This window comes from Pseudomonas sp. FG86 (assembly GCF_057808775.1).
The window spans coordinates 168146-223140 of the sequence record NZ_JBMDIS010000004.1 but is presented as its reverse complement, the minus strand read 5'-3'; the positions used below and the strand labels follow the sequence as shown (position 1 = coordinate 223140).

Here is a 54995-nt window from a genome sequence, read left to right as displayed (position 1 = left end):
GCATTCCCTATTACCCATGGCGTCAAGCGCAGGATAAATTGACCCTGATCATGCGCTATGTCCGTGGATTGAATGATGTGGTGGTGTTCAGCGAGTCGAAGCTGGTCGGCGACTCGTGGCCAGAAGGCGCCCCCGTGCAGCGGTTGATCTACCGCCAGGACCTTGAACGATTCGACGGGTACAAACCGTACCTCTATTACGTCGTGGAGCCGCGGATTGTTGAGGGTTCTACGCCGGAGTTGAATGAATCGTTGCGCCAACTGGTACAGATTGGCCTACCGGTCAGCGCCGACAGATGACTATGTCCAAGGCCCCGTCAGATAGGCTACGAGGCCATAGCGCGCTGTTTTGGCGATAGAGACCATAAGCAAGAAGCGCCACAGGGGTTCGCGCATCACCCCGGCCACCAACGTCAGGGGGTCGCCTATGATCGGCACCCAACTGAGCAACAACGTCCAGTGCCCCCAACGCGCGTAATGGCCGCGGGCCTTGTCCAGTTGCCGGGCACTCACCGGGAACCAGCGTCGCGCCTTGAAGTGATCCACCCAGCGGCCCAACAGCCAATTGACCAGCGACCCCAGCACGTTGCCCAAGGTGGCGATGCCCAGCAACCACCACAAGCTGTACTGGCCGCTGAGCAGCAAGCCCACCAGTACGGCTTCCGATTGCAGCGGCAGCAGTGTCGCGGCACCAAAGGCCGCGACGAACAGCCCGAGGTAACCGACCAACACCGATCAGTGCGCCGGATACTCGGCGACCACAACATCCTGGCCGTCACGCGTCAGGCCAATGACCTGATAGGCCTCGGCTTGACCGTCCACTTCCATCCCCGGCGACCCCATGGGCATGCCCGGTGCGGCGATCCCCAGCAGGTCGTCGCGCTTGCGCAACGCCAACACCTGTTCGGCGGGGACATGACCCTCGACGAATTTGCCGTCGATGACCGCGGTATGGCAGGAACCCAGGCGCGGGGCGACGCCCAGGCGTTGCTTGACCGCGCTCATGTTGGTTTCGACGTGGTCATTGACCTTGAAACCGTTGCTTTCCAGGTGGCTGATCCATTTTTTGCAGCAGCCGCAATTAGCGTCGCGGTGTACGTCGATGGGTATCAAGTCGGCGGCTTGGGCCAGGGCGGTGGTGAGCAGGGCTGACAGCAGGGCCAGGCGCAAAGGGGTTTTCATGGAAGGTCTCGTCAGCAGGAGGTGGCCATTGGGATGGTGGCGATCATGACCACGTCATCGCGGGCAAGCCAGCGCCGCCGGTGCGCGACGCCAGTGGTAATGTTTCAAAATTATACGAAGTCGGGATTTTCCAGCCGGTGCTTGAGCTGGTCCAGCGCGATCGTGGACAGCTCGATCATGCGTTCATGCAAGCTCGCCAGTTGCAACTCCGTCTCATAGGTCAACACGCGCTTGAACAGCGTGCCGCCGTTATAGGGTTGCAAGACGTAGTGTAGGGAGCCGTCGACAGCCAGGGAGGTGAACACGGTCTTGAACTCCCCTGGCTTGTGCGCGATCTGCACGCGATAACTCATGGGAACCCGTACACCCAGCAGGTCGATGACCTCGGTGAAACGCGCGCCGGCGGGGAGTGAGCCGCTGGTGCCGGTCTCGGCACCAAGGGAGGTGGGGTGCCATTCGTGCCAGCGATCCGGTTGGGTCACATAGTCATAGACGGCGTCGATAGGGGCCTGGATAAAACGTTCCTGACTGATCCGCTCCAGGCGAATCGACTGCTCAGCGCGCATGGCACACCTCCTGTGTGGCGAAACTATGCACCGTGAGCTGTCAGAATAGTCCACTCCCGCGCATTGCACGGGAGTGTTTCATCCATTTATCAGCGCACCTTGAATCGGCTCATCAACGCAATCACCCGACCGTTCGCATCCAGCAGGCTTTGTGTATTGGTTTCAGTGGCATGGCCGCTTTGTACCAGCTCTTCGACCATATGTCGGATCTGCACCATGCTGCGGTTGATCTCTTCGGTCACCGCGCTCTGTTGCTCGGCAGCCGTGGCGATCTGGGTACTGAGGTTGTTGATATGGCTGACCGAGCCAGCCATCTCATCCAGGCCGCTGTTCACCCGTGCGGTAGCGTCCGCCGCCGACTGGCAGCTGGCCTGGGTGTTTTCCATGGCCGCCACGGACGAACTCACGCCCGTGGTCAGGCGCGCGAGCATTTCATTGATCTGCGAGGTGCTGGCCTGGGTCCGCGCCGCCAGCGCACGCACTTCGTCCGCCACCACCGCAAACCCACGGCCTTGCTCGCCGGCACGTGCGGCTTCGATCGCCGCGTTGAGTGCCAACAGGTTGGTCTGGCCGGCAATCGCGCCAATGACCCCGAGGGTTTCAGTGATGCGCGCGGCGTCCTGGCGCATGTTTTCCACGGTGTGGGTGGCACTGGCGACTTCACCGATCAACGCACTGACGCTGGTAGAGGCTTCACCCACGACCACACGGGAGCGGTCGGCGTGCTCATTGGCGCGCTGGGTGAATGCAGCGGTTTCGGCGGCGTTGTGCGCCACCGTGTCGGCGGTGGAGCTCATTTCGGTGATCGCGGTGACGGTCTGGTCGGTCTCCGAGGCATGCCGCACCAGGATACTGTTGGTCTGCGCCGAGGTGTGCTGCAATTGCGCCAGGCCAGACGACATGGCCCCGGTAGCCTGGGTCACTTCGCCGATCATGTTTTGCAGGTAGACGATAAAGCGGTTGACCGAGTGGCCGATGGCGCCGAGTTCGTCTTCGGCGCGGATGGTGATACGTCGCGTGAGGTCGGCGTCGCCGGCGGAGAGTGCGTCGATGTTGGTTTTCAGCGTTTTCATGCGCTGGACCAACTGGCGAATCGCATAGGCCGCCAGCAGCACCAGCAGCAGTACCATGGGAATTTGCAGCAGCGCCAGGGTGCCGAGCACATCATCGCGCTGGGCGGTGATCAGCGAGGTGGGCAGGGCGGTCGCGAGGAACCATGGCGTGCCTTCGATCGGGCGCATGTAGAAGGTGCTGGCCACGCCCTGGTTGTCGAACTCGCTGCGTTGCAACTTCTGGTCACGCTGGCCAAGGGCTTTGCTGATCATGGCGGCGAACGCCGAGGTGCCGCTCAGTTCGCTGATGTTCTTCAGCACCACCGGGCTGTTGATACGTGTGCTGTTGCTGATGATCTTGCCGTCGCCTTCGACGATCAGCATTTGCCCGCCGATGTCTTTTTCCTTGCTCGCCACCAGGTCGTTGAAGAAACCCAGGGTCACGTCGATAGTGGCAACGCCATACGCCGCGCCATCACGCTGGATGGCCATGGCGCAGTTGGTGCGCGGCTCCTGGCTGGCGTCGTCCTTGTAGGCCGCGGCCCAAGCACATTGCCCGCGTGGCGCGGCGAGGCCGCCCTTGTACCAGCTCTGGTCGTAGTAGTTGGGCGCCGGGTCGCTGTTCCAGAAGGTGTTCACGGCCAGCTTGCCCGACGCATCACGGTGCCAGAAGGTGCTGTGCTTGTTGCGCCCGGGCGTGCGCTGGTTGGGCAGCGGCCAGATACCACCGCCGAACACTTTCAGCTCGCCATACTGGTCCACCAGGCCTGGCAGGACCTTGTCGATGGCATCGCTGTCGAGCAGGGGGATGGTTTGGGTGATGGTGCGTTGCTGGGCCTGGACTTTGTTCAACTCGCCCTGGATCTGTACCGCAACCTCGGCGATGCGATTGAGTACGACCTGCTCTTCAGTCTGGCGCAGGGTGGGCGCGACCAATTGGCCGATGCCCACGACGGTCAACACCAATAGCATCAGGACGAACAGCACCAGGAACACGGTGTAGCGAGCTTGGATGGAGCGCAGTGGGGGCATGGGGGTCGTCCTTACGAAGCGTTTATTGTCGACGCGGCTTTGTTAGAGCTTCGTAGGGCTATCGGCTTGGCGCGCAATAGCTTTAGGTACGATGGTGCAAGGAAGTGGGAGCCCCTTGATAAAGGGGCTCCCTGGCAGGGCTCGTCAGATATCCAGCATTGCCATGACTTCCTTGGGGTAGCGCAGGCCAGCTGTGGCGTCGGCAGGGAAGATGGCGTCCAACGCCGCCAGTTCGGCCGGGGTGAGGGCGATCGATACAGCCGCTACGTTCTGTTCCAGGTACCTGCGCTGCTTGGTCCCGGGGATTGGGACGATGAAGTCACCTTGCGCAAGCACCCAGGCCAAGGCCAATTGCCCGGCGGTGACGCCTTTGTCAGCCGCCAGGCGTTGCACCTGTTTCACCAGTTGCAGGTTTTTCGCAAAGTTATCGCCCTGGAAACGTGGGCTGAGACGGCGATAGTCATCGGCGCCGAAATCGTCCGGGCTTTGCAGGGCGCCGGTGAGAAAGCCCCGGCCCAACGGACTGTAGGGCACGAAGGCAATGCCCAGGCGTTGGCAGGCGGCCAGGCAGCCGTTGTCTTCCTGGTCGCGGCTCCACAAGGAATATTCGCTTTGCAGCGCGCTGATCGGGTGCACCTTGTGGGCGCGTTCCAAGGTGGCGGCGGACGCTTCGCTCAGGCCCAGGTAACGCACCTTGCCTTGCTTGACCAGCTCGGCCATGGCGCCGACGGTTTCTTCGATGGCGACCTCAGGGTCAATGCGGTGCTGGTAATACAGGTCCAGTGTTTCTATGCCCAGCCGCCGCAACGTGCCGTCGATGGCCTCGCGGATGTACTCGGGGCGCCCATTGACGCCGCGCCGCGCCGGGTTCGCCGGGTCGCGCACGATGCCGAATTTGCTCGCCAGGAACACTTGCTCGCGTTTGCCGGCAATCGCCTGGCCGATCAGTTGTTCATTGGTGTGCGGGCCGTACATGTCGGCGGTGTCGAGGAAGTTGACCCCCAGTTCCAGCGCGCGATGCAGGGTGGCCGTGGCCTCGGTGGTATCGGTGTCGGGGGTGTAGAAGTCGGTCATGCCCATGCAGCCGAGGCCGATGGCGGAAACACGTGGGCCGTTTTTACCGAGTTGACGAGTGTGCATGGGTGCAGCTCCTGTTGAGGTAGGCGCCTATTGTTACCCTCGACAAAACCGGGATAAACCGGCTAAAAGCACTATCACTATTCGTAAAATCTAAATAATCCATAGAGGTGGCGAGATTTGGACCGTTTCAACGCAATGCGCGTGTTTACCCGGATTGTCGAGTTGGGCGGGTTCGCCAAGGCGGCCGACAGCCTGCAACTGCCACGCGCGTCGGTGACGATCCTGATCAAGCAACTGGAAGCGCACCTGGGCGTGCAGTTGTTGCAGCGCACGACGCGTCAGGTCAGTCCGACCCTGGATGGCACGGCGTATTACCAGCGTTGCGTGCAATTGCTGACAGACCTGGAGGAAACCGAAGCGGTGTTTTCTACCCGCAGCCAGAACCCGCGCGGCACCCTGAGCATTGATATGCCGTCGGGTATCGGGCGCCTTATCGTGATCCCCGCGTTGCCGACGTTCACCTCGCGTTACCCGCAGATTGAACTGGAGATCAGCCTTAATGACCGCCCGGTGGACCTGATACGCGAAGGTGTGGATTGCGTGCTGCGCGGTGGCCCGGCCCTGGACGAATCACTGGTGGCCAGGCCGCTGGCAATGATGGACCAACTGACCTTGGCCAGCCCCGGGTACCTGGAGCGTATGGGGGTGCCCCAAACCCTGGACGACCTGGCCCGGCATCAGATGGTTGAGTATGTGTCCAGCGCCAGCGGCAAACGCTTCGGGCTGGAATTCGCATTAGCGAACGAGTTGCGGAGCGTCAACCTGGCCAAGACTGTCGCGGTGAACAGTTCAGACGGCTATTTCTCTGCTTGCGAAGCCGGATACGGGTTGATCCAGGCCCCCCATTATCATGCGATGCAGCAACTGGCCCGGGGGACGCTGGTGGAAGTGCTGCCACACTTGCCAGTCCCGAAAATGGCCCTGACGGCGCTGTACCCGCCGCACCGCCAGTTATCACGGCGGGTGCGGGTGTTTGTCGATTGGCTGGTGGAACTGTGCGCGCGGCCCGGCAGTGGGTTACAGCGTTAGGGGCGGGCGCCTGAAAAACCGTCCCCTTTATTACGATGCGTGGGCTTAGCGCTTCACGCCTGGCGCCTGGCCCTTGCGATAGGCCCCCGGCTGCTGGCCAATGACCTTGTGGAACGCCCGCGTAAACGCGGCCACCGACTGATACCCCACCTCCAGCGCAACATCGGCCACGGTCTGGTCGTTTTTGAACAGCTGGCAGGCATGGCGCATGCGCATCATCAGTAGCACTTGCCCTGGCGATTGCCCGCACAGCTCATTGAAGCGCTTGAAAAACGCCGAGCGCGACAGGCCGGTGCAGGCGGCCATGCTTTCCAGGGTCCAGGGCTCCGCCGGCCGGGCGATCAATTGTTCCAGCAGGTGCGCAAATGCCGGCTGCCGGCCCAGCGCGGCGAGCCCGCCCAAGTCGGTGTTGCCGATCACTTGTTGGCGCAGTACATACAGGAACAGCAGGTGGCACAGACGTTCGAGCAGGGTGGACGAGGGCGCCGGAGTGCGTTCGCACTCTTGCAGGATCAGCTCGAACAGGTTGCGCGCGGCGGTCAATGACGGGTCGCCGGCACGCAGGATGATCCACGCGGGCAGGCTGTCGACAATCATTGCGGACAAGCCGGATTGGAAGTGAAAGAACCCGCAGACCAGCCCCACGCCGTCGGTGGCCGCGCTGTCCAGTGGCACCATCGGGCGACGCGGGCATTCCTGCGCACCCGCCGCCGTGGCTTCGCCGGACAGTCGGTACTCAAGGTCACGCAACAGAAACACCGCGTCGCCATTGTTCAGGTGCTGGGGGCTGGGCTCGCCGTCGATATGCAGCCAGCATTGGCCCTGCACGAGCAGGTGGAAACTGGCCCGTGCCAGGCCGTGGGTGCTGGCGTGCCAGTCACCGCAGTAACGCCCGACATGAAACAAGCTGGTCTCGAGTTCAAGGCTGTCTAATAACCAATCGACAAGTGCACCGGACGAATTCATCTAATGGAAAGACTCAAGAGCAAGTAATCGCTACTTTAGCCTATTGAGGCGTTTTTTTATAACCAACAGACTTGGTACACGAACCAATAAGGAGACCGCACCATGTCCCGCGTACCGCTGCTCACCCTCGAAACCGCTCCGCCAGCGGCCAAACCCTTCCTGGAAAATGCGCTGAAAGGCTCGGGTTTCATCCCCAACCTGTTGGCCGTGCTGGCCAATGCGCCGGCCGCGTTGGAGACCTACATCACCGTTTCCGGCCTGAACGCCAAGGCCGAGCTGAGTCTGGCCGATCGCGAAGTGGTGCAACTGATTGCCGCGACCACCCACGGTTGCGATTTCTGCGTGGCCGGCCACACCGCCGTGGCGCGCAACAAAGCCAAGCTGCCCGAAGCCGTGATCGAAGCCCTGCGCCAGCGTGGCGAACTGCCCGATGCTCGTTATGAGACGCTCGCCGCGTTCACTCGCGAAGTGATCGCTACCCGAGGCGATGTGAGCGATGCCGGCTACGAGGCGTTCCGGGCCGCCGGCTACTCCGAAGGCCAGGCGCTGGAGGTTATATTGGGGGTCAGCCTGGCCACTCTGTGCAACTTCGCTAATGTGTTTGCCCGTACCCCGCTGAACCCGGAGCTGGCGCAGTACCGTTGGGAACAACCAGCCAGTTGAAGGCGCGCACGCGTCGGTGATGGTCATCTGCTTTAACAAGGAGAAACATGAATGCTTGACCCAATCTTGAGCCGTTGGCTCGATGTTCAAGCGCAGGCCCTGGATGTGGGCAGTTGCGACCCACAGGAAGTGCTGCCGCGGTTGGCAGACGCCAACGTGTTGCGAATCGGCGTACCCAAGCACCTCGGTGGCCTCGGCGGCGATGTGGGAGGGGCGGTGGACGCCATCGCGAATGTTGCCAGCCATTCCCTGGCGGCAGCCTTTGTGTGCTGGGGGCAGCGTTCGTTTATCGAGTATCTGTTGCACAGCCCCAACGAGCGGCTGCGTGAGCAGTTGTTGCCGGACCTGCTCAGCGGCAAGCTGGCCGGGGCAACGGGGCTGTCGAATGCAATGAAGTTCCTCTCGGGTATCGAGACCTTGCAGATCAGCGGCGAGCCGAGCGACGACGGTTGGACCCTGAACGGTCGCCTGCACTGGGTGACCAACTTGCGCAAGAACGGCTTCGTCGCCGCCGCCGCGATTGAACATGCCGACGGTGGTGCGCCGTTTATCCTGGCGATCCCGGACTCAGTGGCGGGCTTGCAGCGCTCACACGACCTTGATTTGCTCGGCTTGCAATCCAGCAACACGGCCGCCCTGGGGCTGGAAGGTGTGGAACTGAGTCGCGACTGGTTGCTGCATGAGGATGCACGCCAGTTCCTGCCGGCGGTGCGCCCGGCGTTTCTTGGCCTGCAATGCGGCATGTCGATTGGCCTGGCGCGTCGCTCGTTGGCGGAAGTGGCCTATCATCTGGGCGCGTCCCGCACCGTGTTGCGTGAAGAGTTGGAGGCGTTGCGCGTGACCCTCGATCACCTGGTCACCGAACTCAAGAAAGGGTTGCTGGCCGGACGTTTCGCCGCCGAACCGGTGCCATTGTTCAAGCTGCGCATCGCCCTCGCGGAAACCGCCGCGAGCGCCGTGCAACTTGAGCTGCAGGCCAGTGGCGGCAAGGCCTACCTCACCGCGCACGGCAGTGGTTTTGCCCGGCGCTGGCGTGAGTCGGCCTTTGTGCCGATTGTGACGCCCAGCCTGGTGCAACTGCGCACCGAACTGCAACGCCAGGCCGCGCTATGAGCCAGGCGGTTCTGACGGCCCGGGGCATTGCCCTGGGGTACGCCAGCGGCCCGGTGCTGCAAGGCTTCGACCTGCAGTTGCAGCCCGGCGAAGTGGTATCGATCCTCGGCCCCAGCGGTGTGGGCAAATCCAGCCTGTTGCGGGTGCTCGCCGGCTTGCAGGCGCCTCAGGGCGGCGGCGTACAGGTACTGGGCGAGCCATTGAGCGGCCCGCACCCGCGTGTGGCGGTGGCGTTCCAGGACCCAAGCCTGTTGCCGTGGCTGAGCCTGGAAAAGAATGTGGCGTTTGGCCTGGACTTCGCCCGTCAGCCGCACCTGAGCCCCGAGGAGCGGCGCCAGCGCGTTGACCATGCCATCGCGGCCGTGGGCCTGGAGCATGCGCGCCAGCAGTTCCCGGCGCAGTTGTCCGGTGGCATGGCCCAGCGCACGGCGTTGGCCCGCTGCCTGGCGCGCCAGCCGCAAGTACTGCTGCTCGATGAACCCTTTGGTGCCTTGGACGAAGTGACCCGTGCCGACATGCAGCACCTGTTGCTCAAGGTCAATCGCGAACAGGGTTCGGCGGCGGTGTTGATCACCCACGACATCGACGAAGCCTTGCTGCTGTCCGACCGCATCCTGCTACTGGGTAACCGCCCGGCGCGCACGCTGGGCGAATGGCGGATCGACCTGCCGCAACCCCGCGAGGAACAGGTAGAAGCGATTGGCGCGCTGCGCATCGAGATTCTTAAAACCCTACGGCAGGCGAGCCGCCCTCAACCCAACCCCCTTGACCTGCTGGAGCCTAGCCATGTGTCTGGATGACCTGACCCACTCGCGCCGTGATTTTCTCAAACTCTCTGCGGTGCTCAGCGCCGCCGGTGCCTTGCCGCTGTTGAGCAGCCTGCAGGCACGCGCGGCCAATGAACCGGATGCACCGGTACGCATCGGTTATTTGCCGATCACCGACGCCACGCCATTGCTGGTGGCGCATAACAATGGCCTGTTCGAGGCCGAGGGCATCAAGGCCGAGCGCCCGGTGCTGCTACGCAGTTGGGCCCAGGTGATCGAGGCGTTTATCTCGGGCCAGGTCAACGTGATTCACCTGCTGTCGCCGATGACCGTGTGGGCACGCTATGGCAGCCAGGTCCCGGCCAAGGTCGTGGCGTGGAACCACGTCGGCGGTTCCGGGCTGACCGTGGCGCCGGGCATCACTGACGTCAAGCAACTGGGCGGTAAGTCGGTGGCGATTCCGTTCTGGTATTCGATCCATAACGTGGTGGTGCAGCAACTGTTCCGCGATAACGGCCTTACCCCCGTTGCCCGTGCGGCTGGTGGCGCGATTGCGGCCAATGAGGTGAACCTGATCGTGCTGCCGCCCTCGGACATGCCGCCGGCATTGGCCAGCAAGCGCATCGACGGCTACATCGTCGCCGAGCCGTTCAATGCCCTGGCGGAAAACCTCAAGGTCGGTCGCGTGCAGCGTTTTACCGGCGATGTGTGGCGCAACCATGCGTGCTGCGTGGTGTTCATGCATGAGCATGACCTGGTCAACCGCCCGGAGTGGTCGCAGAAGGTGGTGAATGCCATCGTCAAGGCCCAGGTCTGGACCCGCGACCACCGCGAAGAAGCGGTGAAGCTGTTGTCCAAGGATGGCCCGAACCGCTACACGCCGCATGCCGAACCGGTCTTGAGCAAGGTCCTGGCACCGGCGGCCAGCGACCGCGCTGCGTACCTGGCAGAGGGTGCGATCCAGCATGCCAACTGGGACGAACATCGCATCGACTTCCAGCCCTATCCCTTCCCCAGCTACACCGAGGAACTGGTACGGCGCCTGAAAGACACCTTGATCGAAGGCGACAAGAAATTCCTCGCCGATCTCGACCCGGCCTTCGTCGCCAAGGACCTCGTGGATGACCGCTTTGTGCGCAACGCCATCGAGGCTGTGGGTGGCATGAAGACCTTTGGCTTGCCGGAGGGCTTTGAGCGGCACGAGGAGATCGGCGCTTGAACCGAGGTAAAACCGTGGCGTGGCCGGGCTGGTTGCTCGGGTTGGGAGGCTTGGCCGGGTTGCTGTTGCTCTGGTGGCTGGGCGTGAAGGTGTTTGGCGCTGCCGACGGCTTGTCGGCGCGCTTTTCGCTGGCGGCCACGTTCAGCAGCCTGTGGGAGTTGCTGGGGCGCGGCGAGCTGTACTTGCACATTGCGGTGAGCCTCAAGCGCATTGTGGTCGGGCTGTTTCTTGCCTTGCTGGTGGGCGTACCGCTGGGGTTGCTGGTGGGCAGTTCGCGCAACCTGGAGGCTGCGACCACGCCGGCCTTTCAGTTCCTGCGGATGATCTCGCCCCTGTCGTGGATGCCGATCGTGGTGATGCTGATGGGCGTCGGGGACCAGCCGATCTACTTCCTGCTGGCGTTTGCCGCGGTGTGGCCGATCATGCTCAACACCGCTGCCGGGGTGCGCCAACTGGACCCACGCTGGTTGCAGTTGAGCCAGAGCCTGAGTGCCACGCGCTGGGAGACGCTGCGTCGGGTGATCATTCCAGGCGTGGTGGGGCATGTGTTGACCGGCGTGCGCCTGGCCATCGGCATTTTGTGGATCGTGCTGGTGCCGTGCGAGATGCTTGGGGTCAGTGCCGGGCTGGGGTATTACATCCTCGACACGCGGGACCGCCTGGCTTATTCGGAACTGATGGCGATGGTGCTGCTGATCGGGCTGCTGGGCTTTGCGCTGGATGCGTTTGCGCGATGGTTGCATCAGCGATGGGTGCATGGCGGGTGACAGGCCCTGAACAAAAGCCCGGCCTCCGGCCGGGCGTTTTGTCATCGCGTATGAGCAGGCTGGGTTCAGGGGGTAGGTTGGACTCAGACCTTGTGGAAAATGTGCAGGTCACCCGGTACGTCGTGAGGACCTATGGCCTTTGCCGGATCCGGGAGGTTTTTGGTCTTCCTCATTCCGACGCTCAATCCCGGGTCTGTCCTTGTGAAAACGCCCACCCCAATGCCGCCTGTCAGCTCCGCCACGCCCGGGACTCCTTGGGATGTCTTCATATGGGCATTGCCCATCAACGCAATCCACTTTTCACCCGGAGGGTTCTGGCGAATGGTCTGTGCGGCGTAGTAATTGAATTCCCTGAGCCTTGGCTCATTTTGCTGCGCCTGATTGATTGCTTGGAACTGCGCGGGCTCATCTTTGTGCCGGGTGAGATAAGGATGGTCGAGGGGCACGATCTCTATCCCTTCATCATTGAATTTTTTGACCAACTCATCGAATGAGGGCGATAGCCGTGGTGTCTTGCCGTTGCCGAGAAAACCGATGCCGTCGTCAATGACTTTCATCTGTGCGTCATAGAACGTGGCTTCGATATACAGTTTCTTGACCCCTTTTTGCTTGAAGGTGTCTACGTTATCGAACAGCGTCTGGAAACTGGCCATTTCTTTATGGATGTCACCAAAGACCACGCCATCGGATGCATCCAGGGCCTGTTCGATCAGCGTTTTGGGTGTGACTTGACCAGGGATCACGGGGAGGGTGGGGCGAGCCGGAAGGCCGCCGTTTGCCATCCGCCGATAAAAGTCATTCATTTCTTGCCCGAACTTTTGCCGGGTTGCCGCCTTCCTGCTCGGGGTGAAGTGTGCATCGCTTCTCGCGCCTTTGATGCTGGTGACGTACTCCCCCTGAGGTAAATGGTCGGTCTTTTGGATGCCGTTCGGGACCGCTTGCACCTGGCCATTCGCCGGTGCCTGCGGACGGGCCGGGCGGTTGCTCGAGCTAAGCGGGTTATGCCGGTTATTGTGTGCGGATGCGGGGAGATTGCGGGATGCGTTTATATTGGGGGCGGGCGGCATCATCCCGTCCAGCGGGTTGAATGCCTCGATCGGCGCCCCGTAAGGTTTGCCCTTGACGGGATCATAGGCATACCGTTGGCCGTCAAACAGGATGGTGCTTCCCTCGACGGTTTGGTCTGCAGCCTTGAAGGTGCCTTGCGTAATGGGCCCATATTCTGCACTGGTGACTTTCAACAGGTCGTGATTACGGCCTAAGCGCTTGACCTGTTCAATCCCATTGCCGATCAGCCTCGCACCGCCTTGAACCAGATCGCCTACACCACTCAAGGGGTTGAGTTCTCCGATGACGGTGGTCCCGAGTATTTTTGCCACCCGCAGGGCCTTGCTCACCACACTGACGGCCGAGCTTCCGGCTCTTGCCACTTTCGCTGCCGCCCCGAGGCCGGCAGTGACGAAACCAAAGATATCCATGCCCAGGTCTATCGCGCCATCCAGGTAGTCACCGTTTTGAAAGTTGACAATGGCCGACCTGAGCGGAATCAGGTCCAGGAAAAAGCTGACCAGTTTCCACTCCGTGTCCATCTGTTGATCGTAGCTGGTAGCCCCCCTGGCCTGCCGGACCACGTCTTTGCCGGCAATATCAAGGTGTTCGACAAAGGCATCGGCAATGGACTGTGTCCGGGCACTTGTGTAGCTCGAAGGCGTGGGCGGAGGAGAACTGACGGTCTTGTCCTGGGCGAAGTCGGCCTCAGGCGAGGTGGTTGGCGTGAACCGCTCAATCGGGTAGACCCGGTTGGCGTTACGCTCGCGCTGATTGGTCAGAACGGTGGCAGGCACCTGGGTCACGCTCCCTTGCTTCAGGTCGATCTCATACACCGTCTCGCCGCTTAGCCCTTTGGCTTTAAGCAGCAAATTGTCGTTTTTGCTGTGAAGGGTTCTTCCGGTAAATCCTAGACCGAGCATGTAGGTATCGTTCTTGTAGAACTCAAGTTCCCCATATTCCAGGTTTTGCCTGTCGGCCAGGGGCAATTGGGCAATCATGTGTTTGACTGCCGTGGTAATGCCCTCTTTTCTTGAGCCGATCGCCTTGGTGAATTGATCATTGAAGACGCTGTTGACGTCGAACTTGAGGGACTTGTCTTGCATGGCGCTGAGGATGCGCGGGTCTGTGGTTTCCCATTGGTACTGGTGCAACCCACTCATGGCGATATCCAGCAAAGAGTGCAAGCCTGCGGGCGCACGATTGGGGTCGTAGAGCGGCTGCACGGAGGGTTGCTTGGTACTCTTGATGCTCAGGCGTTTTTCTTCAAAGGGCACATCCGGGCCGAAGCGCTCTTTAAGTTTGGCCAGGGCGATGTCTTTGCGGCTGGGAATTTCAGCCTGGATCTGGCTGGACGCCTCCACTCGTTCATTCGCCTGGTGATTGAATGCATGCCTGGCCTTCTCGATGTCGGCCGGGCTGTAGCGATCAGCTTCTTGCTGGGAGAGTGCGCCGCTCACCACGCCCCACACCCGCAGGGCGGCGCGTTGTGCCTGCTGGGTAATGGCCAAATCTTGCTGGCCGGCGATGTCGGCCTCATTCATGATTTGGGCAAAGGTCATGTTGTGCACTTTGCCCGGTATATGGGCTTCTAACGTTGCTGCGGCGATCGACAGGTTGACCCAGGCGGGGCTGCCATAGGTCACGCTGTTGGGGATGTCCTTGATCAGCAATTCGGGCGCCTTGCGGGCCAGCATCAGGTAGGCGCCTACGTTGGCCATTTCGGGTGTGGCGCGGCCTTGCTCACTCAAGTGCTTGCTCAGGGCCGGGAATATCGCTGATACGGGTTTGCCCCAATGATCCGCTTGTGCCAGATCAAACCCGGCAACGGTGTTTCGATGGGGTGTGCTGATGGACTGTGGGTCGAATATGAGATTGAGCGCGGCCAGTGTGTAGTCATTGACGCTGGCGTCAGTCGCAATACCGTTCAATCGCGTCTGCATGGCTTGCCCCAGCGCTTGTGCGCGGTCGGTGCCGAGCAGGGTTCCCAGCGCCTGTAGCGGATCACGTGAGGCTTCGCCGGTGAGTGGTTGATTGCTGTTGAGATACTCCAGCATACCCAGGCTTGTCCCCATCTGCGGTGGGTTGGGATGGCGCATGGCATATTGCGTGACGGCACCGAGCAATGTGCGTTGCTCCGCGACACTCAGCGGCAGGGGCCAGGACAGGGCACCGCCCAGATCACCCAGGCGCACGGGGTGTTCCGCAGCCTTGCTGAGCACGGCGTCAGCCAGGGCGGTCAAGGTGAAATGACTGATCGGTATAGCCAGGCCTTTGGACTTGATGAAGGCCTCGATTGTCGTGGCATGGCCGGGGGTGACGGGATAGGACGCGGCGGCTTGCACATCCATGGGGGTCGACTTCAGCGCGGCCAGGATCTCCTGCGGCGTGGCGTTTACACCCAGGCGCTGGGCCGTATCGTTGAGTTTTTGCCCCAGGGTGCGCAGATTCTGCTTGTCTGCCAGCGTTTGCTCCAAGCTGCCACTGGCGGTGCCGGTAGTTGAGCGTGTTGGGCGGTTTGTTTGGGCTGAATCGGGCTGTTCGGTGTCGGTGGTGGGGTTCTGGTTGCCCGGGAGGGGGGGCGTGGGTGTGTCGATTAGGATGGGAGGCTGTTGAGGCGGAAGGTGCGGTAAGGGCGTGGAGGAAAGACTTGTCATCGGTGGGTACCTTTTCAGACGTGCTGAGAGTAAGCGTCTGCCAGTAGGAGGTTCCCTGTTCCCCAGACGCCCCTTTTGGGTGCAAAAAACACCCGCAGGGGTTCCGTCTGGAGATGCCGCGTTGTGTAAGGCTTCGTGTTGGTTAACTTTTGAAAAAATCCCAGCGGGTGTGTGTCAGTTGATGCGTCTGTGGCTGACCCACTGCTATCGGGGGCAAGCCCCCTCCCACATTTGGATCTGCATATATCAGGTCGACCTGAGTCTGCCTTTGCTCTGGCTTTGGCTGCCCTGGCGCCGACCGGAGTTGTGCCTGGTGTTCCGGTTAAGTGTGGGAGGGGGCAAGCCCCCTCCCACATTTGGATCTGCATACATCAGGTCGACCTGAGTCTGCCTTTGCTCTGGCTTTGGCTGCCTTGGAGCCGACCAGAGTTGTGCCTGGTGTTCCGGTTAAGTGTGGGAGGGGGCAAGCCCCTCCCACATTTGGATCTGCATACATCAGGTCGACCTGAGTCTGCCTTTGCTCTGGCTTTGGCTGCCCTGGCGCCGACCGGAGTTATGCCTGGTGTACTCGGTTGAAAATGTGGGAGGGGGCTTGCCCCCGATGAGGGAGTGTCAGTTGATGCATCCATGGCTGACCAGCCGCCGTTACCGCAGAAACGGATAGGCGGGAACCTGCCCCTCAGCGATGGTAGTAACCCGGCCCGCCACCTTCATAGCGGTGGTCATGCCAGCCGCCGCCGTGGGGGAATATGATGCAGCCGCTCATGCTCAGCATGATCAGCAGGGGAATCAGCCAGGTGATTCGACGGAACATTTCAAAATCCTCCAGGGTTCTCACGGGGTGACATCAGGCCGGCTCAATAAAAGCATCGAACAAGCCAAAGCTTTTCATCGCCTGTAACATGAGACCCTGCCGACCCCATTCCATCCCCGTCATCGGGTATGTGCCTGGCATGTTCGGCGATACAAAGTGGATACATTCTCAAGGTTCAGGAACCCGTCATGACCCAAAAGCAACGCTTGAAATATTCAATCCTGATCTCCCTGGTGGTACTGGGGACGATGTTTGGCCTGTCCTACCTGCAGAACACTGGGGTTATCAGCGAAAAAACCTTCCAGTACATCGCCATTGCGGTGGCGGTCACCGTGGTGGTGATCAATGGCGTGATGCGTCGTAAGGTCAAGCCTAACTTCTGATTGACGTCGTCGAGTCAGGCGCGGCCTTCGAGCACTTTGGCAGCCTCTTCATGGAGGCTGTAGCTTTTATCGGCATTGAGGGTGATCACGCCCTCGCTGCACAGGCGCTTGAGTACCTCACGCACGCTGAGGAACGACAAAGGGATGCCCAGTTCCAACAAGTGGCTGTGCACGCCGCGTACCCCAAGGGTGCGCTGGTGGTCGGCGGCCGTGAGCAGGGCGTCGATGACCTTCAGCCGGATCAGGCTGGTGCGCAAGCCGAAACACTTGAGCAAATGCCGAATTCGTTGGTTGCCTTGCTGCTCTGGCGCTTTGCCGAAGGCTTGTACGCCGCTGCCAAACGTGGCATCGGCGGTCGTTGAGTGTCCGTCCGTGGGCAGTTGCGAGTTGTACATGCAAAAAACTCCTTATCAGAGCCTGATCAGGAAAATGATGGCGCTCTTATTCAATAAGACGAACGAGTGAGCGAAATCATGAAGTGCCGCATGTAGAAAATTTGTCGGTATCGGTTTTGTCACAACGCAGTCGCGTTCAATGAACGGACTTCGTCGCTAAATTATTCGCGGTCTGTTGCGTCCTTACGGTGGGGGAATGACCCCAGGCAAGGGTGTTCAATTTGACTGTGGAGTCTGTGTGATTATTTCCAACCGGTTGTCCAGGATGTGCGTGGCGGGACTGATGCTGGGCTTGAGCCTGGCTGCATCGGCGCGCGAGCAGGTGGCGCAGGCGTCCGCCGATATCCGGCGCACCAGCTTCGGCGTGCCGCACATCCGCGCCAGCGATGAGCGCGGCCTGGGGTTTGGCATCGGTTACGCCTACGCCCAGGACAACCTGTGCCTGCTGGCCAATGAAGTGGTCACCGTCAATGGCCAGCGCGCGCGGTTCTTCGGCCCGGAACAGGCGACCCTGGAGGAGCGCAACAACCTCGCCAGCGATGTGTTCTTCACCTGGCTGAATACCCCCGAGGCTGTAGCCGCCTTCTGGAACGCGCAGAGCCCGGCGATCCGCCAACGTATCGAAGGTTATGTGGCCGGCTACAACCGCTATCTCAAAGAGCAGGGCGCCCCGGCGCCATGCCAGGCCGGGTGGGTGCGGCCGCTGGTGGTGGAAGATCTGGTGAAGCTGACCCGTAGGCTGCTGGTCGAAGGCGGCGTTGGCCAATTCGCCGAAGCCCTGGTTGGTGCGGCGCCACCTCAGGCCACCGCCAGCGTGCAGCGTCGCGCAAAGGCGTTTGAACTGGCGGCGGCCCAGCAGCAGCGCTTCAGTCTCGATCGCGGCAGCAACGCCGTCGCGGTGGGCCGTGATCGTTCATTCAATGGTCGTGGCATGCTGCTGGCCAACCCGCATTTCCCCTGGGTGGGCGGCATGCGTTTTTACCAGATGCACCTGACCATCCCCGGCCAACTGGATGTGATGGGCGCGGCGCTGCCGGGTCTGCCGGTGATCAACATCGGTTTCAACCAGCATGTGGCCTGGACCCATACGGTCGACACGTCCAAACACTTCACCCTGTACCGACTGACCCTCGACCCCAAGGATTCCACGCGCTACCTGCTGGACGGTCAATCCATCCCCCTGGCGAAAACCTCGGTGACGGTGCAAGTCAAACAGGCCGACGGCAGCCTCAAGGCCTTGTCCCGTACGGTCTACAGTTCGAGCTTCGGCCCCGTGGTGCAATGGCCCGGCAAGCTGGATTGGGACAGCCAGCACGCCTTCAGCCTGCGCGACGCCAACCTGGGCAATGACCGCGTGCTGCAACAGTGGTACGCGATGAACCGCGCCCCCAGCCTCAAGGCACTGCAAACCTCGGTGCACACCCTGCAAGGCATCCCGTGGGTCAACACCGTGGCCGCCGATGATCAGGGCCAGAGCCTGTACATGAACCTGTCGGTGGTGCCCAACGTCAGCGCCGCCAAACTTGCCCAATGCAGCGATCCGCGGGCCGGCCTGCAATTTATCATCCTCGACGGCGCCCGCAGCGCCTGCGCCTGGGACATCGACCCGCATGCCGCGCAACCGGGCATTTTCGCCGCCGCCCAACTGCCGCAACTGGAGCGCACCGACTACGTGCAACACGCCAACGACTCGGCCTGGATGGCCAACCCCAAGGCGCCCTTGACCGGCTTCTCTCCAGTGATCAGCCAGGACCACATCGGCCTCGGCCCGCGCGCGCGCTTCGCCGTGCAGCGCCTGCAATCCCTGGAGCAACGGCCGATCACGGTTGCGGACCTGCACAACATGGTCATGGACAACGAAGTGTATGTGGCGGGTCAAATCATGCCCGACCTGCTGGAATACTGCGCCACGCAACTGGGCAGCGATGCTGTCGCGTTGCAACCGCTGTGTACCAGCCTCAAACACTGGGACCGGCACGCCAACCTCGACAGCGGCCTGGGCCTGGTGCACTTCATCAACCTGGCGGAGCACCTGCAACAAACCCCCGATGCCTGGCGTGTGGCCTTCGACCCGGCCGAACCATTGACCACCCCCCGTGGCCTCGCCATCGATCGCCCCGACGTTGCCAAGGCCTTGCGCGAAGCCATGCTGGCCTCTGCTGCTGAAGTCGCCAGGCTCGGTCTCAGCGCCAACAGCCGCTGGGGCGATATCCAAGTCTCCGGGCAAACCCCCATCCACGGCGGCCCGCAAGCGCTCGGCATCTATAACGCCATGCAAACCGTGCCAAGGGCCGATGGCAAACGTGAAGTGGTCAGCGGCAGCAGTTACCTGCAAATCGTCAGCTTCGACGACCAGGGGCCGAACGCATTGGGCGTGCTCGCGTTCTCCCAGTCCAGCAACCCCGCGTCCAACTATGCCAAGGACCAGACCCAAGCATTCTCCGAGAAAAAACTCCGCCCGCTGCCATTCACCGAAGCGCAAATAAAGGCCGACCCGCAGTACCGGGAACAGGTCATCAAGGAGTAGGGCGCACACGCAACCCCTTGATGACTGGGCAGAATATTTTTTGAAATCAAGGGGTTGCAGGCATAAGCAAATGAGTACATAATGGCGCCCATCGAACGCAATGAAGCGTTAAAAACTTCAATGTATTCAATGAATTAGAGTAGAGGCAGGGTTTTATAGCCCACTCATGTTTTTATGCGGTGAATGTCAGCAACAACGGCATTGATCGTTTGAGGCCGAGTAGCAAAATGGTTATGCAGCGGATTGCAAATCCGCCTACGCCGGTTCGATTCCGACCTCGGCCTCCACTCTTAGAAACCCCGTAGATTAGCGTCTACGGGGTTTTTTATTGGCCGCGATTTGGCAATCGCGTCCGCAATTTTTTGGATCGCTTCGGCGGCCACACTTTTTTGTCGGCAAAAACGATACGCCATATGGGCGGATTCTCTTCGATTGGACGTGAGATTGTGCTCAAGGCTGAGGAGCGTAGGCGTCCGCCAACGGTCGATTCTGTTGAAAACCTCGGCGGCAGTTTTTGAGGCATCAAAGCATGCATCGAAGATTGAAATCTTGAATATTGGCAGCGCCTTTAGGCTGAGATTTCACGTGGAAACGTACGGAAGAGGCGCTTTGATCGCCCCATTCCACCGTGTTCTGAAAAACCGACTGTTTCAACAGATTCGGCCAAGCGCGATCCGTGGACACCATGATGGCGAAATAGTAGCCTATGTCGCTGGTGAGCAAGAGAAAATCATCAGCCGATCACTTGGGATGATGTCGAGAGATGGGACCGAACACTGAAGACCTGATCTTCATTCTTGGGTCACCACGCTGCGGTTCGATCGGCGTCATCTGGCGTTCACTTATCTGCACCTCGAACTGTTCGTCCGTTAAAAATTCGCAACCAACGAAAAACTAAATCGCCAAGGAAGTCACATGCCAGTCACATGCCCAAGTTGTGGTTCTGATAAAACACAGAAAAGAAATATCGGGACGAAAGTCGCAGGAGGCGTTGGAGCCGTAGCCGGTGGGATAGGAGCAGTAGCAGGCGGGGGTGAAGGCGCCGCTGCTGGTGCTGCGATAGGCAGCGCCCTGTTTCCTGGGGTTGGGACGCTCGTTGGCGGTGTAATCGGTTTTTTAGGTGGCTTGGCAGTCGGTGCTACGGCGGGAGCAGTGGCAGGGAAAGCCGTAGATGAATACATCTTGGACAATTACAAATGCAACGCATGCGAACATACATTCAGTAGTTGATTGCAGCTCGACGGCAAAGCGGCCGACCACGGCTCTAACGTGGCAAAAAAGGTACAACGTGTTCACGTTTAAGCTGCTTCCTTAGCGCCGTTTTGCCTTGTTCATCGATCAGCGACGTTTTCACTGACGATTTCGTGGCGCCGCCCTTTTCAAGGGTCAGCAGTGATAACGTCTGTGCTGCATTCCTGGAGCCTGCTGGATGAATCGTCAAAGCCCGCCTCACCTCGTCGCAACGCCTTTAGCCGCACCAGGCACTAAAACCCCCGCCGCCCATCCACCTATCTGGCATTACGGCCCGAATATACCGGTCGTTGGCAGCACTGGTCTGGGCCTTTTTGGTTTCTTCGTGGGGTTGCTTTTGCTGTTGCCGGGCTACGGGCTGGTGATGTTGGTTATTCTCGGCCTCGAAGCCATGCAAGGTGTGCCGCCCAGCCATGGGACGAGCTTTACGGAGTCGTGGCTTATCCTGCCCCTGCTTGGCACAGCGGTGCTCATGGGGGTGATGCTTGCCTGGGCTTCCTCCGCGCCTCGAGTGCAGGCCTTTACGTTCGACGAAAACCAGCAGCTCCTTACACTCACTGTCACCCATCGCGTCCGTAAACCCATCGAAGTGCGCGTGCCATTCAGCGACATCATTTATATCTGCCCTTACGTGGTCGCCATGTTTGATCGCCATGGCCATTTCAGCGTCGTATGCCAGGGACCGAAGGGCAATGTGTCCGAATATCGATTGGCTGAAGGTAGTTCTCTGGAAGAAATGGAGTTTCATGCAGCCTGGTTGCGGGGGATGATAGGGGAGCGGATGCACGAACTATTGAATCTGGACAAGTGAAGGGTGCATGCCCCTCCAGGCACTGCCCAGTTGCACTCGCATCCCAGTCAGGCGTCGGGCCTGAGGATGCATTGGTCTTTTACTTCATCCGCGTACACACTGAGCTTTTCCTGCTGAGCCGCCAGCAGCGCGCATATTCTCATCAGCGCTTGCGTCTCAGCCGGGGTTTTGCCGCTTGCGGCTATCGCTGTCAGTTCAACCACTGACCATCCAATCACCGCTGCCGCATCTTCCAGGTCGTAAAACAGTTCTTGCTGAGCAGTCCTGGGCCCGTCGAGCCCCTGTATCAGTTCTTCCATTTAATTCTCCGGTCGGTGCTGTTCAAGTTCCTCGAATTCCAGGCATGTTCTTACCCAGTGACGCATACAGCGACACTCAAGCTGTGGGTGGGCAGTGTGTACCGCCCACCTTACAAACCCTACCATCAGGTTACACGATAGTCGTGACGCACTTTGTTTTGCGCTGTCATACCGTGCGAGAAGTTAATCTCGTCAAGTAAGAGAGTGTGGTCATGAAGTTAAGTTATCTAACCAAGGCAGTTGTGGTTATCGCGCTGCTGTCGACCTTGTCCGGTTGCTGGATGTTCATGCCTCCGGGCGGTGGCGGCGGTCATGGCGGTGGCCATGGTCCTGGCGGGCCTGGTGGTCCTGGCTTGCGCTGATAGCAGGCAAGGGAGGCAAGCCAAGGGCTTGCCTCTTTTTTTTTGCATCGGCCAAATCCAAGGCAAAGAAAAGCCCGCGATGGGGAGAGCGGGCTAAAGGGGATGTTCACTAGGAGCTGGGTTCAACTTAGACGCTTGCCTGTGAAAGGTTTGTGAAAGCGCTGCCATCAAATTGTACGCCTCGATCTACCCCTGGCTGTACGGGGCAACGGGCCCCACAACCCATTATCGTCGCAGGCATACCGCCCGTTTGGATGCCCATCATGTTCATGTCGACCAGCCTGTTATCGGCCTTTGTGCTGTTTGCCTTCGTTTCTTCGATCACGCCCGGTCCGAATAACACCATGTTGCTCGCCTCGGGCGTCAACTTCGGCTTTCGTCGCTCGATGCCCCATGCGCTGGGGATCAGTATCGGCTTCATGCTGCTGGTGATTTCGGTCGGCCTGGGCCTGGGCGAGGTGTTCAAGCTATTCCCTTGGGCCTACACGCTGTTGCGCTATGTGGGCGCGGCGTACCTGCTGTACCTGGCGTGGAAGATCGCGACCGCGGGCGGCATGTCCGAAAGCAGCGATGAGCACGGCACGCCCATGACCTTCCTGGGGGCGGCGGCGTTCCAGTGGGTCAATCCCAAGGCGTGGATCATGGCGCTGGGAGCCATCACCACCTACACGCCGGTCGAGGGCTATGTCACCAACGTGCTGGTGATTGCGCTGGTCTTTGCCGTGGTCAACCTGCCCAGTGTGTGCGTGTGGGTGGGCTGCGGCACGGGCCTGCGCAATGTGTTGCGCGAGCCACGCTGGTTGCGGTTGTTCAACCTGTCGATGGCGGGCTTGTTGGTGCTATCGCTGTATCCGATGCTGTTTGCAAGTTGATCAGACCGGCGAAATGGTCGCCAACAGGCCGATGCCGATGGTCAGTACCAAAAAGCCGAACAGGAAAAGTGCCATCTTGGTCATAAGGCCTCCGAAGGGAAGGGGAGCGACAGAAGTGTCGGGATGTGTGCCATTGTCCGCCCCGGGCGGTTTTCGATACAGACCCAGATGACGACGAAAAAACCGTATCAGATGCGTTTGTGAGGCTGTGCCACGGGCTTTCCAAGGGCCCGGTTTTAACAAGATCAGAGACCCAGCGCACCTTGGTACAGCGCCGGCCGTAGCGTACCGACTGAGACAGCCGCCGCATTTGCCCCTAAGATGGCGCCCACGGCATCAACAATAACAGTGGGCCAACCCTCGATGGAAAGACGTCAATTCAGCGGCGGCATGAAAGGCAAGAACTTGCGCTACCTCGATGATCCCTCCCAGCAGCCGGCGTCGGTCACCCGCGTCGGCTTCTTGCTGCTGGAACACTTCTCTTTGCCGGCATTTACCCAGACCCTCGACACCTTCGTCACCGCCAACCTGTTGCGCCCTGAACTGTTTGCCTCGCGCACTTTTGGCTGCGACGAGGGCGAAGTCATCAGTGACCTGGGTCTGGTGATCCGCCCCGACGCGTGCCTTGATATCGCGGCGCTGCAGGCGCTGGATCTGTTGGTGATCTGCGGTGGCTTGCGCACCGAACTCAAGGCCAACGACGATTTCATCCACCTGCTGCGCACCGCCGCCGAGCAGGGTGTCAGCCTCGCCGGGTTGTGGAACGGCGCCTGGTTCCTCGGCCGCGCCGGCCTGTTGCAGGGCTATCGTTGCGCGACCCACCCCGAACATCGCCCGGCACTTGCGGAAGTGTCCAAGGCCACCCATGTCACCAGCGAACCCTACGTCATCGACCGCGACCGCCTCACCGCTTCCAGCCCCTCCGGTGCCTTCCATATGGCCCTCGACTGGATCAAGGGCCTGCACGGCAAAGCCCTGGTCGAAGGTATCGAAGACATCCTCGCGTTTGAAGAATCGCGCTACCGGCGCATCAAACCGACGGAAAACGTCTGCGTCAGTGCGCCGCTACGCGAAGTGGTCAAGCTGATGGACGCCAACCTTGAAGAGCCCCTTGAGCTCGACCAACTCGCTGTCTATGTCGGCCGCTCCCGTCGCCAGCTCGAACGGCTGTTCAAGGAGCAACTGGGCACCACGCCGCAGCGCTATTACATGGAACTGCGCGTGACCGAGGCACGGCGTTTGTTGCAGCACACCGAGCTGTCCCAGGTGGATGTGCTGGTGGCATGCGGGTTTGTGTCGCCGAGTCATTTCAGCAAGTGTTATAGCGCGTATTTTGGATACCGCCCCTCCAAGGAAAAACGCTTGGTCAAATAGCCTGACGCAGGCGATGTGCTGTCGGGCGGCGACGTCAACCGGGAAGAAGTCTGCCCCGGCGAGTGTTCTCAAAAGCGATCCAGTCGATAGGCGTCCATGCCGGAGAGTGTCGCCGGCGCTGAAGCCAGTCGCACCACCCACTCCGCCGTTACCGCGGCCTGCGTCAACCCCAAATGCTGATGCCCAAACGCCAACAACACCTTGCCATCGCACACCCGGTCAATCACGGGCAGCGAATCCGGCAACGATGGCCTGAACCCCATCCAGGGTGTGGCGTCCTGCGCGTTCAACGCCTGGCGAAACAAGCCTTCGCTCAGCCGTTGCAATTGCCAGGCGCGCTGCATGTTGGCCGGGCGCTCGAGGCCGGCGAATTCGACGGTGCCGGCCAGGCGCAGGCCGCCAGCCATGGGGGTCATGATGAACTTGCGCTCCAGGGAGGTGACGGCGAATGGCAGTCGCCCGTGTTCCTGGGGCAGCATCAGGTGATAGCCACGCTCGGTGTCCAGCGGGACTTTTTTACCGGTCAGCGCGGCGGTGAGTTTTGCCGAGTGGGCACCGCAGGCGATCAAGACCTGGCGCGCGGCCAACGGGCCTTGGTCGGTGCTCAGCGACACGCCCTGGGCGTCAACCCGTCCATCCAGCACCCGCCGCTTGAGGAACTGCACGCCGCTGGCCTGGGCGGCGCTGACTAATGCGCAGACCACCTGGTAAGGGTCGAGAAAGTGCCCTGTCGCCGGAAAAAACAACCCGCCCAGGAGCTGCTCGCTCAGCTGTGGCGCGGCGCGGCGTATATCGGCGCTTGACCACACATCCACGGGCACGCCTTGTTGTTGCATGCGCTGGCGCAGCGCCTCGAGCGTCGCGCGCGAAGCGGCCCGCTCGAACACCAGCAACGAGCCGTCCTGGCGCAGTAACTGCGGCTGCGCGATGCTGTCGAGCAGGCGCTGCCAGGCGCCGAGGCTGCTTTCATTGAGCGCACGAATACCGGCCACGGTGCGCTGGTAGCTGGCCGGGCGCAGGTTCAACAGCAGGCGTGCGAACCAGGGCAGGGCGCGGGGCAGGTATTTCCAGTCCAGGCGCAGTGGGCCCATGGGGTCCAGCAGCATGGCGGGCAGGCGCTTGAGGATCGACAGGTCGGCAATGGGGAACACTTGTTCGGTGGCCAGGTGGCCGGCATTGCCATAGGAGGCCCCCATGCCGGGGTCCTGTGGGTCGATCACCACCACCTGGCGGCCCTGGCGCGCCAACTGCAAGGCACAGGCGACGCCAATGATGCCGGCGCCGACGATGGCGATATCCGTTGGGTTGGAATCGGCCATGGTCTACGCCTCTCTCTGGCCGTCGAGCAGGCGCCGCAACAGCAGCGGGTTGCTGTGCTGGAGTGCGGTCGGCAGCAAGCTGTCCGGGAAATCCTGGTAGCACACCGGGCGCAGGAATCGCAGGATTGCCGCTGTGCCCACCGAGGTGCTGCGCGAGTCCGAGGTGGCGGGGAAGGGGCCGCCATGGACCATGGCGTCGCACACTTCGACCCCCGTCGGCCAGCCGTTGACCAGCAGGCGACCGGCCTTGCGCTCCAATACCGGCAGCAGCGTGCGTGCAGGCACCAGGTCGTCTTCATCCAGGTGCAGGGTCGCGGTGAGTTGGCCTTCGAGGTGTTCGGATACCCGGCGTACTTGCTCCTCATCGGCGCACGCCACCACCAGCGAAGTGGCGCCGAAGACTTCGGCCTGCAAATGGGCGTTGCCCAGGAACGCGTCGGCCGAGGCCAGGAACAGATGGGCCTGGCCTTGATTCGGACCTTGCGCCGCCTGGCCCTGCGCGACGAGCCGGGCGTGACGGGTCAATGCCTCGACGCCCTCTGCATAGGCACTGAAAATCCCCGCAGTGAGCATGGTCTGGGCCGGGCTGCGCGGCAGTAGCTCGCTGACCCGGTTGACGAAGCGGTCCAGGGCGGCACCTTGAACCGCAATCACCAGGCCGGGGTTGGTACAAAACTGGCCCGCTCCCTGGGTCAGCGACGCAACAAACCCCTGTGCCAAGGCTTCGCCCCGGGCTTGCAGCGCGGCAGGAAACAGGTACACCGGGTTGATCGAACTCATTTCCGCATACACCGGAATCGGTTCCGGCCGTGCCTGCGCTGCCTGGGTCAGCGCCATACCGCCACTGCGCGAACCGGTAAAGCCTACGGCCTTGATGCGCGGGTCGGTCACCAGCGTGATCCCGACCTCGTGACCGGAGCCGTACAGCAAGGAAAACACGCCCTCGGGCAGGCCGCAGTCGTTAACGGCCTGGGCAATCGCGCGGCCGACCAGCTCACTGGTGCCGGGGTGGGCGCCATGGGCCTTGACGATCACCGGGCAACCGGCGGCCAGTGCCGACGCGGTGTCGCCGCCCGCGACAGAGAAGGCCAGGGGGAAATTGCTCGCGCCGAACACCGCGACAGGGCCCAGTGGGATGTGGCGCTGACGCAGGTCGGGGCGGGCCATTGGCTGGCGCTCCGGCTGTGCCGTGTCCACGCGTACGTCCAGCCATTCCCCGGCACGGACGCAGCGCGCAAACGTGCGCAGTTGCCCGCAGGTGCGCGCGCGTTCGCCCTGGATGCGCGGGCGCGGCAGGCCGGTTTCGGCGCTCGCGCGTTCGATCAATTCATCCCCCAGGGCCTCGATGTGCTCGGCGATGGTGTCGAGAAATGTGGCGCGATCGGCCAGGGTGGTTTCGCGGTAGCTGTCGAACGCGGCCCAGGCGAGGGCGCAGGCTTGCTCAACCTGTTGGCGTTCACCGCCGGCGTAGGCGGGCTCCATTGGCGTGTGGGTCGCGGGGTTGATGGCCCGGATCGCCTCGCGCGTGCCGCAAAGGGGTTGCCGGCCTATCAGCATCTTGCCCGTCAGAGTCATGGGATCATCCTGGAAAACAGAGGGTTGGCCGCTGCAGGAACCGCAGCGGCGCACGGGGTTATGCGAGGTTCTGTTCAGCCGACCAGTTGGCGTACCACTGGCGGAACAGTGCGTACTGGTTCTCGGCATAGTGCCGCTGGGCATCGCTGAGTGCATCGGTTTCGTTGAAGTGCAAGGCGTAGCCCTGGTCGCCGTTGAGTACCATCAGGTGCTTGTAGTACAGCACCAGGTCGCAGCCTTCGTCGAACGACGACAGCACCGCCAGCGCGCTCTCCAGCTCACGGGCCAGGCGACGGGCCTTGGCATCGCCCTTGGCGGCCTGCTTGCTCAGGGCCACCAGTTGCAGCACTTCCCGTGGCAGGGCGTTGCCGATACCGGTGATGGCGCCGGTGGCGTTGCAGTTGACGAAGCCGTGCACCACCTGGGTGTCGACACCGACCATCAGGGTCACGTTGTCGTCCTGGGAGGTGATGTTTTCGGCCGCGTAGCGCAGGTCGGCGCCACCGCCGAATTCCTTGAAGCCGATCAGGTTCGGGTGTTGGCGGCGCAGCTCGAAGAACAAGTCGGCGCGGGTGGCGAAGCCGTAGTACGGGCTGTTGTAGATCACCGCCGGCAAGGTGGGCGCGGCGTTGAGGATCGCGGCGAAGTGGGCTTTTTGCGCGGTGGCCGAAGCGCCACGGGACAGCACGCGGGGAATCACCATCAAGCCATGGGCGCCGACCTTGGCCGCATGCGCCGCGTGGGACACTGCTTCACGGCTGTTGACCGCGCCGGTGCCGACGATCGTCGGCACGCCCGCAGCCACCAGGCGCGCCACGCCTTCCTGGCGCTGGGCTTCAGAAAGCAGCGGCCAGTCACCCATGGAGCCGCAGTACACCACTGCGCTCATGCCGATATCGATCAGTTCACGCCCCTTGGCCACCAGGGCGTCGAAGTCCGGCTGGCGCGCGGCGGTGCACGGGGTCATCAGGGCGGGAATGCAGCCGGTGAAGATGTTGTCGCTCATGGTTCTAGCTCCTTGCAGCGTTCAGTAAAAAGGGGCCCAGGCTCAGATGCCCCAGGCGAAAGGGTCCTGTTCGTCGATCAGCAGGGTGCTGTCGGCGGTCATGTAGGCGCGGCCGGTGATGAACGGGCGCACGCGCTCGCCGTCCCATTCGAAGTGGCCTTCGAATTGGCTGCCGGTAATGCTGGCTTGTACCCAGGGTTCGCCGGGGCGCAGCTTGCCGTCGGCGGCCAGGCACGCGAGTTTGGCGCTGGTGCCGGTGCCGCAAGGGGAGCGGTCGTAGGCTTTGCCGGGGCACATCACGAAGTTGCGGCTGTCGGCGTGGGCGTCGTCGGCGAACAGTTCGATATGGTCGATCAGCGCGCCGTCTTCACCGTGGATGCCTTGGGCTTCGAGGGCCTTGAGCATCGTCCAGGTGTAGTCAGTGAGCGCTTCCACGTGGGCCATCTCCAGTGACTGGCCATGGTCCGACACCAGGAAGAACCAGTTGCCGCCCCAGGCAATATCGCCATACACCACCCCATGCCCGGGGACCTCCACCGGCACCTGCTGGCGATAGCGGTAGGCGGGCACGTTGCGCAGGGTCACGGCGCCGTCTTCATGCAGGGTGGCCGCCACCGGGCCGACGGGGGTGTCAATGGTGTGGACACCCGGTGCGATGCGCCCCAGGTGATGAAGCGAGGCGACCAGGCCGATGGTGCCGTGGCCGCACATGCCCAGGTAGCCGGCGTTGTTGAAGAAGATCACCCCGCAGGTGGCGCCCGGCGTGACGGGCTCGCAGTACAGCGCGCCAACCAGTACGTCGTTGCCACGCGGTTCCAGCAGGCAGGCGCGGCGCCATTGATCATGCTCGGTGCGCAGGTGCTTGAGTTGCTCGGCGATGGTGGCGCCAGCCAGTGCCGGGAAACCGCTCATCACCAGGCGCGTGGGTTCACCGCCGGTGTGGGAGTCGATGACATGCAGTCGTTTCATAACGCGCTCCATTCAGGGATAAGCCGGGGACGGCGTGGCGCTGCCGTGGGGATCGTCGACGGTTTCGCTCTCATCGGCGTCGTGCTCCAGGCGCACCAGGTGGGCTGGCACGCCGGTGGCTGCCCCCCAGTAATAGATGCCCAGGGCGCTGACGGCGACGACGACGGTGTCGAACGGGTGGCTGATTACGCCCAGGCCGCCAAAGCTGCCGAGTTTGGACAGCAGGATCGTCACTGCGTAAAAGCCGATCAGCCAGGCTGACGAGCGCACCTGTTGCTTGAGGCTCACATGCGCGGTGGGCACCCAGCGGGCGCACAGCAGGTACACCGCAAACATCAGGATTTGCAGGCCGAGCAGCCACGACACAGTGCTCCAGCCCGACCAGTACACGATCAGCGCGGCGATGATGAAAGACAGCGGACCGAGCACCGCCATGCCCTTGACCCGGAACGGACGCGCCATGCCTGGCGCATTGCGGCGCAGCGCGGCGACGGTCACGGGTGCCACGGCGTAGCTAAGGATCAGCGCGGCGGACACCACATTGATCAGCGCTTCCCAGGACGGAAACGGCAGGGTCCAGAACACCGACAAGCCAAAGGTCAGCCACAGCGCCGGGCGGGGGATGCCGGACTTCTCATCGATCCGGGTGAAGATCTTGAAAAAGGTGCCGGTCTGCGCCCAGCCGTACACCACCCGCGGCGTGGCGTTCATGTAGATGTTGCCGCAGCCGCTGGGGGAGATCACCGCGTCGGCCACCACCAGGTAGGCCAGCCATCCCACGCCCAGCGCCAGGGCGATATCGCGATACGGCAGCGCCAGTTCCTTGCTGATGCCGGCCCAGCCATCGGCGAGCATGTGTGTGGGCACGCCGCCGAGGAACGCGGTTTGCAGCAGCACATAGATGGCGGTCGACAGCAGCACCGAAAGGATCAACGCGATTGGAATCGTGCGTTGCGGGTTCTTCACTTCGCTGGCCACCGAGATGATGGGGGTCAGCCCCAGGTACGCAAAGATCACCCCACCGGCCGACACCGCCATCTCGATGCCCGACAGGCCGAACGGCGCAAACCCGTGCATCTGGAAGTTCGCTGGCTTGAAGAAGGTGAACAGCACGCCGATCACCAGCAGTGGCACGATGAACTTGAACACGCTCACCAGGTTATTGGCGATGGCGAAGGTCTTTACGCTGCGGTAGTTGAGGATGAAGAACAGGCACAGCAGGGCAAATTGCACCAGCCAGCCGAGGGGCGTCGGGTCGCTGGAACCGACCTTGGTCAACTCGGGAAACCAGGCTGCCGCGTATTGGCGCGAGGCAACCACTTCAATCGCCACCAGGCTGGAAAACGCGATCAGCGTAATAAAGCCCATCAGGTAGCCCAGCAGCGGGCCGTGGGAGTACACCGGGTAACGCACCACCCCGCCTGCACGGGGCAGGGCCGCGCCGAGTTCGCAGTACACGATGCCCAGCAGCAGAACGGCGAAGCCGCCGATCAACCAGGAAATAATCCCGGCAGGCCCTGCGATCGCGGAGACATGACTGGCTGCAAACAACCAGCCCGAACCGAAGATGGCGCCCAACCCGATAAAGGTCAGGTCCATCAGTGAAAGTTGTTTCTTGAACTTGCCTTGAGCAGACATGGCGGCGCCTTCTTGTGAGTTATTGGATAGGCATGCAGTGGCGCTATCCTGAACCCATCAACCGCGCGACGATTGATGTTTTGCGCACCGAGGAATGACGAATTCGGCACAATTTCCCACGCTCGACAGCGCGCCGGACATGGGGCAATCTGCTCGGTCTCAGGCTCACGAATGGGGTGCGGAAGTCATGTTGCAGCGCGCGTTTTCGACCCTGTGCCAAGGCAGCGAGGCGAGCCGTCCGCACAGCATCGAGCAGGTGTTGGCCGGTGTGGCGCAGCTATTGCCGATGCTGGATGTGATCCCCAATGCCGCGATCTTCATCAAGGATATCGACGCCCGTTACGTGCTTGCCAACCGCACCCTGGTGCAGCGCTGCGGCCTCAAGCAGTTGCAACCGCTGCTGGGCAAGACCAGCGCCGAAGTGTTCCCAGAGCAATTGGGGCCGGGCTACACCGAACAGGATCGACGCGTGCTCGAGCAGGGGGTTGTGCTGGAGGACCAGCTTGAACTGCATCTCTACGGCACTCGCGAACCGGGCTGGTGCCTGACCCACAAATGGCCGTTGTACAACCATGAAGGCCAGATCATTGGCCTCGCCGGCATCTCGGTCGACCTGCAATCCGCCAGCGAAACCCACCCGGCGTACCAACGCCTGGCCGCCGTGGACGAGCACATTCGCGCGCACTTCAACCGTCGTGTCACCTTGGGTGAATTGACCCGTATCGCCGGCATTTCCGTGGCGCAGTTGGAGCGCTACTGCAAGCGCGTATTCCACCTGACGCCGCGCCAGATGATCCAGAAAGTGCGCCTGGACCATGCCCATCGGTTGTTGCACACCGATATGCCGATCACCGAGGTGGCCCTGCACTGCGGCTACACCGACCACAGTGCGTTCACCCGCCAGTTCAAGGCGTCGACCGGGTTTACGCCCAGGCAGTATCGCCAATTGCAGTAGTTGCGGGTCTGCAATGCAACGAATAGCCCCCGTCGTGGCTCCTATGCTTACGAGTAACTTTTTCACGACTACAGGTATTGGGCTTATGACGGCGGCTGACGACACTCATGTGCACTGGCTGGTGCAGCAATCCATGCTCCACGCGGCGCGCCAGCGGGCCAAGCTCTATTCGGGGCAGGGCCGCTTGTGGCAACAGCCGTATGCACAGACCCGCCCGCGTGACGCGTGCGCCTTGTCGTCGGTGTGGTTCACCGCCTATCCGGCGTCGATTGTCACCCGCGAAGACGGCACGGTGCTGGAGGCGCTAGGCGATGAGACGTTGTGGCATGCATTGTCGAAAATCGGCATCCAGGGCATTCACAACGGTCCGTTGAAAAAGTCCGGCGGCTTGTCCGGGACCACGCACACGCCGACCATCGACGGCAATTTCGACCGCATCAGTTTCGACATCGACCCGCAACTGGGCACCGAGGCGCAGTTGCAGGCGTTGACGCGCATGGCGGCGGCGCACAATGCGGTGATCATCGACGATGTGATCCCCTCGCACACCGGCAAGGGCGCAGATTTTCGTCTGGCCGAGATGGCCTACGAGGATTACCCAGGGCTCTACCACATGGTCGAAATCCGCGAGGAAGACTGGCCATTGCTGCCCGACGTCGCCGCGGGGCGTGATGCGCAGAACCTCAGCCCACTCCAGGTGGACGCCCTGCGTGACAAGCATTACATCGTCGGCCAGTTGCAGCGGGTGATCTTCTTTGAGCCCGGCGTGAAGGAAACCGACTGGAGCACCACGCCGGTGGTCATCGGGGTGGACGGCAAGCCGCGCCGCTGGGTGTACCTGCATTACTTCAAGGAAGGCCAGCCCTCGCTGAACTGGCTCGACCCTACGTTTGCGGCGCAGCAGATGATCATCGGCGACGCGTTGCATTCCATCGATGTGATGGGCGCAAAAATCCTGCGCCTGGATGCCAACGGCTTTCTCGGTGTGGAGCGCAAGCTCGATGGCACCGCCTGGTCGGAGAGCCATCCGCTGTCGATCACCGGCAACCAGTTGCTGGGTGGCGCGATCCGCAAGGCCGGCGGGTTCAGCTTCCAGGAGTTGAACCTCACCGTTGACGATATCGCCTCCATGTCCCACGGCGGTGCTGACCTGTCCTACGACTTCATCACCCGGCCGGCCTACCAGCATGCCTTGCTGATGGGGGACACCGAGTTTTTGCGCCTGATGCTGCGCCAGATGCACAACCTTGGCATCGACCCCGGCTCGCTGATCCACGCCTTGCAAAACCATGATGAACTGACCCTGGAGTTGGTGCACTTCTGGACCCTGCACGCCCATGACAGCTTTCTTTATCAGGGCCAGACCTTTCCCGGCAATATCCTGCGCGAGCATATCCGCGAACAGATGTATGAGCGCCTGGCGGGTGAGCATGCGCCGTACAACCTCAAGTTCGTTACCAACGGCGTGTCCTGCACCACCGCCAGTATCATCACGGCGGCGCTGGGCATCCGCGATCTTGACGCGATCACGCCGGCCGATATCGCGCAGATTCGCCAGATCCACCTGCTGCTGGTGATGTACAACGCCATGCAGCCGGGGGTGTTTGCCCTGTCAGGCTGGGACCTGGTGGGGGCCTTGCCACTCGCGGCCGATGAGGTCGCGCACCTGATGCAGGATGGCGACACCCGCTGGATTCACCGAGGTGCCTATGACCTGGTGGACCTCAACCCGGAGGCCGAGCTTTCGGCGGGGCAGATGCCCCGCTCGAAAACCTTGTATGGCAGCCTCAACAGCCAGTTGCAGGACCCCGACTCGTTCGCCTCCCAACTGCAAAAAATCCTCGCCGTGCGCCGCGCCTACGACATCGCCGCCAGCCGTCAGATCCTGGTACCGGATGTCGAGCACCCTGGCTTGCTGATCATGGTCCACGAACTGCCGGCCGGCAAAGGTATACAAATCACCGCGCTGAACTTCGGCGATACGCCGATCACAGAAACCCTGCACCTGCCCAACATTGCACCGGGGCCGGTGGTGGACATCATCAATGAGCGGGTGGAGGGCGACCTGACCGCTGAGGGTGAATTCACCATTACGCTGGATGCGTACGAAGGGTTGGCGTTGCGGGTGGTCAGTAGCTCGCCGATGTTTTAGTGGGAACGCCGGGGGGCGTGGGCCTGTTTCTGGCCAGCGCCTCTGCACTCGGAACCGGCAACGGCGTCGTTCGATGCGGGCCTGCCAATGATTGCCAAGCTCGCCGGATTACCCGCCGCATCACGACGGGCAACCCTTCGCGCTGGGCATTTTTGGGTTATTTGGCGTTCAACGCGGCCAGGAACTGCGTGTGCTTCAGCGTTTGCGAAAACATCGGCAAGGTAAATTGCTCGGCGGCGTGTTGTTGTTCATCGGTGAAGGTCGCTGTGCAATCGGTCAGTGTCACCACCTCATAGCCCTTCTCGTAGCCGCTTCGAACGGTGCCTTCAACGCAACAGTTGGTGAGAAACCCCGCCACCACCAGATGCTGGATGCCATTGTTGCGTAGCACCAGGTCCAGGCCCGTGGTGGCGAAACCATCCAGCCCGCGCTTGCCCTCAACCACGATGTCACTTGATTCATGGGTCAATGCATCGGTGATTTCGGCGCCCCAGCTGCCGGCGCGGAAGGCGCTGCCATCTGCCACGCCTTTGAGAATCCCGTAGGAGCGCAGGGTCAGCTCTGGATAACCGTCGGCAAACTGGATGGGCAGGTGGATGATCTTCACGCCGAGTTTGCGCGCTTGTTGCACCGTGGTGGCGGTGTTGGCAAGCATGTCGGTGGCATGCATGACGTCTTTGACGGCGTCGTGGAAGACCCCACCCGGGGTGGTGAAGTCATTCTGGAATTCAATCAACACAAGGGCGGTTGTACTCGGGTTCATGGTGATGCTCCGATCAGTAGGATTTACCACGTCGGACGGCACAAAGCGCCGCCGATCAACCAGGGGGCATAGGGAATGGCGTCATGGCTTTACGCTTGGGTTCCGGCTACACACGATGAGTGTACAACGTTGGTTAATGCATTTTGTCTTCAGGACCGCGTGTATCGCACGGCCTCGATGTTCCGATTCCCAGGGTTATGCAGGTTCACGCCCTGGGCAGTGGGAGATAGGGTTGGGTCTGAACCCCTGGAGGTAACTTCATCAGCGACTACTGCAAATCCACGGTCCGCTTCCCCTGCGCACTCAGCGGCTAATCGGAAATTATTGATAATGATTGTCAGTCGGGAGTATCTTTTCCGCGCTCACCCAGAAGGGAACGCTCTTTACCGGTCTATGGATGGCGAGGCTGATTCTTCTGGGTGAGCACCTGGCTTGCCGTCCACCAGCAGACATGCAGGGGAATGAGCATCTTCCCACTGCGTCAGTACCTCAGGAACATCTGCATTTGACCCCGAGTTCATTTCTCCAGAAAAAAACGGCCAGTTAAGGCCGTAAAGTGGGATGAACCGTTTCGTGAGGTATTCGACTGTTATTGGGCACTCGAGAGAAATCGCGGGTCTTGTGACTCGTGTTGCCAACCGCCACCCAATGCTTTGAATGTGGCCACCGCAGCTCGAGCCGATTCCGTTTGGGCTTGTGCTCTGCCATCAGATGCGGCTAACAAGTTCTCATCGGCACCCAGTACTTCGATCAGGCTCACCACGCCTTTTTCATAGGCGGTAAATGATCTGTCTCGGGCTTTTGTAAAAGCAATTTCACCCTGCGCAAGCTGTTTAAGCTGCTGCTCGCGGTTGATCAGCGCGGAAAAAGCGGTTTCGACATCCTCGGAGGCCCGTAGCACTGACTGGCGATAGGCGGCTAACGCTTCAGCTTCTTGCCCCTTGGCCAAGTCAATCTGAGCGTTAATACGGCCAAAGTCGAACAGCCTCCAGCGTAGTCCCAATACCGCCGATGCCTGACTGGCATCGTTGGAGAAAAGATTTCCGCTGGAGACCGACGTCGCGCTGCCTATCAGCGCGCCTACGGAAAACTTGGGGTAGTACTCGGAAATGGCTTCGCCGATGCGAGCGTTTGATGCCGCCAGCCGGCGCTCTGCGACGATCAAATCTGGACGTCGGCGCAGGAGGTCCGCTGGAGAGCCCAGGCTGGCGAATTGTGGTACATCCGGGATGTGTGTCGATTGAGCCAACTGCGCAGTATAAGTACCCGGTGGCTTACCCAAGATGACATCCATAGCGTTCATTGCCGAATCAAGGCCAGCCTGCAGTACTGGCACCGTTGCTTGCGCTTGGTTCAACGATCCTTGAGTCTGATTCAGCTGCAGTTCAGCAGCCAGTCCTTTGGCGTAGAGATGTTCGATGGTGGCGAGCAGGTGTTGTCGCGTCTCTACTTGCTTTCGGGCAATTTCCAGGCGTGCTTGCAGGCCGCGGATGCTGATGTAAAGGTCAGCAGTCTGCGCTACCACTGCTAGCCGTGTGGCAACTGCTGCTGCTTGGGAAGCCTGGTAGTCGGCCACGGCTGCTTCTTTGCCTCGACGTAATCCTCCAAACACATCAAGTTCCCAGCCAGCATTGAGATTCGCCTCATAAGCACTACCGTAGCGGTTATAGGATGGATCTGAATTCAGCACTTGGCCCAACGGTGTTTCCAAGGATTGTCGCGCTCTAGCCGCTTGGCCACTGACGGTGGCCGACGGCAAAAGAGCGGCATTAACTGCTCCCAAGCCCGCGTGAGCCTGTTCGATCCTGGCGGTTGCCTGAGCTAAATCGAGGTTCTGTTCAAGGGCTCGATTGATTAACTGGCTGAGAACGGGGTCATTGAAAGCCTTCCACCAGACGGTAAGATCGCTGGAGGTTGAGTCAACTGTTCGTGTTGTAGGTGGATGCGCTGAAAAATGCGCGGGCAGTTCTACTTTGGGCTCCGAATAGTCAGGGCCCACCGAGCAGCCTGTGACCATACCGAAACTTAGCAAAACGGCAAAACGGAAAGGGTGCATGTGACACCTTTGAAATGATCGATTTGTGACCATATTACGATTTGGTCATAAGTTGTCAACAGCCCTGCGGGTGCGTAAGCTAATCGCATGAACCCATTATCCGTTTCCTCGTCCAGCACTCGCGGTCCTGCCGAACACGAAATCCGAGACCAGATAGTCGCGGCGGCCAACGAACATTTCAGTCAATACGGTTACAGCAAGACAACAGTCTCCGACCTCGCGAAAGCGATCGGTTTTTCCAAGGCGTATATCTACAAGTTCTTCGACTCCAAGCAGGCGATTGGTGAAGCCATTTGCAGCAATTGCCTGTCGCAAATCATTGCGGCCGTGGAGGAAGCTATCAATGCCGTGGGTATCTCACCCACGGAGCGATTTCGACGATTGGTCAAAAGCCTTATAACCAAAGGGGTTGACCTGTTTTTTAATGATCGAAAACTGTATGACATCGCGGCGTTCTCTGCGTCGGAGCGCTGGCCCAGCTCGCAGGTCTATGACATGCGAATCAAACACTTCGTACTGCAAATTGTACGAGAGGGGCGTGAACTCGGAGAGTTTGAGCGCAAGACGCCTTTGGATGAGACAGTGGAGTCGATTCACCTCGCACTACGCCCCTACATCAACCCTTTGCTGTTGCAGCACAACCTTGACGTCGTTGAAGAGGCCCCTGGGCTCATTTCCAGCCTTATTCTGCGCAGCCTGATGCCTTAAAAAGCGCTGGCTGGCAGATCTGTACACCTCCGCACTTCCCTTGTATCCGTAACTTAAGGCCGACTCTGCTGATCTCCCCTTGATCAGCAGGCGGCTTTCATTTGTATGTTTCGTGACCGTTGACTTATTTGGTCACTTGGATGAGCATGGCGCATCCGCTTCCAAGAGGTCTCTATGATCCAGCGCCGTTCCACTTCATTTATGTTCATCGGTCTATTGCCGTTTGCCTTGGCTGCATGCAGCGAGGCACAGCCTCCTGATCCTCGTCTCCAGGCTCCTTTGGTTCGCGTCAGCCTGGTTCAGCCTTCTGTACCTGAAGCTCGCCTATACACCGGCGTCGTAGCGGCTCGGGTTCAGAGTGACCTTGGTTTTCGAGTGCCCGGAAAGGTGACGGAACGCCTCGTGGACACCGGCCAGAGCGTCAAGCGTGGACAGCCGCTTATGCGCATTGATGCGAACGATCTGACGCTGACAGCGCGGGCGCAGCAAGAAGCGGTGCTCGCAGCAATGGCTCGATCCCGACAGGCCTCTGATGACGAGTTGCGCTACCGTGATCTGGTGTCTGTCGGTGCTGTATCTGCTTCGGCCTACGCAGGAATCAAAGCAGCCGCCGACTCGGCCAAAGCTCAACTGAATGCCGCCAAAGCCCAGGCTGATGTGGCGAAAAACTCCACCGGTTATTCAACCTTGCTGGCCGACTCCGACGGCGTTGTTGTAGACACCTTAGCGGAGCCGGGGCAGGTAGTAGTTGCAGGCCAGGTGGTAGTGCGTGTTGCCCATTCCGGACAACGTGAGGCCGTTATTCAATTACCTGAAACGCTACGTCCTGCTCTGGGCTCTTCGGCGACGGCGCAGCTTTATGGATTGGACCAGCATGAAGGGAAGGCGCATCTGCGCCAACTGTCCGATTCGGCTGACAGGTTGACCCGCACATTTGAGGCGCGTTACGTGCTGGAGGGCGCACTTGCCAATGCCACACTGGGGGCGACCATTTCGGTTGCCATCGGCGGCACGCCAACAGCCATCAATAGTGAAGTCCAGGTGCCAGTCGCCTCTCTCTATGACGCGGGTAAAGGTCCGGGTGTATGGGTGGTGAGTCGGGAGCCTGAGCAGGTGACCTGGCGCCCTGTAACGTTTCTCGGTTTGAGTGATGCTGAAACTGCACGTGTGACAGGTCATCTCAATGTCAATGATCGTATTGTCGCGTTGGGCGTTCACCTTTTAAGCGAGGGCGAGCAGGTCAGGGCTCAGGTGGCAGGCAACGCTCAGGCAGCGGTGGCTGAGGTGCGCCGATGAGCGGGTTCAACCTGTCCGCATTGGCCGTGCGTGAGCGTTCGATCACGCTGTTCTTGATCCTGCTGATATCCATAGGCGGGCTGTATGCGTTCTTCAAGCTAGGGCGCGCGGAAGATCCTGCCTTCACCATCAAACAGATGACGGTGGTAACGGTATGGCCTGGTGCGACGGCTCAGGAGATGCAGGATCAGGTGATTGAAAAGCTGGAAAAACGCATGCAGGAATTGCGTTGGTATGACCGGACCGAGACCTTCACACGTCCGGGAGTGGCTCTCACTACCGTCTATTTGCTCGATAGCACGCCACCTTCCGCTGTTCCCGAGGAGTTTTACCAAGCTCGCAAGAAGCTCCGTGATGAAGAGGCGGGTTTGCCGCCTGGAGTCATCGGCCCGATCGTCAACGACGAATATGCCGATGTCACCTTTGCCCTTTATGCGCTCAAGGCGAAGGGCGAGCCACAACGACTGCTGGTTCGCGAGGCCGAGTCCTTGCGTCAGCGCCTGCTGCACGTGGCGGGTGTGAAAAAGGTCAATATCATTGGTGAGCAGTCCGAGCGCATTTATGTCGAGCTGTCATACGAGCGTCTGGCGACATTGGGCATTTCCGCCCGAGACATATTTAGCGCGTTGAACGCGCAAAACATGATGACGTCGGCCGGTTCAGTCGAGGCCAAGGGACCACAGGTGTTCATTCGGCTCGATGGTGCGTTTGATGACCTCCAGAAGATTCGCGACACGCCGCTGGCCGTGCAGGGTAGAACCCTCAAATTGTCCGATGTGGCCGAGGTCAAGCGCGGTTACGAGGAGCCCTCCACGTTCATGGTGCGCAACAATGGTGAGCCCGCTTTGCTGCTCGGTATTGTGATGCGCGACGGCTGGAACGGTCTCGATTTGGGTAAGGCGCTTGAAGCCGAGACAACGTCGATCAACGAGCAACTGCCGCTAGGTATGACATTGAGCAAGGTCACCGATCAGGCGGTGAACATAGATGCATCGGTCACCGAATTCATGATCAAGTTTTTCGCGGCGCTGGGTGTGGTTCTGCTGGTATGTTTTCTCAGCATGGGGTGGCGTGTCGGCATCGTCGTCGCTGCGGCGGTGCCGTTGACCCTGGCGGCAGTTTTCATTGTCATGGCCGCAACAGGTAAGGACTTTGACCGCATAACGCTAGGGTCGCTGATTCTGGCACTGGGGCTACTGGTGGACGATGCGATCATTGCCATTGAAATGATGGTGGTGAAGATGGAGGAGGGGTATGACCGCATCAAAGCCTCCGCCTATGCTTGGAGTCACACCGCCGCCCCTATGTTGTCAGGCACGTTGGTCACTGCAATCGGCTTTATGCCTAACGGTTTCGCCAAATCAACCGCAGGTGAGTACACCGCCAACATGTTTTGGATTGTCGGCATTGCGCTGATCACTTCCTGGGTGGTGGCAGTGGTGTTCACACCTTACCTGGGGGTGAAACTGCTACCGCAGATCAAGGTGCCTGAAGGCGGCCATGCCGCGATTTACGGGACGCCCAATTACTTGCGTTTCAGGCGCGTACTGGGTGTGGTGATTCGCCGTAAAGGGCTCGTAGCGATCTCAGTGGTTGGTTTGTTCATTGTCGCTATTCTCGGCATGGGCGTGGTGAAGAAGCAATTTTTCCCAACATCAGACCGCCCCGAGGTACTCGTTGAGGTGCAGATGCCTTATGGCACATCCATCGAGCAAACTGATGCAGCGGCATCCGAAGTCGAGGCGTGGGTTGCGAAACAGCCTGAAGCACGGATAGTCACCGCCTACATTGGGCAGGGCGCCCCACGGTTCTATTTGGCGATGGCGCCAGAGTTGCCCGATCCTTCCTTTGCCAAAATTGTCGTGCTAACGGCAAATCAGGAAGAGCGTGAGGCGCTCAAGATCCGGCTGAGGCAGGCCGTTGCTGATGGCCTGGCTCCTCAAGCACGCGTACGTGTGACCCAGTTGGTGTTTGGTCCTTATTCGCCTTATCCGGTGGCCTTCCGCGTCATGGGGCCGGACCTGAAAGTGCTACGCGATATCGCCGGCCAAGTGCGCGAGGTGATGAAAGCCAGCCCCATGATGAGAACCGTCAATACGGACATGGGCGAGCGTGCCCCGGCACTTCACCTGGCACTGAATCAGGATCGTCTGCAGGCATTTGGTTTGACCTCCGCAGATGTTGCTCAGCAGCTTCAGTTTCTGCTGACCGGAGCACCAGTGACCCAGGTGCGCGAGGACATTCGCTCGGTCCAGGTGATTGCACGCTCAGCGGGTGACACGCGTTTGGACCCCTCGAAAATCGACGCCTTCACCTTGACCGGAGCGCAGGGCCAAAGGGTGTCGTTGTCTCAAGTCGGGACAGTGGAGATCCGAATGGAAGAGCCCATCCTGCGGCGTCGTGATCGAACCCCAACCATCACTGTACGTGGCGATGTGGCTGAAGGTCTTCAGCCTCCAGATGTTTCCAGCGCCGTGATGAAGCAACTGCAACCGCTTATTGAACAGTTGCCTAAGGGTTATCGCATTGAGTTGGCAGGGGCGATCGAGGAGTCGGGGAAGGCTAACAGGGCGTTGCTGCCGTTGTTCCCCATCATGATCGCACTGACGTTGCTCACCATCATTCTTCAGGTGCGTTCGATGTCGGCAATGATGATGGTGTTCGCTACCGCACCTCTGGGACTGATTGGCGTGGTACCCATTCTGTTGCTGTTCCAGCAACCGTTCGGGATCAACGCGTTGGTAGGGCTGATTGCCCTGTCTGGAATTCTCATGCGCAACACCTTGATCCTCATTGGTCAGATTCACTCCAATAAGCAGGCCGGTCTGTCCCCCTATGACGCCGTGGTAGAAGCCACTGTGCAGCGTGCACGGCCGGTGATTCTCACCGCACTGGCAGCCATGCTGGCGTTCATTCCGCTGACCCATTCGGTGTTCTGGGGAACGCTTGCCTACACCCTGATTGGCGGTACGTTCGCCGGGACTGTACTGACCCTGGTGTTCCTGCCAGCGATGTATGCCCTTTGGTTCAAGATCAAGCCAGACACTTCACGGGAACCCTCGATACCCGCACATCCTGCCTGAATGAGGGGGATATGAATTCGCCAGGGTGAGCGTGCCCTTCTCTCAAGTCTGGCGAAGACAACAGCCAATCATGGCCCCGATTAACGGGGCCATGACGAAGATCGCATGAGGTGAGTCAATGTCATTGGAAAGCAAACGTATCGTAGTCACTGGCATGGGAGTTGTTTCTCCCTTGGGTTGTGGTGTTGCTCGGTATCCAATTCCACTTCGCAGCCATGGCGAATGCCGGGCCAGTGGAACCTGTCCTGGTTCAATCGGCGCGGCGCCAGCCATATCCCGAAGCCGTCATGCGAAATTTAGGGCAGCACTACGGCCCGGGGGGATTTCACCCCCGATTTCCCGATTAGATTAATTGCGCCGTGATGATGGTGTACGTTCTGTACTTTGTGGGCGTTCCATCACTAACAACGTGGAGGTCGCGCTTGCGTAGATGCGCTCGTCGGCACCTTTCAATGTCGCCTCGGCAAACGCTGCGCGCCGACCCACCGAGATGACACGACCCTCGGCCCGGAGCGGGCCTGTCTCAGTGGTAATGGGGCGCAAATATGAAACTTTCAGTTCAAGGGTTGTGTAGGCCTGGGTTGCTGAAAGCTTGGAGTGAACGGCGCACCCACATGCGGAGTCGAGTAGCGTTGCAGCATACCCTCCGTGGATCGTGCCGATCGGGTTGTAGGCATGCAGGCCGGGCGTGCCTGTGAAGACCGCCCAGCCGTCACCGGCTTCGACAAAAGTGAAGTCCAGAGATTCGCCAATCGGTGGCCGTCCCCCGGCAGAAATCAGCGCTTGCAGGGTCTCAAGTCCGGATAGGCCGGGTGCAACTTCATCGACTAGATTCATTGATATTTCTCCATTTATGCCGGAACGATATCGCTGGTCGGCTAGGGTAAAAATGGGTGGCGGCTGTTGTGGGTAAAATTCAATGGGCATCCGCGGATGGCTGTTTCGGCGGTTGTACCTTGCGCATCAACGGCACCAGTAACACGGCGACGACGAAGCACGCCATGATCATCAGGAACGAATCGGCATAGGTCAGCGTCTGCGCCTCACGCCACGTCAGCGCCCATAGCTGACGCAGTGCAAACTGGTTGGCATCCAGGCTGTTTTGCCCGAGCAGTTGGGCATTGCCTGAAAGCTGGTCAAGCCAGACATTCATGGATTCGTTCTGGATATTCAGGTGCTCGGCCAGGCGCAGGAAGTGCAGGTTGGTGCGGTCGTTGAGCACCGTGGCGCAGGCGGCGATGCCGATGGCGCCGCCGAGGTTGCGCATCAGGTTGAACAGGCCGGAGGCGAGTTTCAGCCGGTCGGGGGCCAGTGCGCCGAGGGTCAGGGTTACCACCGGTGGCACTGCCATTTGTTGGGCAAACCCGCGTATGGCCTGGGGCAGCAGCAATTCCTTGGCACCCCAGTCGTGGGTGATGGGGGAGAAGTCCCACATCGACAGGGCGAACAGCGACAAGCCAAACATCAAGATCCAGCGCAGGTCGAAGCGGTTGGCCAGCAGCGCGTACACCGGGATCGCCAGCAACTGGAACACCCCCGTGGAAAACACCGCCAGGCCGATATCCAGCGAGCCATACCCGCGCACTCGGCCGAGGAACAGCGGCGTGAGGTAGATGGTGGCGAAAATGCCGATGCCGGTGATAAATGAAAACAGGCAGCCCAGGGCGAAGTTCCGGTCCTGCAGGGCGCGCAGGTCGACAATCGGTTCCTTGATTTCCAGGCAGCGCCAGATAAACAGTCCGCCACTGATAGCGGCGATCCAGGCGGTGGTGGAGATGGTGCTGTCACTGAACCAGTTCCAGCGCGGGCCTTCTTCGAGGGTGTATTCCAGGCAGCCGAGAAACACCGCCATCAGGCCCATGCCGATGTAGTCGGCGCCCTTGAGCAACGATGGGTTGGGGCGGTCGACTTTCACCAGCATCGGCACCGCTAATGTCACGAACAGGCCAGGCACCAGGTTGATGTAGAACAGCCAGTGCCACGAAGAAATATCAGTGATCCAGCCGCCCACGGCGGGGCCCAGGGTGGGCGCAAGGGACGCGATGGCGCCGATGGTGGACGCGGCGATCACCCGCTGTTTGCCGTTGAAGTACATGAACGCGGTGGTGAACACCAACGGGATCATCGAGCCTCCCAGGAACCCCTGCAAGGCACGAAACGCGATCATGCTCTGGATGTTCCAGGCCATGGCACACAACAGGCTGGTCAAGGTAAACCCGGCCGCCGACGCCGCGAACAGCCAGCGCGTGCTCATTACCCGCGAGAGCCATCCCGACATGGGGATCACGATGATCTCCGCGATCAGATAAGCGGTCTGCACCCACGCCGTATCGTCCGCGCCGGCAGACAGCCCGCCGCCGATGTCCTTGAGGGAAGCGGACACGATCTGGATATCGATCAAGGCGATGAACATGCCCACGCACATGGTGGCGAAGGCTGTGACCTTTTGCGCAGTGCTGAGGGCGGGCAGCGGGTTGTTCATAGCTGGGCCTTGAGGGCGCTGGCCTGGTCTTCGAACGCCTCACGGGTGTTGACCTTTGCCATCACCGACAGGCCTGGGCGCAGGGCGCCAAAGTCGGCGTCATTGCTGTCGAGCCGCACGCGCACCGGCACGCGCTGCACGATCTTGGTGAAGTTGCCGGTGGCGTTTTCCGGCGGCAGCACACTGAATTGTGCGCCGGTGGCGGGGGCGAGGCTCTCGATGTGCCCGTGGAATTCGCGGCCGGGGAGGATATCGGCGCGAATGCTCACGCTTTGCCCAATCTGCAGGCGGCCCAGTTGGTCTTCCTTGAAATTGGCGTCCACCCACAGCCCTTTTGCCGGCACCACCGAGATCAACTGGCTGCCGGCCGCGGCGTAGGCACCGACCCGGGCGCGGCGATTGCCCACGTAGCCGTCCACCGGGGCCCGCAGTTCGGTGTAGCTGATGTTCAGTTGTGCCTGGTCGCGTTCGGCTTGGGCCTGCTGCAGTGCGGCGCGGGCCTGACCGCGTTGGGTTTCGATCACGTCGATCTGCCGGCGTGCCGCCATCAGCCCGGCTTGCGCCCGGGAGTGATCGGCGCGGGCGGTCTTCCACACGGCGTTGACCCGTTGCGCACTTTCCACCGACACGGCCTGGCTGCGTACCAGGTGCTGGTAGCGCGTCTGATCGTCGCCGGCCCGTTGGGCTTCGGCGTCGGTAGCGTCGATCTGCGCCCTGGCCTGGTTGATCACTGCCAGTTGCAATTGTTCGGTGGCGTCGAGGTTTGCGAGCGCGGCCTGTTGCGCTGCCACGGCGCCATCGGCCTTGGCCAGGGCGGTGCGGTAGTCGCGTACATCAATGCGGGCCAGTACGTCGCCGGCGTGCACGAACTGGTTGTCCTGCACGGCCACTTCGCTGATATAGCCCGGCACTTTGGCGCTGATCACCGTCACGTCCGCACCCACGTAGGCATCGTCGGTGTCCTCGATAAATCGGCTGACCAGCCACCAGTGGCTGGCGTACCAGACGCCGCCCACCACGGCCAGGGTCAGCAGCCCCACGCGCAGTACGTGTTTGCGCCGGGAAGTTTTCGTGGGTTCGGGCAAAGCGCTGACTTGAGCGTCCATGACGAAATGACCTCATTGCGTATTAGTGGGGGAAGGGGCTGACCAGTTGATCTTTTGCGGTGTAGGCCCTACCGGTTCGCGCGCGCCACAGGCTCAATGGTTCGGCGTCGGCGGCGACATGCACGCGGTGGTCTTCGCGGGTGATGGGCTTGCCGGTGTTGGCATCCATCAACGCGAGTTTCACGGGGCGCCCGGTGTCCTCATCGGCGAGAAACACCTTGGATGACCCCTCGGCATGCCGCGCGCCCCAGGCCATCAGCGTGAGAATCACCTGGCGCAAGTCCCGGCCGGCTTCGGTGAGGTGGTATTCGTGGCGCGGCGGGTTGTCCTGGTAGGGGCGCCGCTCCAGCAAACCGTTGGCCACCAGCGTGTTCAGGCGGCGGGTCAGCGTGTTAGAGGCGATCCCCAGGCTCGTGAGAAATTCGTCGAAACGACGCAGCCCATAGAACGCATCGCGCAAGATCAAAAGGCTCCAGCCATCGCCGATGTGCTCCAGGGCACGGGCGACCGGGCAGGGCATGGACTGGAAGCTGGCCTTCTTCATGACGATCTCCGGGATTTGTTGCTAAGTATTACGATAATAATATTACACAGTGAATTTCATAATGAAAGTGACTCGCGAGAATTTATTATTGTGTTCGGAGTGCGCCCCCTCGTGCACCCGCTCGCTTCGCTCGATAGCGGTCCCCTTAAAGCCACCCGCGCCGGTAAATTTTTGGTCACTTCCGGGTCGGTGGTCTCGACCTGATCCCAAATTCTGGTGTTATCGGACATCACTTATTCCTCCAGCCGTCAGCACGCTTGGCAAGGTCCTTGAAGGACGCCGCCGGCAACCTGCTCATGTATTTTTTGTTGTCGCGGTACCACTCTTCCAGAGCAGCTTTAGGCGTCTGGATGGCAACGACGTGGGCGACCTGCTTGTACGAGGTCGAGTTGGCGACTTGCGAGTAGTACGCGCCGCGCACCACCACGGTATTGGTCATGCCTTGCTTGACCAGGTTGTTCAGCTCTTCATGGGATTGCACGGCGATGGCGCCCGGGTGCTTTTTCTGGAAGAGCCTGTAGCAGGCTTCTTTCACCAACTCGGTGCTGTCCGGCTGTCAGTCCTTCTTGACGCCGCCGATTCAGCCGGTGGCTGCAACGTGCCTGCCGCCCCCGGCGCCGTCGGCGTGGTTCATGGAGTCGCGCGAGCCAAACTTGACCCAGCGCATGCTCAAAGAATTATCGCCATCACCGATGAAGGCGACGGTGGATTGATTGCGCTGGCGGCGTGCCAAGCCTACGCCCGGGAGATCACAGACTGAATGACATCTGTTATTGATCACATCGATCGCCATCGAATCGCTCTATCAGGCTGCTGCCTAATTGGGTTCGTAGGTCCAACGATTCTGGAACCCACTCAGGCGAAATATCACCGGCAGGAATGCTGGACATTTCTCTTTGCGGAAAGCATCGGACTGTCCTTGAAAAGTCTCTTTATTGAATGGTTTCAAAAGGCCATCTTTAAACGCTTTTAGGCTCGATTTTGTTATCGCCAATGAGTCTAGATTTTAGCAAGCGGAAATAAAAAGGATGGCTAGGCTCCTATTCACGCGTAGCGGCAATAGGATGTCGTTGCGCGTAAAACCTAATGATGATCAAGCAAGGAAGGGCTATTCACATGGAAAGCTTCGGTATAACTGCAGCTGAGTTGAACTGGAACGGCGGGCAACGTATTACCCTCAAAGCGGGCGATACTGCGACCTGTACCACACTCCGTCCAGGCCAGCTCTATGGGATCTTTATCTACAATTCTGCTCAAAGTGACAACTCCTCAAACGTCAGTGTGGTTTGGAGTAATAGCCAACCGCCGGCCAAAATCACAGTCCCCGGTACTACGGCTAATGCGGGGCTTGCTTCGATGGGCTTTATCTCGGGTTCTGACACCCAAACCATCTCGATTTCTTTGGGCAGCAATAGCGGCATTGCTCAGGTCGAAGCCTGGTTGGGTAGTACCAGTATGCCGACCAACACTAGCGGGTTGAGTAACAATGCGCTGCAAGCCAACGGTGAGCAGTACCCGTTCAGCAAGTACACCCGTTATTACGCGGTACCACCGTCGAAATGGATGAATCTAACGATCACCAGCAAGATTACTCAATTCATTTCGTGCCAGTTCCGGGAGGCAAAGGCCACTGTATTCGTGGTCAATGAAACCTCCAACGGGCTGCTCTCGGGTCAAGTCACCAACATTGGGCCTACCGCTTCGGAGCCGGGTGCTGTCACTATCAGTGCTACGCAGATCCAAAGTGTTTCCTACAATATGCAAGGTGACGGTACACAGTACGTCTGGATGGACGCTGACAGTCCGCAGGACTCTCAAAACGCGAGTATTTCTCTGCAATCGCTTTAATTTGCAGGTTGGGTAATGAAAGAGGCCTCACTATGTGGGGCCTCTTTTTAGCCTGTCAGTCGCTGGTGTTTCCGATGTTGAGGGCGTCCACGGTAGGCACCTTTGATGCTTTCCGTTTGGCTATACATTGATCAAGATACGACGGGTGGATGAGGATGAGTCGGTGAGCTATCAGTCCGGCGCCATCAACACAGCCAAAGTGATTTTGATGAACTCTTCATTCTCATCAATGGGGTATAGCGCACCGCGGATGTTCTCGGCTACATCTGCGGAGCCACGCTGCTCAACCCAGTTCGATAACTCCATGATGGATGCTTCGAGAGCAAGCTGATTTTCATAGAGCTTGGAGAGTAGGGAAGGGAGTAGGTCTGTATTCGGCATGTCTGTTTCCTCCTTGGAGTGAACAGCTTAGCAGGGGTCTTAATCTTGGATTTGATTTAGGTCGGCAGGACGCCGGAGGAATGGAAATTGCGGTGCAAGGTGAAAAATTGCGAAGCAAAAAAAGTAAGGGCCTGCTCAGGTTTCCCTGGCAAGCCCTTGATATCGATGGTGCCCGAACCCGGAATCGAACCGGGACGCCCTTACGAGCGGGGGATTTTAAGTCCCATGCGTCTACCAGTTTCGCCATTCGGGCGGTAGCGCGGTGCAACAGGGTTGGGAATATATAGATCCAGGCGCCTGGGCGCAAGGTGGCCGGGCACCTTTCTTGTGCAAAGGGCTGGATGAAAAAGCTTGATAGATCAGTGATCTACATAGGCTTCACGAACAACGCAAAAGGCGTGCGAGACCCGGGAACAAGGCTCATACATGACAGTCATAGCGATATGCCATCCCGGCAGTTCGGAAAGGAATCAATTGATGCTCCGTGTTCGTAAGCGTTCTTGGATGATGACAATAGGCGCCGTGGCGGTATTGGCGGGTGGTGTGGTCGGCCCGGTGCAGGCGGGGAGTGCGGTGAAGTGGGGGGATTTCAGTGCGTCGGCCGGTGACCGGTTGACGGCGACTTCGATGGAGGCGGGTAACCAATATGTGTTGAAGTCGTCGAGCCTTTCGGTGGGCGATATCGAAGCGTTGCAAGCGGAGCAGAAGCGTAGCACCAGCGCACTGCAAAGCCTGACCAGCAAAGTCGAGGGCCTGGGCCGCGAGCTTGACGAGCTCAAGCGTAAGGGCGGTTCCGCCGCCAGCGCCGGTGATAGCCAACTGTCGAGCCTCAAGAGCACGATCCAGGATCAGAAAAGCACGATTGACCGGCAGAAAAGTGACATCGACGCCTTGAAGCGTAGCCTGGACGATTTGAAACGTAGCGTTGAAAGCCTGAGCAGCAAAGTGAAGTAACCGACGCGTTACCGCAGGCGCGAGAATGTTCGCGCTTGCGGGTCTTGCTTAATAGGCGTCGGCCACTGCACTGGCGCCATTGACAATCGCTATCCCGGAGCTGCTGCCCAGGCGCGTAGCGCCCGCCTCGATCATTGCCTGGGCCGTTGCCAGGTCGCGTACGCCCCCTGAGGCTTTCACCCCGATCGCCGCGCCGACCACTTTGCGCATCAATCGCACATCCTCCAAGGTGGCGCCCCCATGGCCGAAGCCGGTGGAGGTCTTGACGAAGCCAACATTGAGTTCACGGCACACTTCGCATGCCTTGATCTTCTGTTCGTCATTGAGCAAACCGGTTTCCAGGATCACTTTCAATGGCACCTCGCCACAGGCCTCGAGCACCTGGGCAATATCGTCACGCACCTGGTCGAGCAAGCCATCTTTCAACCAGCCGATGTTCAGTACCATGTCGATTTCCCGCGCACCCGCCTGGATCGCCAGTTGTGCCTCGCAGGCCTTGGCCGCACTCAGCCCGGCGCCCAGTGGAAAGCCGACCACCGCGCACACCAGGGCAGCTGACCCGCGCAGGCATTCGGCCGCCAGCGGTACGTTGGCGCTGTTGACGCATACCGACTTGAAGCCGTACAGGCGAGCTTCGTCGCACAATTGGCGCAGGCTGGCCTGGGAAGCGTCGGCGGCCAGCAAGGTATGGTCGATGTAGGCAGCGAGGGACAGGGGGGCTTGGGGCATGGTCGGAGTCCTGTGGGGGAGGGTGCTGAGAAAAGCCTGTTTGTGTTAAGTTGGATGCATTAAATGTTAAATAAATAACATTGTAAATGGGATTTGTGAGCCTTGTTATCTATCGGCCACGTTCAAACCGAGTGAAAACGCAGTGGATTCAAAGAAAAGCGAACGATTCAAAGCCATGCACAGGGCCTTGCAAGGCGAGGCCGCCGTGCATTTACGCGAGATGGCGGCATTGCTCGGCGTGTCGGAAATGACGGTGCGCCGCGACCTGGTGGACAGCCCCCAGGGCCTGCGCCTGCTGGGCGGGCATGTCACCCGCAGCGGTGCGCCGGAGCCGGATTACCAGGTGGCCGAACAAGACCAGCGCAACCTCGTCGAGAAGCGTCGCATCGGCAGCGTGGCCGCCAGCCTGGTGCGCCCGGGCGATACCGTTTTCATCGATTGCGGCACCACCACGCCGTTTATCATCGACGCGTTGCCCGATGACCTGGAGTTCACCGCCCTGTGCAACTCCCTTAATGTCCTGCTCAAACTCCAGCAAAAGCCCCACTGCACGGTGATCCTGTGCGGAGGCATGCTGGATCGGCGCAACCTGGTCTTCGAGAGTCGCGCCGAGCTGGGCATCCTTGAGGGGATCCGCGTGGCCTGGGCATTTATCTCCGCCGCCGGGGTGAGCGCCGTGCATGGCGTGACCTGTTACAACCTCAATGAAGTGGAGGTCAAGCGCCGGGTCATGGCACGGGCGCAGCGTTGTGTGCTGGTGGCCGACCACACCAAGTTCGAGCAGGTACGTGCGGCGCATTTTGCTGAACTGGCCGACTTCCAGCGGGTGATCAGTGACGTTGGCCTGCCAGTGGCGCAGCGGCAGCTCATCGAGGAGGCCGGGGCGATTCTGATGCTGTGATTTATTTATCGTATGTTTGGATTCTAACAAAATTGCCTTGACACCCTGGCGGGCAAGGCATAGTTTTTCAAATGTGATCGCTGTTCACATTTGTGAGCACTGCCTCGCTGAAGGCAGTGCCCGAATCCAGACAACAATAAAAATAGGAATCACCATGCTACAGATCGCCCGTAAACCTGTTCAGGTGCTGTCCCTTGCACTGGCTGTCGCGGCCTCGGTACTGGCGTTGAATGCCCAGGCCAAGGATCTGAAGATCGGTTTCAGCCAGGTCACCCTCCAATCGCCTTTCTATGTGCAACTGCGTGACGGTGCCAAGGCGGCCGCCGCGAAAGAGGGCGACGAGTTGATCTTCCTCGACGCCAATGGCGACATCAGCAAGCAAAACAACGATATCCAGGACCTGCTGACCCGCAAGATCGACGTCCTGATCATCAATGCAGTCAACCCCGACGCCGTCGGCGCCTCGCTGGATGCCGCCAAGCGCGCCAAGGTCCCGGTGATCGCCGTGGACCGCGCGATCAACGCGCCTGTCGCCGCCACCATCGGTCGCAACAATGCCGAGATGGGCGAGCTGTCCGGCAAAGCCCTGGTGGCCGCGCTGAAACAAAAAGGCGTGGTCAGCGGCAAGGTCATCGAGATCCAGGGCGATGCCGGCGGTACCGTGATGCAAGAGCGGCGCAAGGGCTTTCATACCGCGCTGGCCGGCACCGACTTCAAGATTATCGAAGGCCCCTACAGCGAATACATGCGCGCCAATGCGGTGACGGCGATGCAGGATCTGTTGCAGGCCCACCCCGACCTCAAGGCCGTGATCGCGCACAACGACGATATGGCCATGGGCGCCCTGCAAGTGCTCAATGAAAGCGGCAAGAAAAACGTACTGGTCGCGGGCGTCGATGGCCTGTCGGAAGCGATCAATGCCATTCAGAACGGTGACCAATACGTCGCCACCGCCCTCAACGATCCGCGTTACCTAGGCGAAGTCGCGATTGAAGCGGCGCGTGGCCTGGTCACCGGCAAGACCATCCCGGCCTTCGTCGACGCCGGCACCAAAGTCGTGACCCAGGCCGATGCGGCCCAGATCAAGCACGACGCTACCTTCGGCGAATACCGTCCCGGCGCACTCTGAAGCGCTCACCGCTGCATTGCCTATCCAACAGGGGATTTCACTGTGAAAGCTGCCGTCATGTACAAACCGGGTGATATCCGGGTCGAAGATGTTCCAAAACCTGCCGTCAAGGCCGGCCACGCCTTGGTTCGAGTAGCGGCCTGTGGGGTCTGCGGCTCGGATATCCCGCGGATGCTGAGCAAGGGCGCCCATGTGATGCCGCTGATCTGCGGCCATGAGTTTGCTGGTTTCATCGAAGAAATCGGCAGTGGCGTCGAAGGCTACGCCATTGGCGAATTGGTCACTGTGCCGCCGATGATCCCGGACGTGACCAGCGACCAGTATGCCCGTGGCTTTCCGTCGCGCTCCGAACAGTACGACTACTTTGGCAGCCGCCGCGACGGCGCTTATGCCGAGTACGTCAATGTGCCGCTGAGCAACCTGATCAAAGTGCCCAAGGGCATGGACCCGATTGCCGCGTCCCTGGTCGACCCGGCGGCGATTGCGCTGCACGCCATCTGGAAAGCCGATTTCAAGGCTGGGCAGAGTGGCGCGGTGGTGGGGTGCGGGCCGATCGGGCTGTTTGTGATCCAGTGGCTACGCATCATGGGCGCCAAGGACATCGTCGCCATCGATATCGCCGAAGAGAAACTTGCCATGGCCCGCCAGGCCGGTGCGACCCACACCTTGCTCAGCGGTGCCTCGGATGTCGAGTTGCCGCGCTGCCAACTGGTCGTTGAAGCCGCGGGTCATCCGAGCTCGATCAACCAGGCGGTACAACTGACCAAGGCCGGCGGGCACGTGGTATTTATCGGCATTCCAACGGGCGAAGTGCCGATCAGCACCGCGACTTTTTCGCACTTCCTGCGCCAGGAAATTTCCTTGCATGGCGCGTGGAACTCCTTCTCGGCGCCGTTCCCCGGTGACGAGTGGACCGCGTCGATCGACAAGCTGGCGTCGGGTGAATTGCAGTGGCAATTCATGATCACCCACGACTTGCCGTTGGAAGAGTTGCCCGCCATGTTCAAGCGTTACGCCGACCGCAGCGAAGTGGCCGCCAAGGTGATTTTCCGCCCCTGATCCAAGGTTTAGGCTGTGATTCGCCCAGCCCTGCAATGCAGGTGGTTGCAGGGCTCAAAACAAAAAGCGTCGGCGGCACAAGACGCAGGAGGACTACCGATGACGTTGTTGTTGGGACTGGATTTCGGAACAGGTGGGGTGCGTGCCGGGCTATATGACTTGCACAGCCATAAACTGATACAGGTGGCCGAGGCTGCCTACGCCACGCAGTACCCGCAATTGGGTTGGGCTGAACAAGCGCCGGCTGACTGGTGGACCTCGCTGGGCAAAGCCTGTCGGCAATTGATGGCCCAGGCCGGGCATCTACCGGTGGCCGCGGTGTGTGTCGCGACCACTGCGTCCACGGTAGTGGCCGCCCAGGCGGACGGCGAACCGTTGGCCCCGGCCTTGTTATGGATGGATTGCCGCGCGGCCGTTGAGTCGGCGCGCAGCGCCCGGATCAGCCACCCGATGATGAACCAAGGGGGGGACGCCGTGGAGTGGCTGGTGCCCAAGGCCATGTGGCTGGCTGAGCACGAACCCGAGGTGTACCGCCGCGCGGCGCGAATCTGCGAAGCGGTGGACTGGGTCAATTACCAACTGACCGGGCGCTGGGTTGCCTCTCAACTCAACGCCAGTTGTAAGTGGAACTACGACACGTTGCAGCAGCGTTTCCCCGTGGAGCTGTACGCCGACCTGGGCATTCCCGAACTCGCACAGAAGCTGCCGCCGGAAGTGATCAAGGTCGGTGGGCGAATCGGTCCGTTGACCGCAGAGGCCGCCAATCACCTGGGCCTGAGCCGCGACACCCTGGTGGCCCAGGGCGGTATCGATGCGCACATGGCCATGCTCAGCGCCGGCACCACGGGCGCGGGTGAAGTGCTGTTTATCGGCGGCACCTCCGTGGTGCAACTGATGCATACCCCCAAGCGTATCGACGTGCCGGGTATCTGGGGGCCTTACCCCGGCGCCTTGCTCGACGGCCAATGGCTGATGGAAGGCGGGCAAGTCTCGGCTGGCTCGATTCTCAACTGGCTCGCGCAAAAAATGTTCGGCCTGGACGATGCCGGCCACCAGCAATTGATCCGCCAGGCCGCTGCCCTGCAACCGGGCTCCACCGGCCTGCTGGTGCTCGATTACTGGATGGGCAACCGCACGCCGTATCGCTCGCCGGACATGCGCGGGGCGATCATGGGCCTGTCGCTCAATCACGACCGCCACGACCTCTATCGCGCCTCGGTGGAAGCCATTGCCCTGGGCTCGGCGAACATCTTCCACACCTGGCGCAGTGAAGGCATTGAGATCACCCGCGTGGTCGCTGCCGGCGGTTTCCAGAAAAACCCGTTGTGGTTGCAAGCCACTGTCGATGCCACCGGCGTACCGTTCGAGATGGTCCCCCATGACAACCTGACGTTGATCGGGACTGCGGCGGCGGCGGCTTGCGCCCTCGGTGAATTCAGTGACTTGCAGCAAGCCGCCACGGCCTTCACCACCGTCGGCCGCCTGATCGAACCCGACCCTTACGCCCATGAGCAGTACATCGAATTGCTTGGCCGTTACCGCGCCGCCACGGACAGCGTGGCGCCCATCAGTTGCAAACCGCCGGCGAACCGCACGCTCGGCGTAAGGCCGGCCGCATGAGCACCCAAACCTGCGCCGATTCATTGCCGCCCAAGCTCACCGCGGACTCCCAACGTGATGACCTGATGGTGCAAGTCGCCAAGCTGTACTACGACCTGGAAAAGACCCAGAGCGACATCTCCCGTGAAACCGGCCTGACCCGCTGGCAAGTCAGCCGCCTGCTGCGCGAGGCCCGCGACTGCGGCGTCGTACGCATTGACATTGTGGCCCGCTCGGCCCGCGTGCCGGCGCTGGAAGTGGCGTTGCAAAAGCGTTTTGGCCTGCGCGAGGCGCTGGTGTTGGAGGTCGACGATGACGATGCACTCAATGTCGTGACCCAGGCTGCTGCGCGCTACCTGTGCAACCTGCAACCGATGCCTGCCCTGATCGGCGTGTCGTGGGGCCGCACCCTGACCAAGATGGCCCAATGGTTGGTGCCGCGCTGGAACGAAGGGG

The 54995-nt window shown here is 60.5% G+C and carries 51 protein-coding genes, 2 tRNA genes and 1 pseudogene (1 of these 54 cut by a window edge); 27 read left to right on the top strand and 27 right to left on the bottom strand.

Going from position 1 to position 54995, the window contains the following annotated elements; translation table 11 throughout:
- Window positions 1-299 (top strand): hypothetical protein (locus tag ACODSV_RS04525; RefSeq protein WP_489078208.1); only part of this gene is annotated, 299 nt, incomplete at its 5' end.
- Here the strand turns inward: ACODSV_RS04525 and ACODSV_RS04520 are convergent.
- From ACODSV_RS04520 to ACODSV_RS04500, 5 genes are all read right to left on the bottom strand, one after another.
- Window positions 300-731 carry a YqaA family protein gene (locus ACODSV_RS04520; protein ID WP_024075735.1) on the bottom strand — a complete coding sequence of 144 codons (432 nt, stop codon included), beginning with the start codon at window positions 729-731 and terminating at the stop codon, window positions 300-302.
- 3 nt (window positions 732-734) lie between these two features.
- A complete protein-coding gene (locus ACODSV_RS04515) occupies window positions 735-1181 on the bottom strand; it encodes a DUF411 domain-containing protein (protein WP_150054376.1) in 447 nt (148 codons plus the stop codon).
- A 110-nt stretch (window positions 1182-1291) separates the two neighbouring features.
- Window positions 1292-1747, bottom strand: a complete 456-nt coding sequence (locus tag ACODSV_RS04510) for an SRPBCC family protein (protein WP_024075733.1) — start codon at window positions 1745-1747, stop codon at window positions 1292-1294.
- An 89-nt stretch (window positions 1748-1836) separates the two neighbouring features.
- Window positions 1837-3831: a methyl-accepting chemotaxis protein gene (locus tag ACODSV_RS04505; RefSeq protein ID WP_150054377.1), complete on the bottom strand. Its 1995-nt coding sequence runs from the start codon at window positions 3829-3831 to the stop codon at window positions 1837-1839.
- 144 nt (window positions 3832-3975) lie between these two features.
- Window positions 3976-4971, bottom strand: coding sequence for an aldo/keto reductase (locus tag ACODSV_RS04500; RefSeq protein WP_150054378.1), 996 nt, complete (start codon window positions 4969-4971; stop codon window positions 3976-3978).
- A 117-nt stretch (window positions 4972-5088) separates the two neighbouring features.
- Between ACODSV_RS04500 and ACODSV_RS04495 the strand changes: the two genes are divergently transcribed.
- Window positions 5089-6000, top strand: coding sequence for a LysR family transcriptional regulator (locus tag ACODSV_RS04495; protein ID WP_102623501.1), 912 nt, complete (start codon window positions 5089-5091; stop codon window positions 5998-6000).
- Window positions 6001-6045: 45 nt separating this feature from the next.
- On the opposite strand, the gene ACODSV_RS04490 is transcribed toward ACODSV_RS04495, so the two are convergent.
- On the bottom strand, window positions 6046-6966 hold the full coding sequence (locus ACODSV_RS04490) for an AraC family transcriptional regulator (RefSeq protein ID WP_024075729.1): 921 nt from the start codon (window positions 6964-6966) through the stop codon (window positions 6046-6048).
- Window positions 6967-7068: 102 nt separating this feature from the next.
- Here ACODSV_RS04490 and ACODSV_RS04485 point away from each other — a divergent pair, with 102 nt between their 5' ends.
- The 5 genes from ACODSV_RS04485 to ACODSV_RS04465 are packed head-to-tail and all read left to right on the top strand — an operon-like array spanning window position 7069 to window position 11495.
- Entirely contained in the window at window positions 7069-7629 is a 561-nt protein-coding gene (locus ACODSV_RS04485; RefSeq protein WP_150054379.1) for a carboxymuconolactone decarboxylase family protein, read from the top strand.
- A 51-nt stretch (window positions 7630-7680) separates the two neighbouring features.
- Window positions 7681-8742, top strand: coding sequence for an acyl-CoA dehydrogenase family protein (locus ACODSV_RS04480; protein ID WP_024075727.1), 1062 nt, complete (start codon window positions 7681-7683; stop codon window positions 8740-8742).
- The gene (locus ACODSV_RS04475; RefSeq protein ID WP_150054380.1) at window positions 8739-9542 is read left to right on the top strand and encodes an ABC transporter ATP-binding protein; all 804 of its coding nucleotides are present in this window, start codon (window positions 8739-8741) and stop codon (window positions 9540-9542) included. Before ACODSV_RS04480 ends, ACODSV_RS04475 begins: the two co-directional genes overlap by 4 nt.
- Window positions 9529-10728, top strand: coding sequence for an ABC transporter substrate-binding protein (locus tag ACODSV_RS04470; RefSeq protein ID WP_024075725.1), 1200 nt, complete (start codon window positions 9529-9531; stop codon window positions 10726-10728). Before ACODSV_RS04475 ends, ACODSV_RS04470 begins: the two co-directional genes overlap by 14 nt.
- A 14-nt stretch (window positions 10729-10742) precedes the next feature.
- Window positions 10743-11495 carry an ABC transporter permease gene (locus tag ACODSV_RS04465; RefSeq protein WP_190300959.1) on the top strand — a complete coding sequence of 251 codons (753 nt, stop codon included), beginning with the start codon at window positions 10743-10745 and terminating at the stop codon, window positions 11493-11495.
- 83 nt (window positions 11496-11578) lie between these two features.
- Here ACODSV_RS04465 and ACODSV_RS04460 read toward each other — a convergent pair whose 3' ends face one another.
- Both ACODSV_RS04460 and ACODSV_RS04455 read right to left on the bottom strand, forming a co-directional pair.
- Entirely contained in the window at window positions 11579-15019 is a 3441-nt protein-coding gene (locus ACODSV_RS04460; RefSeq protein WP_150054382.1) for a membrane-targeted effector domain-containing toxin, read from the bottom strand.
- An 859-nt stretch (window positions 15020-15878) separates the two neighbouring features.
- Window positions 15879-16013 (bottom strand): hypothetical protein, encoded by a 135-nt coding sequence (locus ACODSV_RS04455; RefSeq protein ID WP_024075722.1) that lies wholly within the window; start codon window positions 16011-16013, stop codon window positions 15879-15881.
- Between the two features lie 188 nt (window positions 16014-16201).
- On the opposite strand from ACODSV_RS04455, the gene ACODSV_RS04450 reads away from it, so the two are divergent.
- The gene (locus tag ACODSV_RS04450) at window positions 16202-16396 is read left to right on the top strand and encodes a hypothetical protein (RefSeq protein ID WP_017846379.1); all 195 of its coding nucleotides are present in this window, start codon (window positions 16202-16204) and stop codon (window positions 16394-16396) included.
- 14 nt (window positions 16397-16410) lie between these two features.
- Here the strand turns inward: ACODSV_RS04450 and ACODSV_RS04445 are convergent, their stop codons facing one another.
- The gene (locus ACODSV_RS04445) at window positions 16411-16791 is read right to left on the bottom strand and encodes a fe2+ zn2+ uptake regulation protein (RefSeq protein WP_102625753.1); all 381 of its coding nucleotides are present in this window, start codon (window positions 16789-16791) and stop codon (window positions 16411-16413) included.
- A gap of 238 nt (window positions 16792-17029) precedes the next feature.
- Between ACODSV_RS04445 and pvdQ the strand changes: the two genes are divergently transcribed.
- Together pvdQ and ACODSV_RS04435 are read left to right on the top strand one after the other, a co-directional pair.
- Window positions 17030-19318 carry a bifunctional acylase PvdQ gene (pvdQ, locus tag ACODSV_RS04440; protein ID WP_150053970.1) on the top strand — a complete coding sequence of 763 codons (2289 nt, stop codon included), beginning with the start codon at window positions 17030-17032 and terminating at the stop codon, window positions 19316-19318.
- 213 nt (window positions 19319-19531) lie between these two features.
- A tRNA-Cys gene (locus tag ACODSV_RS04435) sits at window positions 19532-19605 on the top strand.
- Window positions 19606-19840: 235 nt separating this feature from the next.
- On the opposite strand, the gene ACODSV_RS04430 is transcribed toward ACODSV_RS04435, so the two are convergent.
- Entirely contained in the window at window positions 19841-20041 is a 201-nt protein-coding gene (locus ACODSV_RS04430) for a hypothetical protein (protein ID WP_150053969.1), read from the bottom strand.
- A 706-nt stretch (window positions 20042-20747) separates the two neighbouring features.
- Here ACODSV_RS04430 and ACODSV_RS04425 point away from each other — a divergent pair.
- Complete coding sequence (locus ACODSV_RS04425; protein WP_024075712.1) at window positions 20748-21380, top strand: hypothetical protein; 633 nt, start codon at window positions 20748-20750, stop codon at window positions 21378-21380.
- Window positions 21381-21427: 47 nt separating this feature from the next.
- On the opposite strand, the gene ACODSV_RS04420 is transcribed toward ACODSV_RS04425, so the two are convergent.
- A complete protein-coding gene (locus ACODSV_RS04420; RefSeq protein ID WP_024075711.1) occupies window positions 21428-21679 on the bottom strand; it encodes a hypothetical protein in 252 nt (83 codons plus the stop codon).
- Window positions 21680-21891: 212 nt separating this feature from the next.
- Here ACODSV_RS04420 and ACODSV_RS04415 point away from each other — a divergent pair, with 212 nt between their 5' ends.
- The 3 genes from ACODSV_RS04415 to ACODSV_RS04405 all read left to right on the top strand — a co-directional run bounded on the left by ACODSV_RS04415 (window position 21892) and on the right by ACODSV_RS04405 (window position 24287).
- The gene (locus ACODSV_RS04415) at window positions 21892-22041 is read left to right on the top strand and encodes a hypothetical protein (protein WP_173906425.1); all 150 of its coding nucleotides are present in this window, start codon (window positions 21892-21894) and stop codon (window positions 22039-22041) included.
- Window positions 22042-22304: 263 nt separating this feature from the next.
- Window positions 22305-22913: a LysE family translocator gene (locus ACODSV_RS04410; RefSeq protein ID WP_024075709.1), complete on the top strand. Its 609-nt coding sequence runs from the start codon at window positions 22305-22307 to the stop codon at window positions 22911-22913.
- A gap of 390 nt (window positions 22914-23303) precedes the next feature.
- Window positions 23304-24287: a GlxA family transcriptional regulator gene (locus ACODSV_RS04405; RefSeq protein WP_190300928.1), complete on the top strand. Its 984-nt coding sequence runs from the start codon at window positions 23304-23306 to the stop codon at window positions 24285-24287.
- A 68-nt stretch (window positions 24288-24355) separates the two neighbouring features.
- Here the strand turns inward: ACODSV_RS04405 and ACODSV_RS04400 are convergent, their stop codons facing one another.
- Genes ACODSV_RS04400 through ACODSV_RS04380 form a run of 5 tightly spaced genes read right to left on the bottom strand, consistent with a single transcriptional unit; the run spans window position 24356 to window position 30794 of the window.
- On the bottom strand, window positions 24356-25606 hold the full coding sequence (locus tag ACODSV_RS04400; RefSeq protein ID WP_150053967.1) for an NAD(P)/FAD-dependent oxidoreductase: 1251 nt from the start codon (window positions 25604-25606) through the stop codon (window positions 24356-24358).
- A 3-nt stretch (window positions 25607-25609) separates the two neighbouring features.
- The gene (locus tag ACODSV_RS04395; RefSeq protein ID WP_150053966.1) at window positions 25610-27181 is read right to left on the bottom strand and encodes an aldehyde dehydrogenase (NADP(+)); all 1572 of its coding nucleotides are present in this window, start codon (window positions 27179-27181) and stop codon (window positions 25610-25612) included.
- A 58-nt stretch (window positions 27182-27239) separates the two neighbouring features.
- On the bottom strand, window positions 27240-28187 hold the full coding sequence (locus ACODSV_RS04390; protein ID WP_024075704.1) for a dihydrodipicolinate synthase family protein: 948 nt from the start codon (window positions 28185-28187) through the stop codon (window positions 27240-27242).
- 42 nt (window positions 28188-28229) lie between these two features.
- Window positions 28230-29156 (bottom strand): 4-hydroxyproline epimerase, encoded by a 927-nt coding sequence (locus ACODSV_RS04385; protein ID WP_150053965.1) that lies wholly within the window; start codon window positions 29154-29156, stop codon window positions 28230-28232.
- Window positions 29157-29168: 12 nt separating this feature from the next.
- On the bottom strand, window positions 29169-30794 hold the full coding sequence (locus tag ACODSV_RS04380; protein ID WP_069076055.1) for an APC family permease: 1626 nt from the start codon (window positions 30792-30794) through the stop codon (window positions 29169-29171).
- 187 nt (window positions 30795-30981) lie between these two features.
- Here ACODSV_RS04380 and ACODSV_RS04375 point away from each other — a divergent pair, with 187 nt between their 5' ends.
- Entirely contained in the window at window positions 30982-31749 is a 768-nt protein-coding gene (locus tag ACODSV_RS04375) for an AraC family transcriptional regulator (RefSeq protein WP_069076054.1), read from the top strand.
- An 85-nt stretch (window positions 31750-31834) separates the two neighbouring features.
- Complete coding sequence (gene treS / locus ACODSV_RS04370) at window positions 31835-33901, top strand: maltose alpha-D-glucosyltransferase (RefSeq protein WP_069076053.1); 2067 nt, start codon at window positions 31835-31837, stop codon at window positions 33899-33901.
- 157 nt (window positions 33902-34058) lie between these two features.
- Here the strand turns inward: treS and ACODSV_RS04365 are convergent, their stop codons facing one another.
- Both ACODSV_RS04365 and ACODSV_RS04360 read right to left on the bottom strand, forming a co-directional pair.
- Window positions 34059-34664 carry a cysteine hydrolase family protein gene (locus ACODSV_RS04365; protein ID WP_150095221.1) on the bottom strand — a complete coding sequence of 202 codons (606 nt, stop codon included), beginning with the start codon at window positions 34662-34664 and terminating at the stop codon, window positions 34059-34061.
- Between the two features lie 589 nt (window positions 34665-35253).
- Entirely contained in the window at window positions 35254-36720 is a 1467-nt protein-coding gene (locus tag ACODSV_RS04360) for an efflux transporter outer membrane subunit (protein WP_150053963.1), read from the bottom strand.
- Window positions 36721-36807: 87 nt separating this feature from the next.
- Here ACODSV_RS04360 and ACODSV_RS04355 point away from each other — a divergent pair, with 87 nt between their 5' ends.
- The 3 genes from ACODSV_RS04355 to ACODSV_RS04345 all read left to right on the top strand — a co-directional run bounded on the left by ACODSV_RS04355 (window position 36808) and on the right by ACODSV_RS04345 (window position 41807).
- The gene (locus tag ACODSV_RS04355; RefSeq protein WP_024075691.1) at window positions 36808-37428 is read left to right on the top strand and encodes a TetR/AcrR family transcriptional regulator; all 621 of its coding nucleotides are present in this window, start codon (window positions 36808-36810) and stop codon (window positions 37426-37428) included.
- 174 nt (window positions 37429-37602) lie between these two features.
- Window positions 37603-38724: an efflux RND transporter periplasmic adaptor subunit gene (locus ACODSV_RS04350; protein ID WP_024075690.1), complete on the top strand. Its 1122-nt coding sequence runs from the start codon at window positions 37603-37605 to the stop codon at window positions 38722-38724.
- Window positions 38721-41807 carry an efflux RND transporter permease subunit gene (locus ACODSV_RS04345; RefSeq protein ID WP_150095222.1) on the top strand — a complete coding sequence of 1029 codons (3087 nt, stop codon included), beginning with the start codon at window positions 38721-38723 and terminating at the stop codon, window positions 41805-41807. Before ACODSV_RS04350 ends, ACODSV_RS04345 begins: the two co-directional genes overlap by 4 nt.
- A 146-nt stretch (window positions 41808-41953) precedes the next feature.
- On the opposite strand, the gene tnpB is transcribed toward ACODSV_RS04345, so the two are convergent.
- The 6 genes from tnpB to ACODSV_RS04315 form a co-directional block, all read right to left on the bottom strand.
- Window positions 41954-42103, bottom strand: coding sequence for an IS66 family insertion sequence element accessory protein TnpB (tnpB, locus tag ACODSV_RS04340; protein ID WP_473091944.1), 150 nt, complete (start codon window positions 42101-42103; stop codon window positions 41954-41956).
- A 52-nt stretch (window positions 42104-42155) separates the two neighbouring features.
- Complete coding sequence (locus ACODSV_RS04335; RefSeq protein WP_024075688.1) at window positions 42156-42644, bottom strand: PaaI family thioesterase; 489 nt, start codon at window positions 42642-42644, stop codon at window positions 42156-42158.
- 79 nt (window positions 42645-42723) lie between these two features.
- Entirely contained in the window at window positions 42724-44289 is a 1566-nt protein-coding gene (locus ACODSV_RS04330; protein ID WP_150053959.1) for a DHA2 family efflux MFS transporter permease subunit, read from the bottom strand.
- Window positions 44286-45395 (bottom strand): HlyD family secretion protein, encoded by a 1110-nt coding sequence (locus ACODSV_RS04325; RefSeq protein WP_024075686.1) that lies wholly within the window; start codon window positions 45393-45395, stop codon window positions 44286-44288. The genes ACODSV_RS04330 and ACODSV_RS04325 overlap by 4 nt, the downstream gene beginning before the upstream one ends.
- Window positions 45396-45417: 22 nt before the next feature.
- Window positions 45418-45939 (bottom strand): winged helix-turn-helix transcriptional regulator, encoded by a 522-nt coding sequence (locus tag ACODSV_RS04320; protein ID WP_024075685.1) that lies wholly within the window; start codon window positions 45937-45939, stop codon window positions 45418-45420.
- A gap of 229 nt (window positions 45940-46168) precedes the next feature.
- The gene (locus ACODSV_RS04315; protein ID WP_190300926.1) at window positions 46169-46474 is read right to left on the bottom strand and encodes a hypothetical protein; all 306 of its coding nucleotides are present in this window, start codon (window positions 46472-46474) and stop codon (window positions 46169-46171) included.
- A 12-nt stretch (window positions 46475-46486) separates the two neighbouring features.
- On the opposite strand from ACODSV_RS04315, the pseudogene ACODSV_RS04310 reads away from it, so the two are divergent.
- Window positions 46487-46699: pseudogene (locus ACODSV_RS04310) on the top strand (lysis protein); the annotation flags it as partial.
- 356 nt (window positions 46700-47055) lie between these two features.
- On the top strand, window positions 47056-47787 hold the full coding sequence (locus ACODSV_RS04305) for a hypothetical protein (RefSeq protein ID WP_150053957.1): 732 nt from the start codon (window positions 47056-47058) through the stop codon (window positions 47785-47787).
- Window positions 47788-47958: 171 nt separating this feature from the next.
- On the opposite strand, the gene ACODSV_RS04300 is transcribed toward ACODSV_RS04305, so the two are convergent.
- Both ACODSV_RS04300 and ACODSV_RS04295 read right to left on the bottom strand, forming a co-directional pair.
- On the bottom strand, window positions 47959-48168 hold the full coding sequence (locus ACODSV_RS04300) for a hypothetical protein (protein WP_150053956.1): 210 nt from the start codon (window positions 48166-48168) through the stop codon (window positions 47959-47961).
- 166 nt (window positions 48169-48334) lie between these two features.
- Window positions 48335-48421 (bottom strand) — tRNA-Leu (locus ACODSV_RS04295).
- Between the two features lie 224 nt (window positions 48422-48645).
- Here ACODSV_RS04295 and ACODSV_RS04290 point away from each other — a divergent pair.
- A complete protein-coding gene (locus ACODSV_RS04290) occupies window positions 48646-49122 on the top strand; it encodes a kinetochore Spc7 family protein (RefSeq protein ID WP_150053955.1) in 477 nt (158 codons plus the stop codon).
- 48 nt (window positions 49123-49170) lie between these two features.
- Here the strand turns inward: ACODSV_RS04290 and deoC are convergent, their stop codons facing one another.
- Window positions 49171-49851: a deoxyribose-phosphate aldolase gene (gene deoC, locus ACODSV_RS04285; RefSeq protein ID WP_150053954.1), complete on the bottom strand. Its 681-nt coding sequence runs from the start codon at window positions 49849-49851 to the stop codon at window positions 49171-49173.
- Window positions 49852-49993: 142 nt separating this feature from the next.
- On the opposite strand from deoC, the gene deoR reads away from it, so the two are divergent.
- The 5 genes from deoR to ACODSV_RS04260 form a co-directional block, all read left to right on the top strand.
- On the top strand, window positions 49994-50752 hold the full coding sequence (gene deoR, locus ACODSV_RS04280) for a DNA-binding transcriptional repressor DeoR (RefSeq protein ID WP_041160948.1): 759 nt from the start codon (window positions 49994-49996) through the stop codon (window positions 50750-50752).
- Between the two features lie 154 nt (window positions 50753-50906).
- A complete protein-coding gene (locus tag ACODSV_RS04275) occupies window positions 50907-51881 on the top strand; it encodes a substrate-binding domain-containing protein (RefSeq protein ID WP_150053953.1) in 975 nt (324 codons plus the stop codon).
- Between the two features lie 42 nt (window positions 51882-51923).
- A complete protein-coding gene (locus ACODSV_RS04270; protein ID WP_223817805.1) occupies window positions 51924-52940 on the top strand; it encodes a galactitol-1-phosphate 5-dehydrogenase in 1017 nt (338 codons plus the stop codon).
- 99 nt (window positions 52941-53039) lie between these two features.
- Window positions 53040-54560, top strand: coding sequence for an FGGY-family carbohydrate kinase (locus tag ACODSV_RS04265; RefSeq protein ID WP_150053952.1), 1521 nt, complete (start codon window positions 53040-53042; stop codon window positions 54558-54560).
- Window positions 54557-54995, top strand: the beginning of a protein-coding gene (locus ACODSV_RS04260; protein ID WP_150053951.1) for a sugar-binding transcriptional regulator. Its footprint extends 548 nt past the window's final position; only the first 439 of its 987 coding nucleotides appear in the window; its start codon is at window positions 54557-54559; its stop codon lies beyond the right edge, outside the window. Before ACODSV_RS04265 ends, ACODSV_RS04260 begins: the two co-directional genes overlap by 4 nt.

What these genes read in the sequence shown, in the direction of transcription:
- ACODSV_RS04405 (WP_190300928.1), top strand. Translation starts at nt 23,304, where the DNA reads ATGAAAGGCAAGAACTTGCGCTACCTCGATGATCCCTCCCAGCAGCCG.
- ACODSV_RS04500 (WP_150054378.1), bottom strand. Translation starts at nt 4,971, where the DNA reads ATGCACACTCGTCAACTCGGTAAAAACGGCCCACGTGTTTCCGCCATC.
- ACODSV_RS04350 (WP_024075690.1), top strand. Translation starts at nt 37,603, where the DNA reads ATGATCCAGCGCCGTTCCACTTCATTTATGTTCATCGGTCTATTGCCG.
- ACODSV_RS04300 (WP_150053956.1), bottom strand. Translation starts at nt 48,168, where the DNA reads ATGCCGAATACAGACCTACTCCCTTCCCTACTCTCCAAGCTCTATGAA.
- ACODSV_RS04290 (WP_150053955.1), top strand. Translation starts at nt 48,646, where the DNA reads ATGCTCCGTGTTCGTAAGCGTTCTTGGATGATGACAATAGGCGCCGTG.
- ACODSV_RS04395 (WP_150053966.1), bottom strand. Translation starts at nt 27,181, where the DNA reads ATGACTCTGACGGGCAAGATGCTGATAGGCCGGCAACCCCTTTGCGGC.
- ACODSV_RS04505 (WP_150054377.1), bottom strand. Translation starts at nt 3,831, where the DNA reads ATGCCCCCACTGCGCTCCATCCAAGCTCGCTACACCGTGTTCCTGGTG.
- ACODSV_RS04265 (WP_150053952.1), top strand. Translation starts at nt 53,040, where the DNA reads ATGACGTTGTTGTTGGGACTGGATTTCGGAACAGGTGGGGTGCGTGCC.
- ACODSV_RS04380 (WP_069076055.1), bottom strand. Translation starts at nt 30,794, where the DNA reads ATGTCTGCTCAAGGCAAGTTCAAGAAACAACTTTCACTGATGGACCTG.
- ACODSV_RS04475 (WP_150054380.1), top strand. Translation starts at nt 8,739, where the DNA reads ATGAGCCAGGCGGTTCTGACGGCCCGGGGCATTGCCCTGGGGTACGCC.
- ACODSV_RS04385 (WP_150053965.1), bottom strand. Translation starts at nt 29,156, where the DNA reads ATGAAACGACTGCATGTCATCGACTCCCACACCGGCGGTGAACCCACG.
- ACODSV_RS04400 (WP_150053967.1), bottom strand. Translation starts at nt 25,606, where the DNA reads ATGGCCGATTCCAACCCAACGGATATCGCCATCGTCGGCGCCGGCATC.
- ACODSV_RS04410 (WP_024075709.1), top strand. Translation starts at nt 22,305, where the DNA reads ATGTTCATGTCGACCAGCCTGTTATCGGCCTTTGTGCTGTTTGCCTTC.
- ACODSV_RS04445 (WP_102625753.1), bottom strand. Translation starts at nt 16,791, where the DNA reads ATGTACAACTCGCAACTGCCCACGGACGGACACTCAACGACCGCCGAT.
- ACODSV_RS04515 (WP_150054376.1), bottom strand. Translation starts at nt 1,181, where the DNA reads ATGAAAACCCCTTTGCGCCTGGCCCTGCTGTCAGCCCTGCTCACCACC.
- ACODSV_RS04485 (WP_150054379.1), top strand. Translation starts at nt 7,069, where the DNA reads ATGTCCCGCGTACCGCTGCTCACCCTCGAAACCGCTCCGCCAGCGGCC.
- ACODSV_RS04320 (WP_024075685.1), bottom strand. Translation starts at nt 45,939, where the DNA reads ATGAAGAAGGCCAGCTTCCAGTCCATGCCCTGCCCGGTCGCCCGTGCC.
- ACODSV_RS04510 (WP_024075733.1), bottom strand. Translation starts at nt 1,747, where the DNA reads ATGCGCGCTGAGCAGTCGATTCGCCTGGAGCGGATCAGTCAGGAACGT.
- ACODSV_RS04420 (WP_024075711.1), bottom strand. Translation starts at nt 21,679, where the DNA reads ATGGAAGAACTGATACAGGGGCTCGACGGGCCCAGGACTGCTCAGCAA.
- deoC (WP_150053954.1), bottom strand. Translation starts at nt 49,851, where the DNA reads ATGCCCCAAGCCCCCCTGTCCCTCGCTGCCTACATCGACCATACCTTG.
- ACODSV_RS04325 (WP_024075686.1), bottom strand. Translation starts at nt 45,395, where the DNA reads ATGGACGCTCAAGTCAGCGCTTTGCCCGAACCCACGAAAACTTCCCGG.
- ACODSV_RS04450 (WP_017846379.1), top strand. Translation starts at nt 16,202, where the DNA reads ATGACCCAAAAGCAACGCTTGAAATATTCAATCCTGATCTCCCTGGTG.
- ACODSV_RS04335 (WP_024075688.1), bottom strand. Translation starts at nt 42,644, where the DNA reads ATGAATCTAGTCGATGAAGTTGCACCCGGCCTATCCGGACTTGAGACC.
- treS (WP_069076053.1), top strand. Translation starts at nt 31,835, where the DNA reads ATGACGGCGGCTGACGACACTCATGTGCACTGGCTGGTGCAGCAATCC.
- ACODSV_RS04455 (WP_024075722.1), bottom strand. Translation starts at nt 16,013, where the DNA reads ATGTTCCGTCGAATCACCTGGCTGATTCCCCTGCTGATCATGCTGAGC.
- ACODSV_RS04480 (WP_024075727.1), top strand. Translation starts at nt 7,681, where the DNA reads ATGCTTGACCCAATCTTGAGCCGTTGGCTCGATGTTCAAGCGCAGGCC.
- ACODSV_RS04355 (WP_024075691.1), top strand. Translation starts at nt 36,808, where the DNA reads ATGAACCCATTATCCGTTTCCTCGTCCAGCACTCGCGGTCCTGCCGAA.
- ACODSV_RS04345 (WP_150095222.1), top strand. Translation starts at nt 38,721, where the DNA reads ATGAGCGGGTTCAACCTGTCCGCATTGGCCGTGCGTGAGCGTTCGATC.
- ACODSV_RS04415 (WP_173906425.1), top strand. Translation starts at nt 21,892, where the DNA reads ATGAAGTTAAGTTATCTAACCAAGGCAGTTGTGGTTATCGCGCTGCTG.
- ACODSV_RS04390 (WP_024075704.1), bottom strand. Translation starts at nt 28,187, where the DNA reads ATGAGCGACAACATCTTCACCGGCTGCATTCCCGCCCTGATGACCCCG.
- ACODSV_RS04330 (WP_150053959.1), bottom strand. Translation starts at nt 44,289, where the DNA reads ATGAACAACCCGCTGCCCGCCCTCAGCACTGCGCAAAAGGTCACAGCC.
- ACODSV_RS04275 (WP_150053953.1), top strand. Translation starts at nt 50,907, where the DNA reads ATGCTACAGATCGCCCGTAAACCTGTTCAGGTGCTGTCCCTTGCACTG.
- ACODSV_RS04375 (WP_069076054.1), top strand. Translation starts at nt 30,982, where the DNA reads ATGTTGCAGCGCGCGTTTTCGACCCTGTGCCAAGGCAGCGAGGCGAGC.
- ACODSV_RS04425 (WP_024075712.1), top strand. Translation starts at nt 20,748, where the DNA reads ATGAATCGTCAAAGCCCGCCTCACCTCGTCGCAACGCCTTTAGCCGCA.
- ACODSV_RS04305 (WP_150053957.1), top strand. Translation starts at nt 47,056, where the DNA reads ATGGAAAGCTTCGGTATAACTGCAGCTGAGTTGAACTGGAACGGCGGG.
- ACODSV_RS04490 (WP_024075729.1), bottom strand. Translation starts at nt 6,966, where the DNA reads ATGAATTCGTCCGGTGCACTTGTCGATTGGTTATTAGACAGCCTTGAA.
- ACODSV_RS04470 (WP_024075725.1), top strand. Translation starts at nt 9,529, where the DNA reads ATGTGTCTGGATGACCTGACCCACTCGCGCCGTGATTTTCTCAAACTC.
- ACODSV_RS04360 (WP_150053963.1), bottom strand. Translation starts at nt 36,720, where the DNA reads ATGCACCCTTTCCGTTTTGCCGTTTTGCTAAGTTTCGGTATGGTCACA.
- ACODSV_RS04365 (WP_150095221.1), bottom strand. Translation starts at nt 34,664, where the DNA reads ATGAACCCGAGTACAACCGCCCTTGTGTTGATTGAATTCCAGAATGAC.